A 56,044-nucleotide genomic window follows, 5' to 3' on the forward strand; every position below is an offset into this window, starting at 1 on the left:
AAAGCTGTCGTCCCGCCTTGACAGCGCGAATCGCGTATCCGATCATTCGATCACTAACAGAGCAATTGTTCGTGCCGCGAGCGTTCGCTCACTTCGCGGCCGTCGTACAGCAGAACGAACCGGAGACAGCCAGTGAGACTGGAAGACAAGGTCGCGATCCTGACGGGCGCCGCAAGCGGCATCGGCGAGGCGGTCGCGCAACGCTATCTGGACGAGGGCGCGCGCTGCGTGCTGGTCGACGTGAAGCCGCCGAGCGGCTCGCTCGCGAAACTCGTCGAAACCCATCCCGGCCGCGCAGTGGCCGTCACCGCGGACGTCACGCGCCGCGACGACATCGAACGCATCGTCGCGACCGCGGTCGAGCGCTTCGGCGGCGTCGACATCCTGTTCAACAACGCCGCGCTGTTCGACATGCGTCCGATCCTCGACGAATCGTGGGACGTGTTCGACCGGCTGTTCGCGGTCAACGTGAAGGGGCTGTTTTTCCTGATGCAGGCTGTCGCGCAGCGGATGGTCGAGCAGGGGCGCGGCGGCAAGATCGTCAACATGTCGTCGCAGGCCGGCCGTCGCGGCGAGGCGCTCGTCTCGCACTACTGTGCGACGAAGGCGGCCGTAATCAGCTATACGCAGTCGGCCGCGCTCGCGCTCGCGCCGCACCGGATCAACGTGAACGGCATCGCGCCGGGCGTGGTCGACACGCCGATGTGGGAGCAGGTCGACGCGCTGTTCGCGCGCTACGAGAACCGGCCGCTCGGCGAGAAGAAGCGGCTCGTCGGCGAAGCGGTGCCGCTCGGCCGCATGGGCGTGCCGGGCGACCTGACGGGCGCCGCGCTGTTCCTCGCGTCGGCCGACGCCGATTACATCACCGCCCAGACGCTGAACGTCGACGGCGGCAACTGGATGAGCTGACATGGCAGCGTCCGTCTGCGCCACCGCATGCGCGATCCCCGTTTGCCGGTCGACAGCCCGCGCGTCGCACGATGCGGCGCGCGTCGAACGAGGGCTCGCATGATGGCCGAGATCGTGGTCGCCGGCGAACTGCTGGCCGAATTCGTCGCCGCCGAGCGCGGCCAGGGCTTCGATGCGCCGGGCTTGTTCGCGGGGCCGTTTCCGAGCGGTGCGCCCGCGATCTTCGCGGACCAGGCCGCGCGGCTCGGCGCGCGCGTCGCATATGCGGGCTGCGTCGGCCGCGACGCGTTCGGCGATGCGATCGTCGCGCGGCTCGAACGCGACGGCGTCGACGTCGCGCGGATCCGCCGCGTCGACCGCCCGACCGGCACCGCCTTCGTCGCCTACCGCGACGACGGTTCGCGCAGCTTCGTGTTCAGTCTCGCAACGAGCGCGGCCGCCTGCGTCGATGCGTCCGACGTCGACGCGTCGATGTTCGACGGCTGCCGCTATTTCCACGTGATGGGTTCGTCGCTGACCAGCGAATCGGCGATCGCTGCCGTGCAGCGCGGCGTGATCGAGGCGGCGCGCGTCGGCGCGAAGATCTCGTTCGACCCGAACGTGCGCCGCGAAATGCTGAGCTTCCGTCCGATGCGCGCGGCGCTCGACGAGATGCTCGCGGCCTGCCACCTGTTCCTGCCGAGCGATGCCGACCTGCCGTTCTTCTGCGGGCCGCAGCCGGCCGAGCGCGCGATCGCCGGCCTGCTCGCGACGCATCCGCTGCTCGAACGCGTGGTGCTCAAGCGCGGCGCGGCCGGCAGCGTCGCGTTCGATCGCGCGAGCCGCGTCGACGCGCCGGCCTGGCCGGTCGACGAGGTCGATCCGACCGGCGCCGGCGACTGCTTCGGCGGCACGCTGGTCGCGAGCCTCGTCGCCGGCGCGCCGATCGACGTCGCGCTGCGCCGCGCGAATGCGGCCGGCGCGATCGCCGTCACGCGGCGCGGCCCGATGGAGGGCAACAGCAGCGCCGCCGAAATCGACCGTTTCCTGACCGAACGAGGTGTCGCATGTCCGGCCTGACGACCGTCGCCGAGCGCGTGCACGGCGCGCATGCGCAGGCCGTGCTGCGGATGATCTTCGACGCGAACCGGGCCGACGCGCAGCGCGGCATCTATGCGGTCTGCAGCGCGCACCGGCTGGTGCTGGAGGCCGCATGCGAAGCGGCGCGCGCGGACGGCTCGCCGCTGCTGATCGAGGCGACCTGCAACCAGGTGAACCATCTCGGCGGCTATACGGGCATGACGCCCGCCGATTTCCGCCGCGACGTCGACGCGATCGCCGCGCGCTGCGGGCTCGCGCCGTCGGCGCTCGTGCTCGGCGGCGACCATCTCGGCCCGAACCCGTGGCGACACCGCCGCGCGGCCGACGCGATGCGCGAGGCCTGCGCGATGGTCGCCGCGTATGTCGAAGCCGGGTTCGAAAAGATCCACCTCGACGCGAGCATGGCCTGCGCGGACGATCCGGCGCCGCTCGACGATCGCACGATCGCCGCGCGCGCGGCCGAGCTGTGCCGTGCAGCCGAAGCGGCGGCGTCGCGCGCCGGCGTCGCGCCCGTCTACGTGATCGGCACCGAGGTGCCGACGCCGGGCGGCGAATCCGGCGGCGACGCGATCGCGCAGATCGCGGTCACGCGCAGCGACAGCATCGCGGCGACGCTCGACGCGCATCGCGCCGCGTTCGCGGCGGCCGGGCTCGACGACGCGTGGACGCGCGTCGTCGCGATCGTCGCGCAGCCCGGCGTCGACTTCGACGATCGCCACGTGCTCGACTACGACAGCGCGAAGGCCGCGTCGCTCGGCGCGAGCATCCTGCGCACGCCGCGCCTCGTGTTCGAGGCGCACTCGACCGACTACCAGACCGAAGGCGCGCTCGCCGCGCTCGTGCGCGACCACTTCGCGATCCTGAAGGTCGGCCCGGCGCTGACCTTCGCGCTGCGCGAGGCGCTGTTCGCGCTGACCTTCATCGAGGACGCGCTGATCGACGACGCGGCCGGGCGCTCGCGGCTGCGCGACGTCGTCGACGAAGCGATGCGCGCGCAGCCCGAGCACTGGGCGCCCTACTACCGTGGCGACGAGACCGCGCAGCGGCTCGCGCGCCAGTTCAGCTACAGCGACCGGATCCGCTACTACTGGCTGCAGCCGGCAGTCGCGGCCGCGGTCGAGCGGCTGTTCGGCAATCTCGCGCGGCAGCCGGTGCCCGAGACGCTCGTCGCGCAGTGGCTGCCGGACGTCTACGCGGCGTGCCGCACGGGCGGGCTCGCGCACGAGCCGCGCGCGTGGGTGCGCCACCGGATACGCGACGTGATCGCGCACTACGCGCGCGCGTGCGGAATGCAGCGGCCGGCTTGACGGCCGGAAACGAAACCCCGCAACACCGACGACCCTAACAATCACAGGAGACATGCCATGCAACGAACGATGCTTGCCGCCGCCGCCCGCCGCTTCGCCGCGGCCGCGCTCGCGACGGCTGCCGGCGCCGCGAGCGCGGGCACGCTGACGATCGCGACGCTGAACAACCCCGACATGATCGAGCTGAAGAAGCTGTCGCCGGCGTTCGAGAAGGCGAACCCCGACATCAAGCTGAACTGGGTGATCCTCGAGGAGAACGTGCTGCGCCAGCGCGCGACGACCGACATCACGACCGGCAGCGGCCAGTTCGACGTGATGGCGATCGGCACCTACGAGACGCCGCAGTGGGGCAAGCGCGGCTGGCTTGCGCCGATCGCCGGGCTGCCGGCCGACTACGACCTGAACGACATCGTGAAGACGGCGCGCGACAGCCTGTCGTACAACGGCCAGCTCTACGCGCTGCCGTTCTACGTCGAGAGTTCGATGACGTTCTACCGCAAGGACTTGTTCGCGGCGAAGGGGCTGAAGATGCCCGACCAGCCGACCTACGACCAGATCGCCGAATTCGCGGACAAGCTCACCGACAAGTCGAAGGGCACCTACGGGATCTGCCTGCGCGGCAAGGCCGGCTGGGGCGAGAACATGGCGTACGTGTCGACGGTCGTGAACACGTTCGGCGGCCGCTGGTTCGACGAGAAGTGGCATGCGCAGCTCACGTCGCCGGAATGGAAGAAGGCGATCACGTTCTACGTGAACCTGCTGAAGAAGGACGGGCCGCCGGGAGCGAGCTCGAACGGCTTCAACGAGAACCTGACGCTGACCGCGTCGGGCAAGTGCGCGATGTGGATCGACGCGACGGTCGCGGCCGGGATGCTCTATAACAAGCAGCAGTCGCAGGTGGCCGACAAGATCGGCTTCGCGGCCGCGCCGGTCGCCGTCACGCCGAAAGGCTCGCACTGGCTGTGGGCATGGGCGCTCGCGATCCCGAAGACGTCGAAGCAGCAGGACGCCGCGCGCAAGTTCATCGCGTGGGCGACCTCGAAGCAGTACATCGAGATGGTCGGCAAGGACGAGGGCTGGGCGTCGGTGCCGCCGGGCACGCGCACGTCGACCTATCAGCGGCCGGAGTACAAGGCCGCCGCGCCGTTCTCGGACTTCGTGCTGAAGGCGATCGAGACGGCCGACCCGAACGATCCGTCGCTGAAGAAGGTGCCGTACACGGGCGTGCAGTACGTCGGGATTCCCGAATTCCAGTCGTTCGGCACGGTAGTCGGCCAGGCGATCGCGGGTGCGGTCGCGGGGCAGATGACGGTCGACCAGGCGCTCGCCGCCGGACAGGCCGCCGCCGATCGCGCGGTGCGGCAGGCCGGCTACCAGAAGTAACGCGGACTGCGCCGTCGTGCACGGCGCGCCGCCGAAGCGGCAACGCGGGCGCGCCGTTCGCGCCCGCGCGTCAACCGGAGGGACTCCGATCATGCGTCATTTACGTCTTCCCCTGAGCCATGCGTCGTCGGTCGGCGACGCGTCGTCGCCGCCGGGCACGCCGCGCCGCGCGCGCGGCGGCGCGAGCTGGCTGGTCTCGCCGTCCGTCGCGGTGCTGCTGCTGTGGATGTCGATTCCGCTCGCGATGACGATCTGGTATTCGTTCTCGCGCTACAACCTGCTGAACCCCGACGTGAAGGGTTTCGCCGGGCTCGACAACTACCGCTTCCTCGCGACCGATCCGTCGTTCCTGCCGGCGATCTGGCACACGCTGGTGCTGATCGGCGCGGTGCTCGCGATCACGGTGATCGGCGGCGTGCTGATGGCCGTGCTGTTCGACCGCAAGTTCTACGGGCAGGGCATCGCGCGGCTGCTCGCGATCGCGCCGTTCTTCGTGATGCCGACGGTGTCCGCGCTGATCTGGAAGAACATGATCCTGCACCCGGTGTACGGGCTCGTCGCGAACGCGATGCGCGCGCTCGGCATGACGCCGATCGACTGGTTCGCCGACTATCCGCTCACCGCGGTGATCATGATCGTCGCGTGGCAGTGGCTGCCGTTCGCGTTCCTGATCCTGTTCACGGCGATCCAGTCGCTCGACCAGGAGCAGAAGGAAGCCGCGCGCATCGACGGCGCCGGCCCGCTCGCGATGTTCTTCTACATCACGCTGCCGCACCTGAAGCGCGCGATCGCGGTGGTCGTGATGATGGAGACGATCTTCCTGCTGTCGATCTTCGCGGAGATCTACACGACGACCGGCGGCGGCCCCGGCGACGCGACCACCAACCTGTCGTACCTGATCTATGCGCTCGGCCTGCAGCAGTTCGACGTCGGCCTCGCGTCCGCGGGCGGGATCATCGCCGTGGTGGTCGCGAACGTCGTGTCGTTCTTCCTGGTGCGGATGCTCGCGCGCAACCTGAAGGGGGAGTACGAGAAATGAGCGACCTGACTTTCCAAAACCGCCGCGCGCCCGCCGTGTTCGACCTCGTGCGGCGTGCGCTGCCGGGCACGCTCGCGTGGCTGATCGCGCTGCTGCTGTTCTTCCCGATCTTCTGGATGGCGATCACCGCGTTCAAGACCGAGCAGCAGGCGTACGCGTCGACGCTGTTCTTCATGCCGACGCTCGACAGCTTCCGCGAGGTGTTCGCGCGCAGCAACTACTTCGCGTTCGCGTGGAACTCGGTGCTGATCTCGGCGGGCGTCACGGTGATCTGCCTGCTGTTCGCGGTGCCGGCGGCCTACGCGATGGCGTTCTTCCCGAACCACCGCACGCAGAAGGTGCTGCTGTGGATGCTGTCGACCAAGATGATGCCGTCGGTCGGCGTGCTGGTGCCGATCTACCTGCTGTGGAAGAACGCGGGGCTGCTCGATACCGTGTCGGGCCTGGTGATCGTCTATACGCTGATCAACCTGCCGATCGCGGTGTGGATGACCTTCACGTACTTCAACGAGATCCCGAAGGACATCCTCGAAGCGGGGCGCATCGACGGCGCGTCGACGTGGCAGGAGATCGTCTACCTGCTGATGCCGATGGCGCTGCCGGGGCTTGCGTCGACCGCGCTGCTGCTGGTGATCCTGTCGTGGAACGAGGCGTTCTGGAGCATCAACCTGTCGAGCTCGAACGCCGCGCCGCTGACGGTGTTCATCGCGTCGTACTCGAGCCCCGAAGGGCTGTTCTGGGCGAAGCTGTCCGCCGCGTCGCTGCTCGCGGTCGCGCCGATCCTGATCGTCGGCTGGCTGTCGCAGAAGCAGCTGGTGCGCGGGCTCACGTTCGGGGCCGTCAAATGAGCGCCGGTGCGACGGGCGAAGGCGCAGCCGCGTTGATCTGCGACTGCGACGGCGTGCTGATCGACAGCGAGGCCGTCGCCGCCGACGTGCTCGTGCGCGAGCTCGAGGCGCGCTGGCCGGGCGTCGATGCGCGGCCGGCCGTGATGCCGCTGCTCGGGCTGCGCATCGAGCGCGTGCTGGCCGGCGCGAGCGAGGCGGTCGGCCGCACGCTGAGCGCCGCCGACGTCGACGCGATCCGTCGCGCGGTCGAAGCGGCGGCCGTGCATGCACCGATGGTCGACGGCATCGACGCGGCGCTCGCGGCGATCGACCTGACCAAGGCCTGCGCGAGCAACAGCTATCGCGCGTACGTCGAATCGGCGCTCGCGCGCACGGGCCTCGCGCGCTTCTTCGGCGACCGGCTGTTCTGCGCGGACGCCGTCGCGCGGCCGAAGCCTGCGCCCGACGTGTATCTCGCGGCCGCGCACGCGCTCGGCGTCGCGCCCGCGCAGTGCCTCGTCGTCGAGGACAGCGCGACCGGCATCACCGCGGCGGCCGCGGCCGGCATGACCGTGCTCGGCTTCGTCGGCGGCGGGCATGCGGCGGCCGCGCAGATCGACGCGCTGCGCGGCATCGGCGCGCGCCACGTATTCGACGACATGCACGAGCTGCCCGGCTACGTCGCGCGCTGGCAGGCGACGGGCGCGGTGCTGCCGCATTAGCAACGATCACGCGTCGCCCGCAGGCGGCGCATCACGAACGAACGGAGACAGATCATGGCAAGCGTGCTCCTGCGCAATATCGCGAAGCGCTACGACGACAACGAAGTGCTGCGCAACGTGAACCTCGACATCGCCAACGGCGAATTCGTCGTGTTCGTCGGCCCGAGCGGCTGCGGCAAATCCACGCTGATGCGGATGATCGCCGGGCTCGAGGACATTTCGAGCGGCGACCTGCTGATCGACGGCGCGAAGGTCAACGACGTGCCGAGCGCGAAGCGCGGCATCGCAATGGTGTTCCAGTCGTATGCGCTGTATCCGCACATGACGCTGTACGACAACATGGCGTTCGGGTTGAAGCTCGCAGGCGCGAAGAAGCCCGAGATCGACCAGGCCGTGAAGAACGCCGCGAAGATCCTGCATATCGACCATCTGCTCGACCGCAAGCCGAAGCAGCTGTCGGGCGGCCAGCGGCAGCGCGTTGCGATCGGCCGCGCGATCACGCGCAAGCCGAAGGTGTTCCTGTTCGACGAGCCGCTGTCGAACCTCGACGCGGCGCTGCGCGTGAAGATGCGGCTCGAATTCGCGCGGCTGCACGACGAGCTGAAGACGACGATGATCTACGTGACGCACGACCAGGTCGAGGCGATGACGCTCGCCGACAAGATCGTCGTGCTGTCCGGCGGCGCGGTGCAGCAGGTCGGCACGCCGAACGAGCTGTACCACGCGCCCGCGAACCAGTTCGTCGCGGGTTTCATCGGCTCGCCGAAGATGAACTTCCTGAAGGGCACGGTCGAGTCGGCGGATGCGGCCGGCGTGCTGGTGCGCTTCGACAGCGGCGACACGCAGCGCGTCGCGGTGGAGGCGGCCGGGCTGCAGCGCGGCGCATCGGTGACGGTCGGCGTGCGGCCCGAGCATCTGCTGGTCGGCGCGGCGGGCGGTGGCGTCGCGGCGAAGACGATGGCCGTCGAGTCGCTCGGCGATGCCGCGTATCTGTATGCGGAAGCGGCCGTCGCGCCGGACGGGCTGATCGCGCGGATTCCGCCGCTCGACACCTATCGCACCGGCGAGGCGCTGCGCGTGCATGCGGACGCCGCGCACTGCCATCTGTTCGACGAGCAGGGCCACGCGTTCCGGCGGCTCGGCGTGCATGCGAAGGCGGCGTGACGCGCGGCGCGCGTCATAGGTGCAGATGCTCGCCCAGGTGGTCGACGCGCGCGCAGCGTCGGCGTCGGATGGCGGCCTGACGGCCATAGCAGGTAGAACGGCGTGCGGCTCGCGACGTGCGCTTCGAGCACCGCGTCGAAGCCTGCGTCGACGACTTCGACGAGACGGTCGTGCGACGGCTGCGTCAGGCCGTCGCGTCGAGCGCCGCGCGCGCGCAGGTCTCGTCGGTCACGAGCCCCGACAGCCAGCCGCCGCGCAGCGCGGCGATCACCGCGTCGCGCTTTTTCGGGCCGCCGGCGAACGCGATCGTCGGGCGCTTCGGCGGCGTCGCGAGCGACACGCTGGTCACGCGTGCGCTGGTCGACACGTCGACCAGCCTGCCCTGTGCGTCGATCGGCACGCCGAGCAGCTCGGCGACCGCGCCGCGCGCGGTCATCTCGTCGCGTTCCTGCTCGGTGATGAAGCCGTCCTCGTACAGCGGGCAGTGCGGGCCGATGTTGCCGATCCCGACGAACGCGACGTCGGCCTTGCCCGACAGCGCGTCGACGATCCGGTACAGCCGGTGATTGCACCACTGCGCGCGCTCGGCGCCGCTGTCGGCGAACAGCGGCGCGGGCAGCAGGAAGTGCTTGCCGCCGGTTTTCTCGGAGATGTATTGCGCGACGTCGTAGCGGTTCGACGAGCCGTCGGCCGCGATCGCGCCGACCATCGACACGAGCCGGTGCTGCGGCCGGTCGATCTGCGCGATCTGCGCGACCGCGGCCTTCAGCGTCCGGCCGCTGCTCACCGCGATCACCATCGGCCGCGTCTCGCTCAGGTAGCGCTCCATCACCTGCGCGCCCGCGACCGCGAGCTTGCGGTCGATCGCGTCGGGCGTGTCGGCGTCGACCGGCACGACTTCGCACATCGCGAGGCCGTAGCGCTTCGACAGCTGCGCGCCGAGATCGAGGCAGTCGGCGAGCTGATGGTCGACGCGCACGCGGATCAGGTTCTTCTCGACCGCGAAGGCGACCAGGCGCTGCGCGACCGGGCGCGACACCTGCAGCTTCTCGGCGATTTCGTTCTGCGTGTCGCCCGCGACGTAGTAGAGCCACGCGGCGCGCGTGGCGAGATCGAGTTTTTCTGAGGACTTGGACACGATAGCGTTTCGGTTCGGATCGGGGCCGGCGGGCGGCGCAACGGCATCCACTGTACCGCATGCCTGCCGCCTGCCGCGCGTGCGCCCGGCGGGCGCGGCGGCTACGCGAGCCGCGCGCGCGACGGTTCGTAAAGCGGACGCACGTGACGGTACAGCGCGCGGAACGCGTCGAGCCGCTCGCGCAGCGTCGCGTGGCGCGCGGCGTCGGGTGCGTATTCGGCGCGCACCGGCGGCTTGGTCAGCACTGCGTGCGGATCGCCGCCGACCGCCAGCCAGCCGAGCCGCGCCGCGCCGAGCGCCGCGCCGGTCTCGCCGCCGCCGTGCTGGCGCGTGCGCACGTTCAGCGCGTCGGCGATCAGCTGCGCCCAGAACGCGCTGCGCGCGCCGCCGCCGATCAGCGACAGCCGGTCGGTGGCGACGCCGGCCGCATGCAGCGCGTCGAGGCCGTCGGCGAGGCCGAGCGTCACGCCCTCGAGCACCGCGTAGCCGAGATGCGCGCGCTCGGTCGCATGCGTCATGCCGAAGAACACGCCCTGCGCGTACGGATCGTTGTGCGGCGTACGCTCGCCGGACAGGTAAGGCAGGAACAGCGGCGCCGTCGCAAGCGCGTCGGCGTCGAGCGCCTCGACTTCGGCGAGCAGCGCGGGCTCGTCGGTGCCGGTCAGCTTGCAGACCCAGCGCAGGCAACTCGCGGCCGACAGCACGACGCTCATCAGTTGCCAGCGATCGGGAATCGCGTGGCAGAACGCGTGCACGGCCGAGGCCGGATTCGGCGTGAAGCGGTCGCCGACCACGCTCAGCACGCCCGACGTGCCGAGCGACACGAAGCCGTCGCCCGCGTGGATCGCGCCGATGCCGAGCGCGCTCGTCGCGTTGTCGCCGCCGCCGCCCGCGACCACGACGGCTTCCGACAGGCCGAGCGCGCGCGCGACGTCCGCACGCAGCGTGCCGGACGGTGCGTTGCCCTCGACGATGCGCGGCATCTGCGCGCGCGTCATGTCGCACGCGGCGAGCAGCGCGTCGGACCAGTCGCGTCGCGCGACGTCGAGCCACAGCGTGCCGGCCGCGTCGGACGGGTCGGACACTTTCGCGCCGGTCAGCCGGAAGCGCAGATAGTCCTTCGGCATCAGCACGCATGCGGTGGCCGCGAACACGTCGGGTTCGTGACGGGCGACCCACAGCAGCTTCGGCGCGGTGAAGCCCGGCATCGCGAGATTGCCGGCAAGCGCATGGAGGTCGGGCGCGCGTTCGGTGAGCAGCGCGCATTCGTCCGCACTGCGCATGTCGTTCCACAGGATCGCCGGACGCAGCACGCGATCGTCGCGGCCGAGCAGCACCGCGCCGTGCATCTGGCCGGACAGGCCGATTCCGCGCACCCGCGCGAACGCATGCGGATGCCGTTCGCGCAGCGCCGCGAGCGCGGCGAGCGTGCCTTGCCACCAGTCTTCCGGATGCTGTTCGGCCCAGCGCGGATGCGGGCGCGACACGGTGAACGGCGTGCCCGCGGTGCCGACGACCGTGCCGTCCGAGGCGAGCAGCAGCACCTTCACTTCCGAGGTGCCGAGGTCGATGCCGAGATACATGAGCGATCCGTTCCGTCAGTGAGGAGCTGCTACTTTAGCCGCACGGCCGGGCGCCTGCCAACGCAGGTTCGCCCGGACGCGGGCCGGCTCCGGAGCGCGTCAGTGCTGTGCGAGCCACGCGTCGACGCGCGCGAGCCCGGCGCGCAGCGCCTCGAACAGCGCCGCGTTGCCGGCGAGCGAGCCCCACAGCGCGCGGCTCGCGCAGAGCGCGACGACGGGGTCGGGCGCCGCGACGATCGCGTGCGCGGCGTCTTCGTCCATCACGCCGTCCTGATACGCGTACGGCAGCGCGCCGCGCGCCCAGCGTTCGAGGAAGCGCAGGAACAGCGCGGGCAGCACCGCGGTCGCGACCGGCGCCGCGCCGCGCGCGAACGATTCGACGAGCGTCGGCGCGATGAAGCCGGGAATCTTCGAGAAGCCGTCGGCCGCGACGCGCTGGTTCGTGTCGAGCACGTACGGGTTGCCGAAGCGTTCGAGCACGACGTCGCGGTAGCGCGCGAGATCGAGCGGGCTCGGCGTGAGGCACGGGATCACGTCCTGCGTCACGTAGTCGTGCGCGAAGCGGCGGATCGCCGCGTCGTGGGTGCCTTCGTGGATATACGTGTGGCCCGCGAGCGTGCCGGCCCACGCGATGCAGCTGTGCGTCGCGTTGAGGATGCGGATCTTCGCTTCCTCGTACGGATGCACGTCGTCGACGAGTTCCGCGCCGGCCAGCTCCCACTTCGGCCGGCCGGCCGCGAAGCGGTCCTCGATCACCCACTGGATGAACGATTCGCCCATCACCGGGCATGCGTCGTCGACGCCGGTGGCCGCGCGCACGCGCTCGCGCACGTCGGCGGTCGGGCGCGGCGTGATCCGGTCGACCATCGCGCTGGGCGTGGCGACCTGCGCGTCGAACCACGCGAGCAGGTCGGCCTGGCCGCGCCGTTCGAGGAATTCGCGCATCCCGGCGCGAAAGCGCGCGCCGTTGTTGCGCAGGTTGTCGCAGCTCTGCAGCGTGAGCGGACCCGCGCGGCGCCGCATGCGCTCGGCGAGCAGCGCCGCGAGCGCGCCGTACAGCGTGGTGCGCGCGCCCTGCAGGTCGGCCGCGAGATCGGGATTCGCGACGTCGAGCCGGTTGTGTTCGTCGAGGTAGTAGCCGCCTTCGGTGACGGTGAACGACACGATCCGGCACGCGGGATCGGCGCCCGCGTCGATCAGCGCGGCGAGGTCGATCGACCAGGGCAGCACGCGCGTGATCGCGCGGATCGTCTCGTACGCGCGCTCGCCTTGCGGCGTGACGGTTTCGAGCGTGTAGGCACCGTGCTGCGCGGCGAGCGCGTCCATCGTCGCGCGCATGTCGTCGCGGATGTTGCCGACGGTCAGCGACCAGCGTTCGTCGGGCGGCACGGCCGCGTTCACGCGATGCAGGTACCACGCCTGGTGCGCGCGGTGGAACGAACCCGCGCCGATGTGCAGCAGCACGGGCGTGCGGGCGGAAGGCGATTCGATCATCCGGTGTCTCCTGTCGGCCCCGGTTGGCGCTTCAGCGCTTACCGGAGCCCCATGCTTTGCGGTCGGCTCCGGTTGGCGCTTCGGCGCTTACCGGGCCCCATGCTTTGCGGCCGGCTCCGGGCGGCGCTTCGGCGCTTTCCCGGAGCCGGTGTTGCGCGGCCGGTCGACGCGGGCGCGTCGGCGCCGGCCGGGTTCCATGCGTGAGCGCGCGCCGCGCCACCCTTCGACGCTCGCGCCGGCTCCGATGCCGGATCGACGCTCGCGCGCATCCGCGATGCTTCGATGCCCGCTTCGTCGATACGATCATTTGCTCTTTATGTGAGCGAATGATCGTATCGGGGCGAGTGAAAGTCAAGGCGGGGAAACGGCATTTCGATGGTGCGCCGCGGCGGACGCGCACGCGGCCGATGAGCCGGCCGCCGCGCCGGAACCGCGACGAAAGGGAGGGGCGGCGCGTCAGCGTGCCTCGCGCGTCAACGCGACGAGTTCCTCCAGCAGCTTGCCGGCCGGGCCCGGCAGGATGCCGTGCCGGCGGCGGAACGCGGTGAGCGTGCGCTGCGCGACGACTTCGCGCACCGGCAGCGTGTCGATCGTGCCGGCGCGCTGCTCGGCGCCGTACATCGGCTCGGCCATCCAGCACAGGAAGCCCGCATGCGCGACGAGGCTCTTCAGCGTCGTGACCGAGCGCGTCTCGACCGCGATGTCGGGCAGCGGCAGCCCGTGCGCTTCGAAGGTCGCGCGCAGGTGGTCGAACGGCGCGGTGCCGCGCGGCGGGATCGCCCAGCGCGCGTGCAGCGTGTCGACGAGCGTCGGCGCGCGGCCGAGCGCGCGCAGCGGATGGTGCGGTGCGGCAACGATATGGCTGCGATCGGTCCAGCGGCATTCGGGAATCGCGACGATTTCGTCGGTGTCGGGCCCGTGCGCGGACAGCGCGAGATCGATCTCGTGCTTGCACAGCCCTTCGGCGAGCCGGTCCCACACGCCTTCGATGATCTCGACGCGCAGGTTCGGCCAGCGGTCGAGCACGCGGCCGACCGCAACGGGCAGCACGAGGCTCGCGATGCTGCCCACCGTGCCGACCTTGATCGTGCCCTTCGCGAGGCCGCGCATCGCGTCGAGTTCCTCGCGCGCGTGCTCGGCCTCGTGCTGCAGCAGCGTCGCGTGCGGCAGCAGCGCCTCGCCGAACGCGGTGAGCTGCACGCCCTTCGAATGGCGCTCGAACAGCGGCGCGCCGACCTGGTCCTCGAGGCGCTTCAGGATCCGGCTCAGCGCCGGCTGCGTCACGTGCAGCGCGTCGGCCGCGCGGCCGAGGCTGCCGCACGCGACGATCGTCGTGAAGGCGCGCAGCTGGCGGAGATCGAAAGTCATGCTGGAGCGGTATGGGTTTTTGCAGAAAATACAGTATCCGAGAATGGCTTGCGCTTCGATACTGTGGAAACCGATTAGCCTTCAAGGAGACGCCGAGCATGTCCGGCCACCCAACCCCGTCCGCCGCGCCCGTCACCGTCCGCGACGCGGTGATCGACCTGCTGCGCCAGTTCGGCATCGATCGCGTGTTCGGCAATCCCGGCTCGACCGAGCTGCCGATGTTCCGCGATTTCCCGTCCGATTTCCGCTACGTGCTCGGGCTGCAGGAGGCCGTCGTGGTCGGCATGGCCGACGGCTACGCGCAGGCGTCGGGCAATGCGGCGGTCGTCAATCTCCATTCGGCGGCCGGCGTCGGCAACGCGATGGGCAATCTCTTCACCGCGTACAAGAACCGCACGCCGCTGATCGTCACCGCCGGGCAGCAGGCGCGCGCGATCCTGCCGTTCGATCCGTTCCTCGGCGCCGCGCAGGCCACCGAACTGCCGAAGCCGTATGTGAAATGGAGCATCGAGCCGGCGCGCGCGCAGGACGTGCCGGCCGCGATCGCGCGCGCCTACCGGATCGCGATGCAGGAGCCGCGCGGGCCCGTGTTCGTGTCGATCCCGGTCGACGACTGGGACCAGCCGGCCGAACTGCTGCCGGCGCGCGATGTGAGCCGTGTCGTGCGGCCCGACCCCGACGCGCTCGCGCGGCTCGGCGACGCGCTCGACGCCGCGCGGCGTCCGGCGTTCGTCGTCGGCGCGGCGGTCGATCGCGCGGGCGCGTGGGACGAAGCCGTGCAGCTCGCCGAGCGGCATCGCGCACGCGTGTACGTCGCGCCGATGTCGGGGCGCTGCAGCTTTCCGGAAGACCATCCGCTGTTCGCCGGCTTCCTGCCGGCGATTCGCGAGAAGATCGTCGCGCGGCTCGACGGGCACGACCTCGTGTTCGCGTTCGGCGCGCCCGCATTCACTTACCACATCGAGGGTTTCGGCCCGCACGTGCCGCCCGGCGCGACGCTCGTGCAGCTCGTCGACGATCCGGGCACGGCCGCATGGACGCCGCAGGGCGACGCGGTCGTCGGCAACCTGAAGCTCGCCGCGCGCGACCTGCTCGCGCGCCCCGCGCCGGCCGAGCGGCCGATGCCGGCTGCGCGCGCGTCGCGCGAGCGCGTCGCGCCGCCGGCTGCCGGCGAGCGCATGTCGGCCGCGTTTGCGCTGCAGACGCTTGCCGACCTGCGCGATGCGCACGACATCGTCGTCGAGGAAGCGCCGAGCGCGCGGCCGGTGATGCAGGACCACCTGCCGTTCACGCGCAGCGGCACGTTCTACACGATGGACAGCGGCGGGCTCGGCTACGGGATGCCGGCCGCCGTCGGCGTCGCGCTCGCGCAGCCGGGGCGGCGCGTGATCGGGCTGATCGGCGACGGGTCCAGCCTGTATTCGATCCAGGCGCTGTGGAGCGCCGCGCAGCTGAGGTTGCCGATCACATTCGTGATCCTGAACAACCGCCGCTACGCGGCGCTGCAGGATTTCGCGCCGGTCTTCGGCTTCGGGCCCGACGATCCGGTGCAGGGCACCGATCTGCCCGATCTCGACTTCGTCGCGCTCGCGGTCGGGCTCGGCTGCCGCGGCGTGCGCGTCGGCGATCCGGCGCGCCTGCGCGACACGCTGGCCGACGCGCTGCGTGCGACTGCGCCGGTCGTCGTCGAAGTCGAAATTGCCTGATGCGCGCCGCGCGTCTTTCCGGAGAAACCATGCAAACCGTATCGATGCTGATCGGCGGCGAACGCCGCCAATCGTCCGACGGCGCGATCTTCGCGCGCCGCAACCCGCTCGACGGCGAGATCGCGTCCGAAGCGCCCGCATGCACCGTCGACGATGCGCGTGCGGCGGCCGATGCGGCCGCCCGCGCGTTTCCCGAATGGGCCGCGCTCGGCCCCGGCGCGCGGCGCGCGCTGCTGCTGAAGGCGGCCGACGCACTCGACGCGAAGCGCGAGCGGTTCGTCGCGGCGATGGCGGCCGAGACGGGCGCGTCGGCGCTGTGGGCGGAATTCAATGTGCAGCTCGCGGTGAGCGGGCTCGTCGAGGCCGCGTCCCTGACCACCCAGGTCGGCGGCGAACTGATTCCGTCCGACGTGCCGGGCTCGCTCGCGATGGGCGTGCGCCAGCCGGCCGGCGTCGTGCTCGGCATCGCGCCGTGGAACGCGCCGGTGATCCTCGGCACGCGCGCGCTTGCGCTGCCGCTCGCGTGCGGCAATACGGTCGTGCTGAAGGGCTCGGAGCTGTGCCCGGTCACGCACGGGCTGATCGTCGAGGCGCTGCAGGACGCCGGGCTGCCGCCGGGCGTCGTCAACTTCGTGACGAACGCGCCCGACGATGCGGGCGCCGTCGTCGAAGCGCTGATCGCGCATCCGGCCGTGCGCCGCGTGAACTTCACCGGGTCGACGCGGGTCGGCCGGATCGTCGCCGAAGCGTGTGCGCGCCATCTGAAGCCGTCGGTGCTGGAACTCGGCGGCAAGGCGCCGCTCGTCGTGCTCGACGATGCGGAGCTCGATGCCGCGGTCGCGGCCGCCGCGTTCGGCGCGTTCGCGAATTCCGGGCAGATCTGCATGTCGACCGAGCGGATCGTCGTGGATGCGTCGATCGCCGATGCGTTTGCCGCGAAGCTCGCCGACAAGGCCGCGTCGCTGCCGCTCGGCGATCCGCGCCGCGGGCCGGTCGTGCTCGGTTCGCTGATCGATGCGAAGGCCGTCGAACGCTGCAACGCGCTGATCGACGATGCGCTCGCGCACGGCGCGACGCTGCTGTGCGGCGGCAAGGCCGACAGCACGCTGTTCCCGGCGACGCTGCTCGACCACGTGACGCCCGCGATGCGGATCTATGCGGAGGAATCGTTCGGTCCGGTGAAGGGCATCGTGCGCGTCGACGGCGAGGAGGCGGCGATCCGCTGCGCGAACGACAACGCGTTCGGCCTGTCGTCGGCCGTGTTCAGCCGCGACGTCGCGCGTGCGCTGCGCGTCGCCGCGCGCATCGAGTCGGGCATCTGTCACGTGAACGGCCCGACCGTGCACGACGAGGCGCAGATGCCGTTCGGCGGCGTGAAGGACAGCGGCTTCGGCCATTTCGGCGGCAAGGCCGGCATCGCGGCGTTCACGGACCTGCGCTGGATCACCGTGCAGACCGCGCCGCGCCACTATCCGTTCTGAGAGGCCGTCGACGATGAGGATCGCAATTCTGGGCGCGGGCGCGATGGGCTCGCTGTTCGGCGGGCTGCTCGCGGAAAGCGGCGAGGAGGTCACGCTGATCGACGTCAACGACGCGCATCTCGATGCGATTCGCCGCGACGGGCTGCGCATCGACGACGATCGCGGCGAGCGCCGTATCGATACGTTGCAGGCGCTGCGGCCCGACGCCGCGAATGCGTCGGCCGGCACACCGTTCGAGCTGCTGATCGTCTTCACGAAGTCGCTGCACACGCGCAGTGCGCTGGACGGCGTGCGCGCGCTGCTGACGCCGCACACGCATGTGCTGACGCTGCAGAACGGGCTCGGCAATGTCGAGACGCTGAACGCGTTCGTGCCGCTCGAGCGGATTCTGGTCGGCGTCACGACGTGGCCGGCCGATCTGGCCGGGCCTGCGCACGTGCACTCGCACGGCGCGGGCACGATCCGCATGATGACGGCCGACGGCGCGGCGAGCCCGTTCGCGGCGGCGGTGGCCGACGCGCTGTCGCGCGCGGGGCTCGCCTGCACGCTCGATGCGGACGTGTGGGCCGCGATCTGGGAGAAGGTCGCGTTCAACGCGGCGCTCAACACGCTGTGCGCGGTGACGCGCTGCACGGTCGACCAGCTCGGCGAGCATCACGACGGGCCGCGCCTCGCGCAGGCGATCGTCGCCGAGACGGCCGCCGTCGCGCGGGCGAAGGGCATCGCGGTCGACGCCGCGCGCATCGCACGCAACGTCGAACATGCGATCCGCGAACATCGCGGCCATCGCCCGTCGATGCTGCAGGACGTGCTCGCGGGCCGTCGCACCGAGATCGACGCGATCAGCGGCAAGGTGGTCGCCGCCGCACGCGAGGTCGGGCTGGCGGTCCCGCATACCGAAACGATGCTGGGCCTGGTGCGTCTGATCGACGCGCAAGCGGGCTGAGCGTCACGCCGGCGGCCGGCTTGCGCCGCGCGACGAGACACAAGAGCGCCGGGCATGGCCACGGCGCCGGATCGTCATCTCGCCCTGCACGAGGCTGGCGTGCGGGGCACGGGGTCCGGACCGGCGCGGCAGCGCCGGCCCGGGCCGATCGGGAAGCATCGGAAGGAGACAGGATGAAAGCACTCGATTGCCGCAGTTTTGCTGCGCACGGCATGCGCACGGTTCCGCCGCGCGCGGGATGGAGGCACGCATGAGCACGCGCGACGACTCCACCGCGCCGGCCGTCGACATCGGCGCGACGCTCGACGACGGTCCATTTACGACGATGCAGAAATGCGTGGTGCTGCTGGCCGCGCTGTCGATCGTGCTCGACGGCTTCGACGGCCAGTTGATCGGCTTCGCGATTCCGGTGCTGATCAAGGAATGGGGCATCACGCGCGGCGCGTTCGCGCCGGCGGTCGCGGCCGGGCTGATCGGGATGGGAATCGGCAGCGCCTGCGCGGGGCTCGTCGCCGACCGTTTCGGCCGGCGCGGCGCGGTGCTCGGCAGCGTGTTCCTGTTCGGCGCGGCGACCTGCGCGATCGGGCTCGCGCACAACGTCGAGACGATCGCCGCGCTGCGCTTCGTCGCCGGCCTCGGCATCGGCGGCGCACTGCCGACCGCGACCACGATGACCGCCGAATACACGCCTGCCCGGCGCCGCACGATGATGGTCACCGCGACGATCGTCTGCGTGCCGCTCGGCGGCATGCTGGCCGGGCTGTTCGCACACGAGGTGCTGCCGCGCCACGGCTGGCGCATGCTGTTCTTCGCAGGCGGCGCGCTGCCGCTGGTGCTCGGCTTCGTGCTGGCGGCGGCGCTGCCGGAATCGCCGCGCTACCTCGCGCGGCGCCCCGCACGCTGGGCCGAACTCGGCGCGCTGCTGGCGCGCATGAAGCGTCCGGTCGTGCCGGGCACCGTGTTCACCGACCTGAGGGATGCGCATGCGCACGGCGGCAGCGGCGGGTTCCGCTCGCTGTTCGCGGGCGGCCAGGCGCGCGACACGATCGCGCTGTGGTGCGCGTTCTTCATGTGCCTGCTGGCCGTGTATGCGGCATTCAGCTGGCTGCCGACGATGCTCGCCGCGAGCGGGCTGAGCGTGTCGGTCGCCGGCGCGGGGCTCACCGCGTACAACCTCGGCGGCGTGATCGGCGCGCTGCTGTGCGCATGGACGATCGCGCGCGTCGGCTCGCGCTGGCCGCTCGTGCTGTGCAGCATCGGCGGCGCGGCGAGCGCGGCGTGGCTGATGGGCGTCGATGCGGGCAGCCATACGAGCTGGCTGATCGTCGGGCTCGGCGCGCACGGCCTGTTCGTCAACGCGGTCCAGTCGACGATGTATGCGCTTTGCGCGTACATCTACCCGACGGCGGTGCGCGCGACCGGCACCGCGAGCGCGCTCGCGTTCGGCCGGCTCGGTGCGATCCTCAGCGCGTTCGCGGGCGCGTTCGTGATCACGACGGGCGGCGCGACCGCCTATCTGACGATGCTGGCCGTCGCGATGGGCATCGTCTGCGTCGCGCTGCTGGTCGTGCGGCGGCATATCCCGAAGCTGTCGCGCGAGCCGGCGCGGCCGCGCGAGCGGGAGGAGCTGGTCCGCACGTCGTCGTGACGGCGGGCGTCGCGCGTGCGTTGCGTATTCGCGCCGCCTGCCGGATGCCGCCGGGTGCCGCCCGGCGGCGGCTTCGCGCGTTACAGCGTGGTGCGTACGTGCCAGAGCTCGGGGAACAGCACGACGTCGAGCATCTTGCGCAGATAGGGCGCGCCGCTCGTGCCGCCGGTCCCCTGCTTGAAGCCGATGATGCGCTCGACGGTCGTCACGTGCCGGAAGCGCCACTGGCGGAACGCGTCCTCGAGATCGACGAGTTCCTCGGCCATCTCGTATAGTTCCCAGTGCTGTTGCGGATGCCGGTACACCTCGAGCCACGCGGCCTCGACGGTTTCGTCGTGCTGCGTCGGCTGCGTCCAGTCGCGCTCGAGCCGCGACGGCGCGATCGGGAAGCCGCGCCGCGCGAGCAGGCGCACGACTTCGTCGTAGAACGACGGCGCGTCGAGCGTCGCGCGCACCTGTTCGAGGATGTCGGGGCGGTGCGCGTGCGGCTGCAGCATCTGCGCGTTCTTGTTGCCGAGCAGGAATTCGAGCTGCCGGTACTGGTACGACTGGAAGCCCGACGACTGGCCCAGATACGGCCGCATCGCCGAATACTCGGACGGCGTCATCGTCGACAGCACGTTCCACGCCTGCACGAGCTGCTCGAGGATGCGCGACACGCGCGCGAGCATCTTGAACGCGGGCGGCAGCGCATCGCCGCGCACCGCGTCGAGCGCGCCGCGCAGCTCGAACAGCGCGAGCTTCATCCACAGCTCGCTGGTCTGATGCTGGATGATGAACAGCATCTCGTTGTGATCGGGCGACAGCGGGTGCTGCGCATTCAGGATCGCGTTCAGCGACAGGTAGTCGCCGTAGCTCATCGACTTCGAGAAATCGAGCTGCGCGTTGTGCCAGCCGGCTTGCTCGCCGACGTCGCCCGGCACGTGCGGCGCTTCGTGCGTACCTTGCGCGCGTGCGCCCGAGAACGGGCAGCCCGCCGGCGCGTCGTTGCCGGGCGGCTGCATATGACCAGAATTCACGACTGTCTCCAGGATTGAATGACGGGGGCGCGGCGCGCGCTGCTCGCGCGCCGGCGGCAGCCGGCGATCAGGTCACCGCGCCGCGCTCGGCGAACTCGGGCGCCTTCCACGCGTCGGTGTCGAGGATCTCGCGCAGCGTCTCGACCGCGTCCCACACGTCGACGAAGCGCGTATAGAGCGGCGTGAAGCCGAAGCGCAGCACGTACGGCTCGCGGTAGTCGCCGATCACGCCGCGCGCGATCAGCGCCTGCATCACTTCGTAGCCGTGCGGATGCTCGAAGCTCGCCTGCGAGCCGCGCTGGTGATGCGCACGCGGCGTGACAAGCTTCAGCGAGCGGCCCGCGCAGCGCGCCTCGACCAGCGCGACGAACGCGTCGGTCAGCGCGAGCGACTTGCGGCGGATCGCGTGCATGTCGGTCTGCAGGAACACGTCGAGCCCGCATTCGACCATCGACATCGACACGATCGGCTGCGTGCCGCACAGGAAACGCGCGATGCCCGGATCGGGCGCGAAGCCCGGCTGCATCGCGAACGGCGCGCGGTGGCCCCACCAGCCGGACAGCGGCTGCGAGAAATGCGCATGGTGGCGCTGCGGCACCCACACGAATGCGGGCGAACCGGGGCCGCCGTTCAGGTACTTGTAGGTGCAGCCGACCGCACCGTCCGCGCGCGCGCCGTTCAGGTCGACCGGCACCGCGCCGGCCGAGTGCGCGAGATCCCACAGCATCAGCGCGCCCGCGTCGTGCGCGAGCTGCGTGACGGCCGGCATGTCGTGCATGTAGCCGGTGCGGTAGTTCACGTGCGTGATCATCGCGACCGCGGTGTCCGTGCCGAGCGCGGCGGGCAGGTCGGCCGGATCGTCGATCAGGCGCAGTTCGTAGCCGCCGCCGAGCTGTTCGATCAGCCCTTGCGCGATATACAGGTCGGTCGGGAAGTTCGAGCGTTCCGATACGATCACGCGGCGCTCGGGCGCGCGTTCGGCCTGGTGGCGCAGCATCGCCGACAGCAGCTTGAACAGGTTGATCGAGATCGTGTCGGTCACGACGGTTTCGCCGGGCGCGCCGCCGATCAGCGTCGCGAGCTTGTCGCCGAGGCGGCGCGGCAGCGCGAACCAGCCGGCCGTATTCCAGCTGCGGATCAGGCCTTCGCCCCATTCGGCGCCGATCACCTGCTGCGCGCGGGCGGCCGATGCGCGCGGCTGCGCGCCGAGCGAGTTGCCGTCCAGATAAATTACGCCGTCGGGCAGCGCGAACTGGTCGCGCAGCGGGGCGAGCGGGTCGTCGCGGTCGAGCGCGAGCGCGTCTTCACGGGTCTTGATCATGATGTGGGGGCGTGAGTCGGAGTGGTCAGGCGGCGCGGGCGGGCAGCGTGCGCAGCACCGCGCGCACGGGGCTCGCATCGAGCGTCGAGAATTTCAGCGGCAGCGCGATCAGTTCGTAGTCGCCGGGCGGCACGTCGTCGAGCACGATGCCTTCGAGGATCGCCATCCGGTGCGCGCGCACGCGGTGATGCGCATCCATCGTCTTCGATTCCTGCGGATCGAGCGACGGCGTGTCGATGCCGATCAGCTTCACGCCGTGCGCGGCAAGCAGGTCGACAGTCTCCGGCGCGACCGCGCAGAACGCGCTGTCCCATTGCTCGACACGCGCCCGCGCATAGGTGCGCAGCAGCACGCGCGGCGGCACGCCGGCGAGCGCGGTCGCGACGTCGGCCGGCCGCACGACCGGCGATGCGCCGATGCAGTGGATCACGCGGCACGGACCGAGATAGGTATCGAGCGGCACGGCGCCGATCGGCGCGCCGTCGGCGTCGTAGTGCAGCGGTGCGTCGCAGTGCGCGCCCGTGTGCGGCGACAGCGTGAGCCGCGCGACGTTGACGGGCGAGCCGGCTTCCATGCGCCACACGCGCTCGACGGAAACCGGCGTGTCGCCCGGCCACACGGGCGTGGCCGGGCTGACGGATGGGGAGATATCCCAGAGTGTGTCCATGACATGACGGATCGGTGAATCGATCCTTCGAATGATAGGCGGACGCTCGCAGAAAGTGCTTGCGAAATAGACATGGACAATCCGCCGGATTGGCAGATAATTCGAATCAGAGGGAAAAGGGGGACCAAAAATGCACGCGATCACGCTCGACGCCACCGACTGCCGGATTCTCGCGGTATTGCAGGAGGAGGGCCGAATCAGCAATCTCGACCTGGCGGAACGGATCTCGCTTTCGCCATCCGCCTGCCTGCGCCGCATGCGCCTGCTCGAGGAGCAGGGCGTGATCGAGCACTATCGCGCGTGCCTGAGCCGCGAGAAGCTCGGCTTCGAGCTCGAGGCGTTCGTGCAGGTGTCGATGCGCAACGAGGAAAACCAGTGGCACGAGCGGTTCGCGGAAGCGCTGCGCGAATGGCCGGAAGTGGTCGGCGCGTTCGTCGTCACCGGCGAAAGCCACTACCTGCTGCGCGTGCTCGCGCACAACCTCAAGCACTATTCGGATTTCGTGCTGAACCGCCTCTACAAGGCGCCGGGTGTGATGGACATCCGTTCGAACATCGTGCTGCAGACGCTGAAGGACGAGGCGGGCGCGCCGGTCGGGCTGGCGCGCACCGGGGCGATCAAAGCGGTGTGAGGCCGTGGAAGCCGCCGCCGTGGAACACCAGCGGCGGCGCGGCGTTCGGCATGCGCACGCCGCAGCGCTCCACTTCGCCGACGAAGATCACGTGGTCGCCTTCGTCGTAGCGGCTGCGGTTGTGGCACTCGAACCACGCGAGCGCGCCGTCGAGCACCGGCATCCCGGAGTTGCCGGCCGCGTGCGCGATGCCTTCGAAGCGGTCGCCCTTATAGCTCGAGAAGCGCTTGCACAGGTCGAGCTGCGACGCGGCGAGCACGTTCACCACGTAGTGGCTGTTGTTGCGAAACACCGGCGTCGACGCCGACCGGTGCGCGAGGCTCCACAGCACCAGCGGCGGATCGAGCGACACCGAGTTGAACGAGCTCGCGGTGATGCCGATCAATTGCCCGGACGGCGCGCGCGTCGTGATCACCGTCACGCCGGTCGCGAACTGGCCGAGCGCCTGGCGGAAAGCGGCCGAATCGAAGTCCGGCGGAGTGGCATGGCTCATCGGGCGGCGATCCGGGACGAAACGGGCGGGCGCGACGCGCGGCGGCAGCGCGCGCGGCGGACGAAAGGCGACAAGGCGGTCGGTTGGAATGGAATGCGCATGGCCCGATTTTAGCGGAATCGAGGCCGGCGGGCCCGCCGCCGGCGGCGCTGCGCGGCGTCAGCGTGACGTAGCGAACACAGCGGGGCGGTCGGTCGGCGCGTGCCTGCCGCGCTATCGCGCCGCAGCAAGGCCGAGCGACAGCGCGCCCGTCAGGATCAGGCTCGACGCCCACACCGTGTCGAGGTTGAACCAGCTCCGCGACACGAACTTCAGCCCGAGGTACCGGTACACGAGCCACGCGAGCGCACCGCCGGCCGCGATCATCGCGCTCGCGTGCGCGGCCGCGACGACGAGCGCCATGCCGAGATGCGCATCGACGAGCGCGGCCGCGGCGCGATGGCCGGCGTCGGCGTCGAGCCCGCACAGCCCGAGGTAGATCGGCACCAGCATCAGTCCCGCGCCATGCGCGATCGCGACCGCGAACGACCACAGCCCGAGCCGCGCCGGCGCGATCCGCGCGAGCGCGCGCGGATGCCGGCGGCGGATCAGCAGCAGCGCGCCGAAGCCGATCACGAGCGCGCTCGCGCCGATCCGTATCGCCGACTGCCACGCGAGCAGCGCGGCGAGCAGCCCGAACGGCAGCATCACCGCGAACACCGCGAGCGCATGCCCGAGTGCGAGATAGCCGAGCGCCGCGACCAGCGCGCCGCCGCGGCGCGTCATCAGCGCGTTCGACACCGCGAGCGGCCAGCCCATCGCCGGGTTGAGCCCGTGATAGACGCCGCTCGCGAGCACGGCCGCCCACAGTGCGAACTGCGGCACGGCCGGCGTCTGCAGGATGCCGCTCAACGTCCGACCGACGGATAGCAGAACGAGTCGGTCGAGCAGTCGCCGCCTTCGAGCCGGATCTGGTGCGCGCGATAGCCGTCGGGGAAGTCGACCCAGAAATCGTCGGCGAGCGTCAGCCCGCCGTCGGGCCCCGCGTGCGCGAGCACCTGCGCGGCCGGCACGCCGTCCGGATAGAACTGGTCGTCCCACGTCGAGTAGAGCGAGTTGGTCCAGTACACGCGGCGCCCGTCGCGGCTGATCTCGACCATCTGCGGGCCGCCCGCGAACGCGCGGCCGTTCGAATGCGGCGTGCGGCGCACGATGCCGCCGATGCGGACCGAGCCGGCGAGCACCGGACGATGCGGATCCGACACGTCGTACTGGCGCATCTCGCCGGTGCCCCAGCACGACACGTACAGGAAGCGATCGTCGAGCGACAGGTCGATGTCGGTCACGAGCGGCGGCACCGCGCCGAACGCTTTTAGCAGCGGCGGCAGTTCGTCGGCCGCGGCCGGTTCGGGCGGGATCGTCGCGGTTTTCTTCACATGGAATTCGCCGCCCTCGCGCCACCAGGTCCAGATCGAGCCTTCGAGCGTGGTTGTATCGACCACCACGCCGACGAACCCGTATTCGCGCACCGGATCGTGCGCGGGCCGCACCTCGAGCGCCATCTGATGATGCGCGCCGAGATCGATCGTCTGCACGTTGCGCCGTGCGCGCAGGTCCCAGAAATGCAGCCGGTGCCCGTATTTGTTCGCGAGCAGGTCCTCGGGCACGATGCCGTTCTCGAACTGCGGCGGCAGCGCCCATTCGCTCGACACCATGTAGTCGCGCGGCAGGTTCCACCAGAAGTCGTAGTGCTTGTCCTGCGGGCCGCGATCGATCTCCCAGCGGCCGAGCACGTCGAAGCTCTCGCAGTCCATGATGAAGATGCCGGGCGCGCCGTCGGTGCCGTCCTTGCCTGCGCCGCCGAGCGTGCTCACGTAGATGCCCTCCGGGCCGCAGTGCACGGTGTGCGGACGCGAATAGCCGGTCTTGCGGAAGATCTCGTCGGGCTCGACGATCTTGTGGATGCGCGCCTGGGTCGGATGCGGCTTCGTGTCGATCACGTACACGCGCGACGAGCGCAGGCCCGGGATGATCAGGAAGCGGCGCTCGAGAAACGCGTGGCCCGTCAGCGGCGAAAGCGCCGATGAACACGCGTTCCAGCCGAAGTGGTGGAACTCGTCGCCGGTGTTCGGCATCGTTACCGTGTGCACGATCTTTCCGTAGCCCGGCGAGCCGGGCTTTACGTCGATCACGGCCAGCGCGTCGGGTCTGGAAAAATCGGGGCTCAGCAACAACGTATAGGCGAATGTCTCCGCCGGGGCTTGCATCGCCAGTTCGGGCGAAGCGTGGAACGTCGGGTCAGGCCGCAGGTTCATGGAAAAACCCTCTCGGTTGTGCCGGATTCGGGATCGCGCGGTCAACGGATGGAACGGGGCGCGCGACGCAGACGAGGCGACGATCGGCCGGCCCCGCGATGCGGACGAAATCTGCTAAGGCATGCATATCGATGTTCCGGCGGATGTGGGTGGCATCGGGGGCGGGCATGCATCGGACGCGGCGCCCGGCCGCACGATCGGCGGCGACGGGCGTGCCTAAGTGTAGTCGAGAAACGCGCGGCGGGGCGTGCGCGGCACCGGCGGCGGCCGCAGGAAGGAACCGTGTCGGACTATCGCCGCGCGCGACCGGCGGGGTGCGCGCACGAGTGAGATACTTGCCGCAGTGCCGTTGCCGGCGAAGGGTCGGATGCGGCGAGACGAATCGGGGGCGCCGGCGCGTATGCGCGTCGCCGCCTGTCATCAACGTGGTGTGGAACGGGATGGTGAACGAAATGCTTGAAACCGCGACTTTGGGAGGCGGGTGCTTCTGGTGCACAGATACATCAAATCTCTGTAAGTATTGATTTTTAAACACTATTTTTCAGATACCTATCTGGTTTTGGCTAATTTTTGGTGAAAAATCCTGCTTTTCACCATGTCCCGTAGGGTGGGTGCTTGACACCCATACACCTTCCGAAACCTACCAAAACAGCCCATAGAACCGTTCTGACGGTTCAGGGCTGGTCTACCTATCTTGGCAGACCTAGAAGGTCTTACAGGCTCTTTGAGAGCCTTGAAAATCAATCTCTACATAGATTTCTTCTCGGGGACTTGAAATAGCCGTGGGCGTTTAAACGCCAGGCTATTTCCTATAATTGGAAATCTCTCCCTTGAAAATTCATTCGTATGGATTTTCAAAAACAAGAAAGCCACCTAATCGGTGGCTTTATATTTTGAGTGAGGAAAATTTATTTTCTGAACAAATCAATGACATTGTCGAAATCCTTGTGTTTGCCTTTGTAAATTATTTCAGGATTGAAAAGGTAGTAGTTAGAAGTTCCTCGTTTGAGTTTCTTGATAACCTCCTTCTCTACAAGAACCTTTAAAGCCTTTGACACATTGGATATGTTAATTCCAAGGTGTTCGCTGATTTCTTTTTGGGTTATGTGTATGTAGTTCTCGAAGTCAGTTTTTCCCATAAGGTAAGCCAAAACATTCCATTGTTCGCCAGTTAAACCTAGTTTTGATAGTTGAATAATACTCTCTTGTAAGCCCACGATATAATCTCCTCTTGTCCATTTTAATTTCTTGGGAACCAAAACATTCGCCCATTCGGACGATTTAAATTCATTACCTGAATTGTCTACATAATTTCCATTTTCTAGCTGTTTTATCTTCTTTGTTTGAACTGCCATATAAGCTCCTATTTGGTAAATATACCATCAATATATGGTTTATTTACCAAATGTCAAATCTGTAAATACTTATTTGTCTAGTATCTTCATTTTCCTCTTCTTGTATTATTTAAAGAGGGCTTCGAAAAATTGGTTTCTATACATATAAATTGGTGGAAATCGATACCAGGTGAACCTATACCATTGTGGGAAAGTGTTGGTAATCTGTTGTAAACTCGCAGAGTTTTCAATAGATTATCAATACGGTGTCGCTCTGCGACATTTCCACAATTAGTGAACTAGATAGATTTTCAAAGTCTACATTTTCAATAATAGGAAATAGCCTGGCGTTTAAACGCCCACGGCTATTTCAAGTCCCCGAGAAGAAATCTATGTAGAGATAGATTTTCAATGTAGCGATTTTCAAAAACAAGAAAGCCACCCGGAAGGTGGCTTTTCTTTCTCGAAAGAACATTCGTTCTTGTTGCGAGTCAAGCTCGCTCTCCTACGGAGTTCACCTATCAAAATCAAATGACCTAGACCTCTGGTATTGTGCTTTATCACGAGCTTCTGCGAGTGCTAATTGACCGCTCATTTCAGCAATCTTGTAATCAAGTGCTATGGATTGAGCTTTTGATAGGTTTGGAGCTTGGCTTTTCATTCCAAGTTCACCTAGTTTCTTCTTGATACTCAATGAAGATAAATCATGAACCTTGCTATCAATCATCGTTTCTTCAAGGGCTTCTGAAAATCTTCCAGCATGAGACTCAAACTGGTTACTTTTTTCTCCAAATTCATCACTTGATTTTGATATTTCACTACTTCTTTTATCAAGTTCGCTACTGATTGATTTTGCTTCTCCAAGTGCTTCATCAAATTTATTTCTAACTCTGTCATTTAATTCTCCTGTATTGGTATGAAGTAAAGGTTTTTGTCTGGACTCACTTGTGAGTTTATTAACTGCTCCTTCGTGATTACCTGATATCGAACTCCGTTCATGGTGTCTATTCTGACCTTGGGAATTTGATTTTTCTGATAGAGAAGTATCATTGAGCCTACGGCTAATATTCCTATTATTACCGAGGCTTGAATTAACAGAATGCTCCATTTGGTTTCCTGTACTTCCTCTTTGAAAGGTTTTGTTATTGTACGAAATTCTTTTTTCAACAAGTTTGGTAAGTTCTTCTCGATCTCGCTGGCAGTCATTTTTACTATACGCTCTTTCTCGATCAGAGCTTTCTGCTCGCTCTCTAACAATTTCTTTGTAAGACTGCTGATTTCCTTGCTCATAAATTCCACCTCTTAAACGAATATTTTTACCTTCTGTTTGAATACTTATATAGTCCTTGCCAACACGAGACAATATAAAACCGTTTTCTTGGAGTGTTGAAATCATCTCTTCACGGCTATTTATCAACCCGTTTCCTACCATAGACTTTAACTGGTTATCTAGTTCTTGCTTACTGGATAAATTTCCAAATGGTTGATTTCTAATCAAAGCCTTCTGTTCTTCGTGACTATATTTGGTTGCTCCTATCTCTGGATTTCTAACAACCTGCTCAAAGCCATATTTAAAATTCTCGGTTCTCTGAAATAAATCCTTCATTTTTTCATGCCCTGGGGGCATGGGATTAAATGCCTTGCCTGTTTCTAAATCTACCTTGTTGACTACATAGTGAATTTCATTGTTGCCGTGGGCAACATACAAGGCATTAAATCGACCTTCCATTCCAGGCATAAAGGTCTTCTCGAAACTGGAAATTAACTCTTGCTTTTGCTGGTCTGTTAATTTCTCTCCTTCTGCCAATGAGATAACACCAGATAGATACTTACTTGAAAATCTATCGCATAGGTCTTTACCTATCTGCTTGGTTAGTTCTGGATCTCCTTTTAAGACCTCTGGTTTACTATCTCTATCATTTCCCTTCCAGTTCTTTTCTGAAAGCAAATAATTAACGGCATTGGAAACGGAGTTTCTACCAGTTGAGAAATTTTTAACTATCACTTCAAATTCCTGATTTCATCCAAAATCTCCTTATAGGTTCTCTCGATTTCTATCAATGAATTTAGAACCTCGGAATTTATCTGGAATGAATAGGTGGTGTTTACCTTGTGTGCTATCTGGTTCAAATTTGAACCTTGCTTTTTGAACTCATACATTAAAATTCGATATAGGTTCACATACTTATCTTCCATTTTTACAAGGGACCTGAAATAATCACTCTGCTTGGAGTATCCTAAATCCGTCATTTTTTGGTGGACTAAATCAAGGTCTGTTTGAGATAACCTGATATGAATTCTTCGTTCTAGTTTTTCTTTTGCCATATCTTTTCCGTTGGTTTTAAGGGTTCTAGGGTGAAACCCTAGCAAGGCATAAATGAGACAGAAACCGAAGGTTTGTGTGTCATTTATGTAGCCTTGCTTAATCTACAACTCAAATTAACTCGAATATTCAGAATGTCAACTTAAATGGGATTTCTGGATAGAAACCAGATAGAAGTGAGATAGATATAAAACCAGGTATGAGATTGGAATTAGAACAAACACAAACCAAACACAAATCAAATACAAGTACGGTTATGGATTTGGTTGTAGTTCGAGTTATGGGTATGGGTTGTCAACTATCAAATTTGATAGTTGACATTATTCAGGCATAAAAAAAGACTACCATTCGGTAGCCTTCTTTTATGTCCTGCTAGATAGTTGGGGGTAAAGTTTCCGTGAACTACTATCATTCTTCTGGGAGGTTTGTATAGATTTTGGTAGTTTGCTTATTAGAATGACCTACGGATTTTAATAAATCTTTCTCGGTGGAAATTTCTAATGAAGTATCTTGAATGTGGGTTTCTTCGAACTTCCTGACATTCGCAATACCTAAAATTTCCGTTATGAGAATAGAATTATCTGCTCCTATCTGTTCGATAAACCTACTAATCGATTCTCGTCGTAGGTCATGAAATCGAAGGTGTTTAAGTCCTATTCTTTCCTTGAATTTAACCCATGAACCCTCAAAGCCCGTTATTGTGTATGTGAACAAACGAGCTTGATTTGGTTTCTTCTGGATAGAATTTATCAAGGTTCTGGCTTGTGGTGTTAACCAAACCTTCCTAGGTCTACCTGATTTGGTATGAATTAGTTGAAGGTATTTTTCATTAACTTGCGACCATTCGAGGTTGATAATTTCACTCCTTCGCATAGCAGTTAAAAGCGATAGGAAAGTGATTTGTTTGAGCTCTGGGTTAGAGTATTTATCAAGTTCCTCAAATAGCAGTTTTTCATCTTCCTTGGATAACCGAAATTCTCTCTTGGTTATCCGATTTGAAATTAGTTCTCTATCATAGCCGTCAACAGGATTGGTAAAGGTATTGAACTGGGGGTCAATAAATCGCAGTTTCTTGAAAAACTTGTTAAGGCAAGTTATTTCACGGCTTAATGAAGATTTCTTAATTCCAAGTGCTAACCGTGCTTTTACATAGGAATTGATTTCAATAGGTGTTATTTCAGAAACCTTCAGATCTCCAAATTTCTTCTTTGTTTTTGGGGAAATCATGCCAAGAACACCAGTAAAATTCTTGGTAAGGTCTGGTTTGATTTCTATCTCTGTTTTTTTGATAGTTCGATAGAAAGAGAGGGTGTTATAAACCGTCCTATTTGAGAGATAGGTAGACCTATCTCTGGTTTCTATATAGTCCTTGGTAAAAATGTCAATATAGGTTGAAATGGGGGGTTCTTTAATGAAGTTTGCTATTGCTTCGGCTTCTTGTTTTTCCTTCTCTGTAATGGAATAGATAAGTTCCTTGCCATTACGAGATTTTGATAGGTTCAAGAACTCGACTGCTTCGTCTAGGTTGTCGAATAACCGATCTGCTTGGTAATCTTTCCGAACAATGCGAACTCGGTATCTTATCTGTGTTGTCTTGTCAACCTTGTTTTTCCACTTGACAATCTGAACCCCACGGGGTAGGGAAGTGCTAGACATAGTGTCTACCTTGTTCTTGGTGGCTAGGAATTTTTGGCAAATCTTTGGTGAAATTTTACCAAAAAACAGCCTTTTGGTGAACTTTGGAGGTTCCCTTTATGGAAAATATCGTTAAAAATCAACTAGAAACATCAACCCTCGGTGGTGGTTGCTTCTGGTGCACGGAGGCGGTGTTCCTCGACGTGGACGGCGTGACGGCCGTGCAGTCGGGTTATGCCGGCGGCCATACGCGCAATCCCGGCTATCGAGACGTCTGCGACGGCGACACGGGGCATGCGGAAGTCGTCAACGTGACGTTCGATCCGGCGCGCATCGGTTATCGCGAGATTCTCGAAATCTTCTTCGCGACGCACGACCCGACCCAGCTGAACCGGCAGGGCAACGATGTCGGCACGCAGTACCGCTCGGTCGTGTTCACGCACTCGGATGCGCAGCGCGACACCGCGCTCGACGTGATCCGCGAGCTGGAGCGCGAGCAGGTGTTCGGGCAGCCGATCGTCACCGAGGTGACGCCGCTCGACGGCAACTACTGGCCGGCCGAGGATTATCACCAGAACTATTACGCGCGCAATCCGGGCCAGGGATACTGCTCGGTCGTGATCGGGCCGAAGCTCGCGAAATTCCGCCAGAAGTTCTCGCACCGGCTGAAGTCGCTGCGCGGCGCGTAAGCTGCAGGCGCCCGATCCGGGGTGCTACCTACGCTGCCTCGCCGCGCCACTGCGCGCACGCGGCGGCGATCTCGCGCGCGAGCGCGAGGCACGACAGCGGCGCCGAGCCTTCCGCCTTGTTGTTGATCGTGATGATCACCGGCTGCCCGGCCAGCGCGTAGCGCGCGGCCAGCTCGGCGAGCGCCGAGCGCGTGGCCGGGTCTTCGTCGACGAGCTTGTCGAACGGTTCGTACTTCGCCTTCGCCTGTTCGTACTTGAAGCCGCCGTGCAGGCTCCAGCGCACGATCAGCGGGCCGGGCGCGTCGCCGTCGAGCAGCGCGAGCGCGGCGGCCTGGCGCAGCGGGTCCGGCATGCGCGCGTGCAGCCCGACGCAGTAGCGCACGCCGAGCGCGGCGAGCGCGCGGATGAAGCGCGGCGTGAGCAGGCTCGCGTCGCGAATCTCGATCGCGTAGCGCGGGCCGTCGGCGTCGGACGGCAGCGGCGGCAGCGCCGCGAAGAACGCGGACAGCCGCTCGATCAGCGCGGCCGGTTCGGCGAGCAGCGCGTCGGGCAGCGGCGAGAACTGGAACACGAGCACGCCGGCCTTGCTGCCGAGCCCGTCGAGGCACGGCCGGACGAATTCGTCGGTGGCGAGCTGCGCGTCGAGGAAGGTCGGGTTCGGCCCCGACGGCTCGCCGCGGCGACCGCGCACGACCGCGTCGGTGACCGACGCCGGCGCCTTCACGACGAAGCGGAAGTCGTCCGGCACCTGCTGCGCGTAGCGCAGGTAGTCGGCGACGGACAGCGGGCCGTAGAACGAGCGGTCGAGGCTGACGCTTTTCAGCAGCGGATGCGCGCCGTACGCCTCGAGCCCTTCGCGCGACAGTTTCGTCTGCGCGAAGTCGCCGTCGTAGACAATGCCGTTCCAGCCGGGGAAATACCACGACGACGTGCCGAGCCGCACGTTCGGCGGCAGGCCGGCCGCCGCGGCGGCGACGTCGGCCGAGACCGGCGCGGGCGCTACGCCGCGCCGGCGCTTGCGTTGTTTCGAGGCGGGCGGCGGGGCAGGGTCGTCCCACAGCATGCCGGTGGACGGCGGCGGGGGGGCGTCGTGGGTGCGAAGCGCCCCGTCGGCGGCGGCCGGGGTATCGGGCGACGTGCGGTTGCGTGCGTCCGGACGTGGTGCGGATTCGCCGTCGCGATCGTCCGGTGTTACGCGTGCGCGCGAATTCGCACGGGCGCCGGCAGGGCCCGGCGGCGCGGCGCGCGCGTCGTCGGGCGACCCGCCGAACAGGTCGAATTGCCCATCGGCGTGCGCGTCGTCGCGTTGCTGTCGCTCCGGCGGCGTCCTGCGCCGCGTCCTGCCGTCACCCATGCCTGCCCAGCGTGAAGCGCCGCCTAGCGCGGCAGCGCGTGTTCGTACATATAGCGCCGCGACCACGGCAGCGTTTTCGCGCTGCGTCCGGCCTTGCGGCACACGATCTGGAAGATCGACACGTCGTCGTGCTCGAACGCATACGCGCAACCGGCGAGGTACACGCGCCAGATGCGGAATTTTTCGTCGTCGACGAGCTTTCTCGCTTCCTCGGCCTTCGCCTCGAAGTTCTCGGTCCAGATGTCGAGCGTGCGCGCATAGTGCCGCCGCAGGCTTTCGACGTCAACCGCTTCCAGTCCGCCGCGCTGCGCGGCTTCGAGCGCGAGGCTGATGTGCGGCAGCTCGCCGTCCGGGAACACGTAGCGGTCGATGAATTCGCCGCCGCCGAGCGCCGTTTCGCCGCTTTCCGCATCGGTCGACGTGATCCCGTGGTTCATCGCGATGCCGTCGTCGACCAGCAGTTCGCGAATCCGCGAGAAGTAGAGCGGCAGGTTCTTGCGGCCGACGTGCTCGAACATCCCGACGCTTGTGATGCGGTCGAACTGGCCTTCGATTTCGCGGTAATCCTGCAGGCGGATCTCGATCTGGTCCTGCAGCCCGGCCGCTTTCACGCGTTCGGTCGCCAGATCGAACTGGTTCTGCGACAGCGTCACGCCGAGGCACTTCGCGCCGAACTTCTGCGCGGCGCGCAGCACCAGCGCGCCCCAGCCGCAGCCGATGTCGAGCAGGCGCTGGCCCGGTTCGAGCCGGATCTTGGTCAGGATGTGGTCGATCTTCTTGATCTGCGCGGTCGCGAGATCCTCGTCGCCGTTCTCGAAGTACGCGCACGAGTACACCATGTTCTCGTCGAGCCACAGCTTGTAGAACTCGTTCGAGACGTCGTAGTGATACTGGATCGCCTTCTTGTCGGAGCTCTTCGAGTGATTGAAGTAGCGCTTCACGCGCGCGAGCTTGCTGGCGCTCGTGACCGTGCTGCGAGCGAGCGAGTAGCCGATGTTGATGATGTCGGACAGCTTGCCCTCGATGTCGATCTTGCCCTTCACGTACGCCTCGCCGAGATTGTCGAGGCTCGGTTCGAGCAGCAGCGGCAGCGCCGACGCGCTGTTGACCTTCAGCGTGACCTGCGGCGCGGCGAACGTGCCGAAGTCGAGTTGATTACCGTTCCACAGTACGAGGCGCGCCGGTATGTTCGCCGTCGTCCGTACTTCGTCCGCCCACTGTGCCAGCTTCTTTTCCCAGAACATTTGGATTCTCCGTTTGTTCGTTGAATCGAATACAGCCAAGTATCTTGACCGGCGCCCGTTCCGAAGCGGGCGCCCGGATGCAACCCGGGACACGACCGGCACGACGCCGGCGTCGCGCTTACGGCGACAGGCGCGAGATCGTCCAGCCCTGCGCGGCATCGGTGCCGCGCGTGTAGAGCAGGCGGTCGTGCAGTCGCGACGGGCGACCCTGCCAGAACTCGATCGAGTCGGGCACGACGCGGTAGCCGCCCCAATGCGGCGGGCGCGGCGGGTTGTCGCCGTAGCGTTCGGCAATGGCCTTCTCGCGCGCTTCGAGCGTCGCGCGGCTGTCGATCACCGCGCTCTGCTCGGACGCCCACGCACCGATGCGCGAGCCGAGCGGGCGCGACGCGAAATAGCGGTCGCTTTCGTCGGCGCTGGTCTTCTCGATGCGGCCTTCGATGCGCACCTGGCGCTCGAGCTCGATCCAGTAGAACAGCAGCGCCGCGTACGGATGCGCGGCGAGGTCGCGGCCCTTGCGGCTTTCGTAATTGGTGAAGAAGACGAAGCCGCGTTCGTCGACGCCCTTGATGAGCACGATGCGGGCCGACGGCCGGCCGTCGGCGCCGACGGTGGCGAGCGTCATCGTATTGGGCTCGGGAAGCTTGGCGGCGAGCGCCTCCTTGAACCAGCGGTCGAACTGGGCGAACGGGTCGGGGGCGGCATCGGCTTCGTCGAGCGAAGCGCGCGAATAGTTGATGCGGAGATCGGCGAGAGTCGTCATGTTATGCAAACGCTTCAATCGGGGGCCAGTATAGCGAACGCCGAAGAATCGTGCGTGCACAGTGGCGCGTGCGGGCGGGGAGATCAGGCAAAATAGAAGGCTGTACGACTTACGTTTTCCTTTCTTCCATGTCAGCCGCCGACGCTTTCCCGCCCAGTTCTTCCGATCTTACCCCGAGCCCGACAATCCAGCTTGACGTGGATCGCGAGCGGCGCTTCGGCGGCATCGCGCGGCTCTACGGCGCGCCGGCGCTCGCCGCGTTCGAGCGCGCGCACGTCGCGGTGATCGGGATCGGCGGCGTCGGATCGTGGAGCGCCGAGGCGCTCGCGCGCAGCGCGATCGGCGAGTTGACGCTGATCGACCTCGACAACGTCGCGGAGAGCAACACCAACCGGCAGATCCACGCGCTCGACGGCAATTACGGCAAGCCGAAGGTCGACGCGATGGCCGAGCGGATCGCGCTGATCGATCCCGCGTGCCGCGTGAACTGCATCGAGGATTTCGCGGAGCCCGACAACTTCGACGCGCTGCTCGGCGGCGGCTTCGACTATGTGATCGACGCGATCGACAGCGTGCGCACGAAAGTCGCGCTGATCGCGTGGTGCGTCGCGAAAGGGCAGCCGCTGATCACCGTCGGCGGCGCGGGCGGGCAGCTCGACCCGACGCGGATCCGCATCGACGATCTCGCGCTGACGATTCAGGATCCGCTGCTGTCGAAGGTGCGCGCGCAGCTGCGCAAGCAGCACGGCTTCCCGCGCGGGCCGAAGGCGCGCTTCAAGGTCGGCGCCGTGTATTCGGACGAGCCGCTGATCTATCCGGAGGCGGCCGCGTGCGACATCGAGGACGGTGCCGAGCCGTCGACGGCCGCGCATGTCGCGGGGCTGAACTGCGCGGGATTCGGTTCGAGCGTGTGCGTGACCGCGAGCTTCGGTTTCGCGGCTGCCGCGCATGCGCTGCGCGCGATCGCGGCGCGGGCGGCCGGTCAGGCGGCGGCGCAGCGGACGGCAGGAGCGGGGCAATGACGCAGCGCGGGAACGGCGCTGCTGGATCGCGACGGCGGTGACGGCGGCGGCGCCACGCACACGCGTCGCGCCGGAGCGGGCAGGTACGTCGAATGCGCGCCGCCACGCGCGCACGACGACGGCACTGTCGAGCACCGGGCCGGGTGTCGGCCGCCCGGCCGCCGCGCCGCTCAGTTCAGCGCCATGCTCAGCTTGCGCCGCCACGCGGCGACGAGCTCGGGGCGATCGCCGGCCAGCTCGAACACCGAGATCATCGTGCGGCGGCCCAGGTCGTCGCCGTACGCGCGATCGCGCAGGACGATTTCCAGCAGCTGCTCGAGCGCGCCTTCGTACGCGCGCCGCGCGATCAGGCTCTGCGCGAGATCGAAGCGCGCGTCGAGATCGCCGGGGTTCGCCGCAATGCGGGCTTCGAGCGCGTCGGTCGGCGGCAGGTCGGCCGTCGCGTCGAGCGCGTCGAAACGGGTCTTGATCGCCTGGTAGCGCGGATCGGCACCCTGCACGGTCTGCGGCGACAGGCGCTCGGCCTCGGCGCGCGCGTCGTCGACGCGGTTGCTCGCGAGCAGCAGCTCGATCAGGTCGAGCCGTGCGTCGTCGAAGCCCGGGTTCAGCGCGAGCGCGGCTTCGAGGTGCGCGCGGGCCTCGTCGACGCGCGATTCGGCCAGTGCGAACTGCGCGGCGCGGCGCTCGGCTTCCTCGGGCGCCGGCAGCAGCCGGTCGAGGAATGCGCGCAGCTGCCCTTCGGGCAGCACGCCGACGAACTGGTCGACCGGGCGGCCGTCGGCGAAGGCGATCACGTGCGGGATGCTGCGCGTCTGGAAGTGCGCGGCGAGTTCCTGGTTCTCGTCGACGTTGACCTTCACGAGCTTCCAGCGGCCTTCGTAAGCGGCTTCGAGCTTCTCCAGCAGCGGGCCGAGCGTCTTGCACGGGCCGCACCACGGCGCCCAGAAGTCGACCAGCACGGGCGTGTCCAGCGACGCCTCGATGACGTCTTTCTCGAAAGTGGCAAGCGTGGTGTCCATGTCGTTCTCTGCGGTTCGAATGTCGTCGGATTTGGGGGCGGTGCGCCCGTTTTTCAACGCGGCTTCGCTTCCGGCAGCGGAATCCACTCGGTTTCGCCGGGCACCGTGCCCATTTCCTGGCGGGTCCAGGCTTCCTTCGCACGCGCGATCGCGTCGCGGCTGCTCGCAACGAAATTCCACTCGATGAAACGCTCGCCGTCGATCTTGTCGCCGCCCAGCAGCATCGCACGCGCGCCGCTGCCGCTCGTCAGCGCGACGCTCGCGCCCGGCGCGAGCACGGCCATCTGCTCGGCCGCCACCGGCGTGCCGTCGATCGCGAGATCGCCGTCGACGACGTAGACCGCGCGTTCCTCGTGCGACGCGTCGAGTTCGATGCGGCCGCCGGCCGCGAATTCGGCGGCGACGTACAGCGTGCGCGAGAAGGTCGTGACGGGCGAGACGAGCCCGAACGCGTCGCCGGCGATCACCGTCAGCGACACGCCGTTTTCGTCGCGCCTGGGCAGCGTCGCGGCCGGGTGGTGCTCGAACGACGGTTCGACGGTCTCGTGCGCGCGCGGCAGTGCGACCCAGGTCTGGATGCCGTGCACCGTGTGGCCGCTCGCGCGCTGCGCGTCGGGCGTGCGCTCCGAGTGGACGATGCCGCGGCCGGCCGTCATCCAGTTCACGTCGCCCGGCACGATTTCCTGCCGCGAGCCGAGGCTGTCGCGATGCAGGATCGCGCCGTCGAACAGGTAGGTGACGGTCGCGAGCCCGATATGCGGGTGCGGGCGCACGTCGAGCCCCGTGCCGGCCGGCAGCGTCGCGGGCCCCATGTGGTCGAAGAAGATGAACGGGCCGACGAGGCGTGCGGCGAGCGCGGGCAGCGTGCGGCGCACCTGCAGGTTGCCGATGTCGCGCACGTGCGGCTTCAGCAGGGCTTTGATCGGGTCGGTCATGGCGGATCCTGTGAGGGCGGCTGCGATGCGGGTCATTGTACTGGCCGGCCGCGTCCGGCGCGCGTCGCGTCTCCGATGCTGCGCTGCGGCGCGCGCCGCCGATTCCACGCCCGTTGCGCGGGTATCGGAGCCCGCGGTGAAAGCCCGGTAAACTCGGCGGTTTCAGAACGATCATTCGACAAACGAGGAGATGCCGATGATGGCCCCGAAGGACTTGCTGCTGGCGCTGGTCGTGATCCTCGCGTGGGGCGTCAACTTCGTCGTGATCAAGGTCGGCCTGCACGGGATGCCGCCGATGCTGCTCGGCGCGCTGCGCTTCACGCTCGCGGCCGTGCCCGCGGTGTTCTTCGTGCGCCGGCCGCAGATTCCGTGGCGCCTGCTGGTGCTGTACGGCGCGACCATCCAGCTCGGCCAGTTCGTGTTCCTGTTCACCGGCATGTACGTCGGGATGCCGGCCGGCCTCGCGTCGCTCGTGCTGCAGTCGCAGGCGTTCTTCACGCTGGTGTTCGCGATGCTGTTCCTCGGCGAGCGGCTGCGCGCGCAGAACCTGGTCGGCCTTGCGGTCGCGGCGGCCGGGCTCGTCGTGATCGCGTCGCAGGGCGGCCGGGCGATGACGCTGGCCGGCTTCCTGCTGACGATCTGCTCGGCCGCGATGTGGGCGATCGGCAATATCGTCACGAAAAAGGTCGGCAAGGCGAACCTCGTGTCGCTGGTCGTGTGGGCGAGCCTCGTGCCGCCGGTGCCGTTCTTCCTGCTGTCGCTGTGGTTCGAGGGGCCGCAGCGGATCGCGTCCGCGCTCGCCGGGCTGGACGGCGCGTCGATCTTCGCGGTCGTCTATCTCGCGTTCGTCGCCACGCTGCTCGGCTACGGGCTGTGGAGCCGCCTGATGTCGCGCTATCCGGCTGCGCAGGTCGCGCAGTTCTCGCTGCTGGTGCCGATCGTCGGGCTCGCGTCGTCTGCGCTGCTGCTCGACGAGCATCTGACGCGTGCGCAGGTGCTGGGCGCCGCGCTCGTGATGGGCGGCCTCGCGGTGAACGTGTTCGGCGGGAAGCTGATACGCCGCTTCGCGGCGTCGTGATGCGCGCCGCCGGCACGCGTGACGTGCCGGCGGGCGGAAGGGGCGCGGCCGTCAGGCCATCCGGTTCTTCGCGAGCGGCGGATTGGCAGCGAAATAGCGCTTGATGCCGCGGAAGATCGCGTCGGCCATCTGGTCGCGATAGCTGTCGTCGTTGAGCTTGCGCTCTTCGTCCGGGTTGCTGATGAATGCGGTCTCGACCAGGATCGACGGAATGTCGGGCGCCTTCAGCACCGCGAACCCGGCCTGCTCGACCGAGCCCTTGTGCAGCTTGTTGATGCCGCCGACTTCCTTCAGCACGTAGCCGCCGTAGCGCAGCGAATCGCGGATCTGCGCGGTGGTCGACATGTCGAACAGCGCGCGGCTCACGGCCGCGTCCTGCGTCTTGATGTTGATGCCGCCGATCAGGTCCGACGAGTTTTCCTTGTTCGCGAGCCAGCGCGCCGCGGCGCTCGATGCGCCGTGGTCCGACAGCGCGAACACCGACGAGCCGCGCGCGGACGGCGTCGTGAACGCATCCGCGTGGATCGACACGAACAGGTCCGCGCCGACGCGGCGCGCCTTCTGCACGCGCACGTTCAGCGGCACGAAGAAGTCGGCGTCGCGCGTCATCATCGCGCGCATGTTCGGCGCGCCGTCGATCTTCGCGCGCAGCTTCTTCGCGATGTCGAGCGCGATGTGCTTCTCGTACGTGCCGCCGCCGCCGATCGCGCCCGGATCCTCGCCGCCGTGGCCCGGATCGATCGCGACGGTCAGCAGGCGCACGGTGCCGCCCTTGCCGGATTTCGGCGCGGTGAACTTGTAGGTGTCGCCGTCGTCGTCGCCGTCGTCGCGGCGCGCGATCACGGGCGGCGGCTTGACGGCCGGCTTCGCGGGGGCCGACGGCGCGGCCGGCGGCGCATGCGGCGTGGCCGGCGTGTTCTGCGCGAAGCGCTGGAAGAATGCGTCGCTGTTGTCGTTGCCTGCGACGGGCGGCGTGGTCGGACCGTTCAGCGCGGTGGGCGGCTGCATCTGCTGCGCGCGCGCCGCGTCGTTGAGCGCCTGTTCCTTGCGTTCCGTCTGCGCGATCAGGTCGGTCAGCGGATCGGGCGCGACGGCCGGATACAGGTCGAACACGAGCCGGTACTTGTAGGTGCCCACCGGCGGCAGCGTGAACACCTGCGGCTTCACCGAGCCTTTCAGGTCGAACACCATCCGCACCACGTGCGGCTGATACTGGCCGACGCGCACCGACTGGATCTGCGGATCGTTCGGTGCGATCTTCGACACGAGGTCGCGCAGCGCCTGGTCGAGATCGAGGCCGGTCAGGTCGACGACGAGGCGGTCGGGACCCTGCAGCAGCTGCTGGCTATTCTGCAGCGGCTGGTCGGATTCGATCGTCACGCGCGTGTAATCGCGCGCGGGCCAGACGCGCACGCCGAGCACCGACGACGCGTGCGCGAGCCGCGGCGCGACGAGACCGAGCACCAGCGTCGACGCGCCCGCGCACAGAATCTGGCGGCGCCGCCAGTTGTGCGTCGCGGTGGCCGCCGATTCGATCGAGCGGAACGGTTTGATCAACATCTTTCGAGACATGCCTTTCCTGAAGCGCTGTACGCCCGGACGGTGAGGGCGCGGCCGTCGCCATCCACGTCGAGCGAGAAGACCAGATCGGGCACGCCGAGCAGCGTCCCCGCCTGTTGCGGCCATTCGACGAGACAGATCGCGCTGGAATTGAAATATTCGCGAAAGCCTGCGTCGGACCATTCGGCCGGATCGTTGAATCGGTACAGATCGAAGTGATAGACCTCAAGTTCCCCATCGTCGCGTTCGAGCGCATACGGCTCGACGAGCGTATAGGTCGGGCTGCGCACGCGCCCCGTATGGCCGAGGCCGCGCAGGATCGCACGTACGAGCGAGGTCTTGCCCGCGCCGAGATCGCCGACGAGCTGGATCTGCAGCCCGTCGAACGCGTGCGCGCGCGCGAGTTCGGTGCGTGCGGCGTCGAGCGCGTGCGCGAAGCGGATGCCGAACGCCTCGGTCGCCGCTTCGTCGGCGAGCGCGATCACGCGCGCTTCGAGCGGGGCGGGCAGCGCGGCGGCATGAGACGGGTGGCTGGGCGTGGCTGGCATTCTCGTAAAATAGTGCGATGAACCGATTACCGGAACTCGCCGCATCCGACAGACCTTCGACCCGAGCCGAAGGGGCGGCACCGTGCGCGCTCGACGATGCGACGTTGACTGCGCTCGCCGCGCGCATCAGGGCGTGGGGGCGCGAATTGGGTTTCGGGGCGATCGGCATCAGCGACACCGATCTCTCGGATGCCGAAGCAGGGCTCGCCGCCTGGCTGGAAGCCGGTTGCCACGGCGAGATGGATTATATGGCCAAACATGGGATGAAACGTGCGCGGCCGGCCGAACTTGTGGCCGGTACGCGACGCGTGATTTCCGCGCGGCTCGCGTATCTGCCGGCCGAGACGCGCGCCGGCGACGCGCCCGACGGCACCCCCGGCGCGCTCGCGCCGCGCGACTGGCGCGCACGCGAACGGGCGCGGCTCGACGATCCGCAGGCGGCCGTCGTGTCGATCTACGCGCGCGGCCGCGATTATCACAAGGTGCTGCGCAACCGCCTGCAGACGCTCGCGGAGCGCATCGAGCAGGAGATCGGCGCGTTCGGCTATCGCGTGTTTACCGATTCGGCGCCGGTGCTCGAGGTCGAGCTCGCGCAAAAGGCCGGCGTCGGCTGGCGCGGCAAGCACACGCTGCTGCTGCAGCGCGACGCCGGCTCGCTGTTCTTCCTCGGCGAAATCTACGTCGACATTCCGCTGCCGACCGATGCGCAGCGCTCGCCCGACGCGGCGCCCGAGTCGCCCGGCGCGCATTGCGGCAGCTGCACGCGCTGCATCGACGCGTGCCCGACCGGCGCGATCGTCGAGCCGTACCGCGTCGATGCGCGCCGCTGCATTTCCTACCTGACGATCGAACTGAAAGGCAGCATCCCCGAGCGGCTGCGGCCGCTGATCGGCAACCGCGTGTACGGCTGCGACGACTGCCAGCTCGTCTGTCCGTGGAACAAGTTCGCGCAGGCCGCGCCGGTCGCCGATTTCGACGTGCGGCACGGCCTCGACCGCGCGACGCTGGTCGAGCTGTTCGGCTGGGATGCCGATACCTTCGACACGCGGATGCAGGGCAGCGCGATCCGCCGCATCGGTCATGAAAGCTGGCTGCGCAATCTCGCGGTCGGGCTCGGCAATGCGCTGCGCGCGCCTGCCGGGCAGCTTGCGCCGGCCGCGCGCGACGCGATCGTCGCGGCGCTGCGCGCGCGGGCCGACGATCCGTCGCCGATCGTGCGCGAGCATGTCGAATGGGCGCTGCGTGCCGCGTGAAGGCGGCGTAAAGTGTCGTCGGCGCGCGGCGGCGCGCCTGCATCCATCGGTTAGGAGAATGCAATGTTCAACGCAGTGATCGACGCGCCGTTCGGCAAGGTCGGCATCCGCACGGATGCCGCGGCGGTGCGCGAGATCGTCTATCTGCCCGAGTCGGTGAAGTCGGTCGAGCCGGACACGCCGCTCGCGAAGCGTGCAGTCCGGCAGATCGAGCGCTATTTCGAGCGCGCGTCCGCACGCTTCGACCTGCCGCTCGCCGACGTCGGCAGCGCGTTCCAGCATCGCGTGTGGGACGTGATCAGCGACATCCCGCCCGGCACCGTGCTGACCTACGGGCAGGTCGCGAAGCGGATCGGCAGCGCGCCGCGCGCGGTCGGCCAGGCGTGCGGTGCGAACTACTTCCCGCTCGTGATCCCGTGCCATCGCGTCGTCGCAGCGGGCGGAATCGGCGGCTTCGCGAACCACGACGACGACGGCTACTACCTGAAGGTCAAGCGCTGGCTGCTCGCACACGAAGGCGTGCCGTACCGATGAACGAACCGCTGCTGTCCCCCGAAACCGACGACGACGCGACCGCGGCCTCGCCCGCGCTGCTCGCGAGCCGCGCGTCGATCGACGCCTTCTGCGACGCGCTGTGGCTCGAGCACGGGCTCGCGCGCAATACGCTCGATGCGTACCGGCGCGATCTGGTGCTGTTTTCCCGATGGCTGGCGGCGACCCACGATGCGCCGCTCGACCTGGCCGACGAAACGATGGTGACCGGCTACATCGCCGCGCGCAGCGACGGCAAGGCGACCTCGTCGAACCGGCGGCTGTCGGTGTTCCGTCGCTATTACGGCTGGGCCGTGCGCGAGCATCGCGCGAGCGCCGACCCGACGCTGCGGATCACGTCCGCGAAACAGGCCGCGCGCTTCCCGTCGACGCTGTCGGAGGCGCAGGTCGAGGCGCTGCTCGGCGCGCCGGACATCGCGACGCCGCTCGGCCTGCGCGATCGCACGATGCTCGAGTTGATGTACGCGAGCGGGTTGCGCGTGAGCGAGCTGGTCACGCTGAAGACGGTGGAGGTCGGGCTCAACGAAGGCGTCGTGCGCGTGATGGGCAAGGGTTCGAAGGAGCGGCTCGTGCCGTTCGGCGAAGTCGCGCACGGCTGGATCGAGCGCTACCTGCGCGACGCGCGGCCTGCGCTGCTCGGCGCGCGCGCGGCCGATGCGCTGTTCGTGACCGCGCGCGGCGACGGGATGACGCGCCAGCAGTTCTGGAACATCATCAAGCGCCATGCGCAGCAGGCCGACGTGCGCGCACACCTGTCGCCGCACACGCTGCGGCACGCGTTCGCGACGCACCTGCTGAACCACGGCGCGGACCTGCGCGTCGTGCAACTGCTGCTCGGCCACAGCGACATCTCGACCACGCAGATCTATACGCACGTCGCGCGCGAGCGGCTGCGCACGCTGCACGCGCAGCATCATCCGCGCGGTTAGCGCGCGGTTTCGCGCGAACCGGAAGCGGCCCGCGCCGCCACGCGCAGCGGCACGCGGCACGGTGGCATGCGCGCCCGCGTTACGCGAGCTCGCGCAGCTTGTGCTTCAGCACCTTGCCCGTCGATGCGGCCGGCAGCGCATCGAGCACGCGGATCTGCGCGGGGCGCTTGTACGGCGCGAGCCGTTCCGCGCACCACGCGTGCAGCGTCGTCTCGGTCGCGGCGGCGCCCGGCGCCAGTTCGACGAACGCGAGCACTTCCTCGTTGCCCTCGACCGCGCGGCCGACGACCGCCGCCTGCACGACGTCCGGATGCGCGTTCAGCACCTGCTCGACCTCGACCGGATAGACGTTGAAGCCCGAGCGGATGATCAGCTCCTTGCTGCGCCCGGCGATCGTCACCGCGCCGTCGGCGTCCTGCCGCGCGAGATCGCCGGTGCTCAGCCAGCCGTCCGGCGAGACGGCCGCGCGCGTCGCGTCCGGATTGCGGTAGTAGCCGAGCATCACGTTCGGCCCGCGCACGAGGATCTCGCCGACCTCGCCGCGCGGCACGTCGCTGCCGTCCGGCGCGACCACGCGCATTTCGACGCCGGGAATCGGCACGCCGACCGAGCAGTCGGTGCGCGGCGCGTCGAGCGGCGTCTGCGTGATCGTCGGGCTGCTTTCGGTCATGCCGTAGCCATTGTGCAGCGGCACGCCGTACACGCGCTCGACGCGCGCCTTCAGGTCGGCGTCGAGCGGCGAGCCGCCCGAATACGCGAAGCGCAGGCGCGGTGCGCGCCATGCGTGGCCGTGCGTGTGCAGATGCTCGAGCAGCTTCGCGTGCATCGCGGGCACGCCCTGGAAGATCGTGACGCCCTCGTCGGCGAGCGCGACGCGCACGGCCTCCGGCGCGAAACGCGGTGCGAGCCGCAGCGTCGCGCCCGCGTAAAGGCTGCCGAAACACACGGACGCGAGCCCGTACACGTGCGACACGGGCAGCACCGTATAGACGAGGTCGTCGGGCGACACGCGCCGCAGCGTGCTCGACATCGCCGCAATGAACAGCAGGTTGCGATGCGACAGCATCACGCCCTTCGGCGAACCCGTCGTGCCGGTCGTGTAGATCAGCGCTGCGCACTGCGCGGCGCCGTCGGCGGCCACCGGTTCGGCGGGCGCGTCGGCATCGATCCGGTGCGACCACGCGCCGATGTCGACGGGCAGCGCGTCTGCGGGCGTCGCGTCGTGGCGTGCCGCATGCGCGCGCGCATCGGCCGAGGTTTCGGTCGCAAACGCGATCAGCCGCGGGCGCGCGTGCGCGGCGATCGCATCGAGCTCGCCGGCCGACAGCCGCGCATTCGACACCAGCGCCCATGCGTCGATCCGCGCGGTCGCGAGCAGCAGCACGATCTGCGCGACGCTGTTTTCCGCGACGATCATCACGCGGTCGCCGCCGCGCACGCCGAGCGCCGCGAGCCGAGCGGCGGCCGCGTCGACGGCCTGCGACAGCTCGCCGTAAGACAGGCGCCGCGCGTCCTCGATCAGCGCCGGATGCGCGGGCGCTTGCGCGGCCCGGCGGGCGGGCACGTCGGCAATGCGGGCCGGCAGCGCGGCCAGCAGCGCGTCGACGTCGAGCGGCGCGGAGCAACGGTTGGACGAAGTCATGGCGTCTCCAGAAGAGGGCCGGGCGGCATCGGCACGGCGCGGCGATATTTTCGAACGATCGTGCCATGACTGGGCGCGCGCCACAATCGGCCATTCGGGCAATAGCGCTTCGCGCGGTTCGCAATGATGCCGGGCGGCAGCCGCACGGTTGAAAGCGGGCCGCGAGTATACCGCCTGCGCGTCCGGCGGTCCGTGGCGCGCCGTTCGCCATTAGAATGCCGCCATGAGCAAATCCAGACACGTGTCCGAAACCCCCGCGACCCAGCTGCTGAAACGCCATGCCGTCGCGTTCGGCGAGCATCCGTACGAATACGTCGAACATGGCGGCACCGGCGAATCGGCGCGCCAGCTCGGCGTCGACGAGCACAGCGTCGTGAAGACGCTCGTGATGGAGGACGAGCATGCGAAGCCGTTGATCGTGCTGATGCATGGCGACCGCACGGTATCGACGAAGAATCTTGCGCGGCAGATCGGCGCGAAGCGCGTCGAGCCGTGCAAGCCCGAGGTCGCGAACCGCCATTCCGGCTATCTGGTCGGCGGCACGTCGCCGTTCGGCACCCGCAAGGCGATGCCGGTCTACGTCGAGTCGACGATCCTCGAGCTGCCGACGATCTACCTGAACGGCGGCCGCCGCGGCTACCTCGTCAGCCTCGCGCCGACGGTGCTCACGACGCTGCTCGGTGCGAAGCCCGTGCAGTGCGCGAGCGTCGACTGAGGGTTTCACCTTCGTGGCAGCCCGCGCCCGTTCGGTAGAATGGGCGCCGCTTCGGCCGCGACGGCGCCGGCGTTGCCGGCCTGCCGCGCGAGCCGTCCCTTCACCGATACGTTGAAAGAAGAGTCCCCCGCATGCAGATCCTGCTCGCCGCCCTCGTTGCCTACCTGATCGGCTCGGTGTCGTTCGCCGTCATCGTCAGCGCCGCGATGGGCCTTGCCGACCCCCGTTCGTACGGGTCGAAGAACCCCGGCGCGACCAACGTGCTGCGCAGCGGCAACAAGAAGGCCGCGATCCTGACGCTGCTCGGCGACGCGTTCAAGGGCTGGATCGCCGTCTGGCTCGCGCGGCGCTTCGGCCTGCCCGACGTCGCGGTCGCGTGGGTCGCGATCGCGGTGTTCCTCGGCCACCTGTATCCGGTGTTCTTCCGCTTCCAGGGCGGCAAGGGCGTCGCGACCGCGGCCGGCGTGCTGCTGGCCGTGCATCCGGTGCTCGGCCTCGCGACCGCGCTCACCTGGCTGATCGTCGCATTCTTTTTCCGCTATTCGTCGCTCGCGGCGCTGGTGGCGGCCGTGTTCGCGCCGCTGTTCGACGTGTTCCTGTTCGGCACGGGCCACAATCCGATCGCGTGGGCCGTACTGGCGATGAGCGTGCTGCTGATCTGGCGTCACCGCGCCAACATTTCGAAGCTGCTGGCGGGGCAGGAAAGCCGGATCGGCGACAAGAAGAAGGCGGCCGCGAACGGCGGCGCGCAGGACGGCGGCAAGGCCTGAAGGGAAGGAGGGACGCCGGCCGGCGCGCCTGATGAGGTGCGCGGGCCGGGCCGGCGTGACGCGACCGGTCAGTCGCGGAAGTTGTTGAAGTCGAGCGGGGTGTCGGTCACGTCCTTGCGCAGCAGCGCGATCACGCTTTGCAGGTCGTCGCGCTTGGCGCCCGACACGCGCACCGCGTCGCCCTGGATGCTCGCCTGCACCTTGATCTTGCTGTCCTTCACGAGCCGCACGATCTTCTTCGCGAGGTCGCCGGTCACGCCCTTCTTCACGGTGACGACCTGCTTGACCTTGTCGCCGCCGATCTTCTCGACCTTGCCGTAGTCGAGGAAGCGCACGTCGACGTTGCGCTTGGCCAGCTTGCCGATCAGCACGTCCTTCACCTGGCCGAGCTTGAAATCGTCGTCGGCGAACAGCGTCAGCTCGCGCTCCTTCTGCTCGACGCGCGCGTCGGAGCCCTTGAAGTCGAAGCGCGTCGAAATTTCCTTGTTCGACTGCTCGATGGCGTTCTTCACTTCGATCATGTTCGCTTCGGAAACGACGTCGAACGATGGCATGGCATTCTCCCTTGAGACGCGGGCGCCCGGCTGGTGCGCGGGCACTCGCTATAATTGCGGACTGTTTGCCATTTTACCGATGCCCCCCCGTTTGCCCAAGGCCGTCCATCCGCGGCACGGGCACGCATGACCGCGAATGCCGATGCTCCCTGACGATTCCGCCCTGTCGCTGCTTCCCGACCATCCGCTTGCCGCGCACAACACGTTCGGCATCGCCGCGACCGCGCGCTATGCCGCGCGCATCACGCAGGCCGCGCAGTTCGCCGCGCTGCATCGCGACGCGCGTGTCGCGAACCTGCCGCGGCTCGTGCTCGGCGGCGGCAGCAACGTGGTATTCACGCGCGATTTCGACGGCGTCGTGCTGCTCGACGAGATCGCCGGCCGGCGCGTCGTGCGCGAGGATGCCGAAGCCTGGTATGTCGAGGCGGGCGGCGGCGAGAACTGGCATGCGTTCGTCGCGTGGACGCTCGAGCGCGGCATGGCGGGCCTCGAGAATCTCGCGCTGATTCCGGGCACCGTCGGCGCCGCGCCGATCCAGAACATCGGTGCGTACGGGCTCGAGATGAAGACGTATTTCGACTCGCTGGTCGCGGTTGAACTCGCGACCGGGCGCAGCGAGCGCTTCGACGCCGCACGCTGCGCGTTCGGCTATCGCGACAGTTTTTTCAAGCGGGAAGGGCGCGCGCGTTTCGCGATCGTGTCGGTCGCGTTCCGCTTGCCGAAGCGCTGGACGCCGCGGCTCGGCTATGCGGACGTCACGCGCGAGCTCGACGCGCGCGGCATCGCGCCCGACGCGGCGACGCCGCGCGACGTGTTCGACGCGGTCGTCGCGATTCGCCGCGCGAAGCTGCCCGATCCGCTCGTGCTCGGCAATGCGGGCAGCTTCTTCAAGAATCCGGTGATCGATGCCGCGCAGTTCGATGCGCTGCGCGCGCGTGCGCCCGAGGTCGTGTCGTATCCGCAGCCGGACGGCGCGGTGAAGCTCGCGGCCGGCTGGCTGATCGACCGCTGCGGCTGGAAGGGCCGTGCGCTCGGCGCGGCGGCCGTGCACGACCGGCAGGCGCTCGTGCTCGTCAATCGCGGCGGCGCAACGGGCGCCGACGTGCTCGCGCTCGCGCGGGCGATCCAGGACGACGTGCGCGCGCAGTTCGGCGTCGAGCTGGAACCGGAGCCGGTCTGCCTGTAAGCCGATGGGCGCGGCGCCGGTATCGCAGCGGCTGCGCGGCACCGGCCAATAAAAACGCCGATCCGGGGATCGGCGTCGTGGCGACGGATCGCGGCGGCGTGCCGCGCGCCGGCCGGCGTCAGTGCTTGAGGCGGCCGAGCAGCAGGAACTCCATCAGCGCCTTCTGCACGTGCAGGCGGTTTTCCGCTTCGTCCCAGACGACGCTCTGCGGGCCGTCGATCACGCCGGCCGTCACTTCCTCGCCGCGGTGCGCGGGCAGGCAGTGCATGAACAGCGCGTCCGGATTCGCGTGGCCCATCATTTCCTCGTCGACGCACCAGTCGGCGAACGCCTTCATCCGCGCTTCGTTCTCGGCCTCGAAGCCCATGCTCGTCCATACGTCGGTCGTCACCAGATCGGCGCCGCGGCAGGCTTCGTTCGGGTCGTCGAACACCTCGTAGAACGGCGCGCTGTCCGGCGACACCAGCTTCATGTCGAGCGCGTAGCCCGGCGGCGTCGACAGGCGCAGCTTGAAGCCGAGGATCTGGGCCGCTTCGATCCACGTATAGAGCATGTTGTTCGCGTCGCCGACCCAGGCGACCGTCTTGCCGGCGATCGGGCCGCGATGCTCGTAGTACGTGAAGATGTCGGCGAGCACCTGGCACGGATGGTATTCGTTGGTCAGGCCGTTGATCACCGGCACGCGGGAGTTTTCCGCGAAGCGCCGGATCACGTCCTGCTCGAACGTGCGGATCATGATGATGTCGACCATTCGCGAGATGACCTGTGCGGAATCCTCGACGGGCTCGCCGCGGCCGAGCTGCGTGTCGCGCGTGCTCATGAACACCGCGTGGCCGCCGAGCTGGAAGATCCCGGCTTCGAACGACAGGCGCGTGCGCGTCGAGCTCTTCTCGAAGATCATCGCCAGCGTGCGGTCGTGCAGCGGGTGATAGGTCTCGTAGTTCTTGAACTTGCGCTTCAGGATACCCGTGCGTTCGAGCACGTACTCGTAGTCTTCCAGCGAGAAATCCTTGAACTGCAGGTAGTGACGAATGGTTTTGGCGGTCATGAAACGAAATACGGCGGGCTTCACCCGGCAGCGAGGCCGGACGGCGCCGCCGTCGGATGTGGATGACTCAGAGCAGCATAAAGGATTTTCGGTGCTTTGACGAGCCGCGCCGAAAAGCGGGGCACGATCCGCATGCGCGGCGGACGGCGTCGGAAGCGGGGCCGCGAAACGACGCGCGATGGCGCGCTGCGGTATAATTCAAAAGTTTTCTCCAGCCCGGCAGGCAAGCCGCTTCGCGCGCTGCCGGACACAAGCCGTGCGCTGCACAAATCCCGTGCGGCGTGCCGGCGGCACGTGCCGACAACCCGTTTTTTCGGGGTTCGGCGGGCGGGCGCCGGTGTCGATTCCAGCTTTGTGTTCGCGTACCCAGGCGCCGTCGTCTGGGTGGCGCCGGGCCGTCACTTGGGTAACCACATGGCTGAAACCCCTCCGACCGAATACTTCATCCAGGGCATCACGAAAGACGGGAAAAAGTTTCGCCCGAGCGACTGGTCGGAGCGTCTGGCCGGCGTGATGTCCTGCTTCGGGCCGGGGGCAAGCGGGCCGAATGCGCGTCTCCAGTATTCGCTGTACGTGCGCCCGACGCTGCTCGGCGACACCAAGTGCGTGATCCTCGATTCGCGGCTGCGCGACTGCGAGCCGATGGCCTTCGATTTCGTGATGAACTTCGCGAAGGACAACAATCTCGTCGTCACCGAGGCGTGCGAACTGCCCGACTATAGCGCGAAGAAGTAACGGCGCGCGGGCGGCGGGCGAGGGCATCCTCGCCGTCGCCGCCGATGGTTCTCGCCCGCCGGCGGCGTGTCGTCCGGATGCGATCGCAAAAAAGCCCGCCGAAGCGGGCTTTTTTGCGATCGCAGGAAACAGGAGTGCCCGCGCGAGGCGGGCACACCGGAATTTACGCTGCTGCCTGCAGGCCCTTGACGGCTGCGGCGAGGCGGCTCTTGCTGCGAGCGGCCTTGTTCTTGTGAACGATCTTCTTGTCGGCGATCGTGTCGATCGTCTTGACGGCAGCCTTGAACAGCTCGGCAGCCTTTGCCTGGTCGCCGGCGTCGACAGCCTTGCGAACGGCCTTGATCGCGGTACGGAATTTCGAGCGCAGCGCCGAGTTGTGCGAGTTTGCCTTCGCGGCCTGGCGGGCGCGCTTGCGTGCTTGTGCGGAGTTAGCCATGACGGTTCCTTATCCTGTCCTGTTTCCAGAGCTTGGAGCCTGACGGCCAAGCGCTGCTTTTCGATCCGTCCCCTGAGAACGATTGCCCAGGGGCGCATAAAAAAACGGTGATTTTAACCGAGGCCGGGACATGGAAACGGCAGTTGCCGTGCATGTACAGGCTCAGAAACCGGCAATTATAGCAACAAAATCAAGCGTGTGGCAAGCGCGAAGTGATTCGCGCGGAACGGCGCGCGGGCCGCCGCCGCGCTTTTCGGCATCCGACCGTGCCGGGTCGCGCAAGGTCCGTATAATAAGCGCCCCATGAATCTATTCCGAGCCCTGCTGACGGTCAGCGGCTTCACGCTGCTGTCGCGCGTGACCGGACTGGCCCGCGAGACGCTGATCGCCCGTGCGTTCGGCGCCAGTCAATACACCGACGCGTTCTACGTCGCCTTCCGCATTCCGAACCTGCTGCGCCGGCTGTCCGCCGAAGGCGCGTTTTCGCAGGCGTTCGTGCCGATCCTTGCCGAGTTCAAGAACCAGCAGGGGCACGATGCGACCAAGGCGCTCGTCGATGCGATGTCGACCGTGCTCGCATGGGCGCTCGCCGTGCTGTCGGTGCTCGGCATCGCCGGCGCGTCGTGGGTCGTGTTCGCGGTCGCGTCGGGCCTGCACACCGACGGCCAGGCGTTCCCGCTCGCCGTCACGATGACGCGCATCATGTTCCCGTACATCGTGTTTATCTCGCTGACGACGCTCGCGTCCGGCGTGCTGAACACGTACAAGAGCTTCTCGCTGCCCGCGTTTGCACCGGTGCTGCTCAACGTCGCGTTCATCGCGGCCGCCGTGTTCGTCGCGCCGCACCTGAAGGTGCCGGTGTTCGCGCTCGCGTGGGCCGTGATCGCGGGCGGCGTGCTGCAGTTCCTCGTGCAGCTGCCGGGGCTGAAGAAGATCGACATGGTGCCGCTGATCGGCCTCAACCCGCTGCGCGCGCTGCGCCACCGCGGCGTGAAGCGCGTGCTCGCCAAGATGGTGCCCGCGACATTCGCGGTGTCGGTCGCGCAGCTGTCGCTGATCATCAACACCAATATCGCGTCGCGGCTCGGGCAGGGCGCGGTGTCGTGGATCAACTACGCGGACCGCCTGATGGAATTCCCGACCGCGCTGCTCGGCGTCGCGCTCGGCACGATCCTGCTGCCGAGCCTGTCGAAGGCGCACGTCGACGCCGATTCGCACGAATATTCGGCGCTGCTCGACTGGGGGCTGCGCGTCACGTTCCTGCTCGCGGCGCCGAGCGCGCTCGCGCTGTTCTTCTTCGCGACGCCGCTCACCGCGACGCTGTTCAACTACGGCAAGTTCGACGCGCACACCGTGACGATGGTCGCGCGCGCGCTCGCGACCTACGGGATCGGCCTGGTCGGCATCATCCTGATCAAGATCCTCGCGCCGGGCTTCTATGCGAAGCAGGACATCAAGACGCCGGTGAAGATCGCGGTCGGCGTGCTGATCGTCACGCAGATCTCGAACTACGTGTTCGTGCCGCTGATCGGCCACGCGGGCCTGACGCTGAGCATCGGCGTCGGCGCGTGCCTGAACTCGCTGCTGCTGTTTCTCGGGCTGCGCAAGCGCGGCATCTACCAACCGTCGCCGGGCTGGCTGCGCTTCTTCGTCCAGCTCGTCGGCGCGGCGCTCGTGCTCGCGGGCCTGATGCACTGGTGCGCGATCAGCTTCGACTGGACCGGCATGCGCGCGCAGCCGCTCGACCGCATCGTGCTGATGGCGGCGTGCCTCGTGCTGTTCGCTGCACTATATTTCGGTATGTTGTGGGTGATGGGCTTCAAATACGCTTACTTCAGAAGGCGCGCCAAGTGACGACCGCAATGACCCGCGTCCTCGACTACTTCAGCACGCTCGTGGCGGACGACGACAGTCTTCCGGTCACCGAAACCGCGCTGTCGCTGGCGCAGGACGCGTACCCCGACCTCGACCTGCAGGGCACGCTCGCCGAGATCGACATGCTGGCCGCGCGGCTGAGCCGCCGGCTGGCCGACGATGCGGACCTGAAGGGCCGCGTCGCCGCGCTGAACGATTTCTTCTTCCGCGAACTCGGCTTCGCGTGCAATCACAACGACTACTACGACCCCGACAACAGCCACCTGAACGCGGTGCTGAAGCGGCGGCGCGGGATTCCGATCTCGCTGTCGGTGCTGTACCTGGAACTCGCCGAGCAGGTCGGCGTGCCGGCGCGCGGCGTGTCGTTCCCCGGTCATTTCCTGCTGCGCGTGACGCTGCCGGACGGCGACCTGATCATCGATCCGACCAACGGCCATTCGCTGTCGGAGGCCGAGATGGTCGAGATGCTCGAGCCGTACGTCGCGCGGGCGGCCGGCGCGGTCGACAGTGCGTTGCGCGCGCTGCTGCAGCCGGCGACGAGCCGCGAGATCATCGCGCGGATGCTGCGCAACCTGAAGACGATCTACCTGCAGACCGAGCGCTGGCAGCGGCTGCTCGCGGTGCAGCAGCGGCTCGTGATCCTGTTGCCGGACCATCTCGACGAGGTGCGCGATCGCGGCTTCGCGTATGCGCGGCTCGACTACCTGCGCCCGGCGCTCGAGGATCTCGAGCAGTATCTCGGCGAACGGCCCGATGCCGAGGATGCGACCGTCGTCGAATCGCAGGTGAGCGAATTGCGGCAGCGGATGCAGCGCGACGCGGAGGATTGACGCCGCGCGCCGTCCGCCGCCGGAACGCTGATGAAAAAAACCGCGATGCGCATCGCGGTTTTTTTACGCGCCGGGCGTGCCTCGGCGGCATCCGGATCGCGAGGCCAACGCGGATCCCGGTGAGAGACGGGCGATCATGCGCGGGATCGCAGGCGCAAAAAAAGCCGCCCTGCAACAGGACGGCTTCGCCGGAACGGCATGCGACGCTTACTTCAGCGCGTCGAACGCCCGTTCGCGGATTTCCTCGACGCTGCCGAGGCCGGAGATCTTGCGATACTGCGGCGCCTTCAGGCCGTTTTCCTCGCCGCGCTGCGCCCAGTCGCCGTAGTACGTGATCAGCGGCTTGGTCTGCGCTTCGTACACTTCGAGACGCTTCTTGACGGTTTCTTCCTTGTCGTCGTCGCGCTGGATCAGCGGTTCGCCCGTCACGTCGTCCTTGCCCTCGACCTTCGGCGGGTTGAACTTCACGTGGTACGTGCGGCCCGATGCCGGGTGCGTGCGGCGGCCGCTCATGCGCTCGATGATTTCCGAGAACGGCACGTCGATCTCGAGCACGTAGTCGATCGCGACGCCGGCGTCCTTCATCGCGTCAGCCTGCGCGATCGTGCGCGGGAAGCCGTCGAACAGGTAGCCGTTCGCGCAATCGGATTCCTTCAGACGTTCCTTGACGAGGCCGATGATCAGCGCGTCCGGGACCAGCTTGCCGGCGTCCATGTAGCCCTTCGCCTCGACGCCGAGCGGCGTGCCGGCCTTCACGGCCGCGCGCAGCATGTCGCCGGTCGAGATTTGCGGGATGCCGAATTTTTCCTTGATGAAGTTTGCCTGGGTGCCCTTTCCCGCGCCGGGCGCGCCCAACAGGATCAAACGCATGGTGATATCTCCAGTATGTAGATTCGTATGGCGAGACTCGACGGTGTCGGCGACAGCAGGCGCGGGGCTTGCGTGGCGCGCGGCGGGCCGGTCTGACGCGGCGCGTCGGCTGGGCGACGCGCGGCTGCCGGCAGGGGCCGCGGCGGGGGCAAGCGAGGACGCGCAGGTCGCGGACAGCTCGCACAATCGCCTGATTATGCCACGGGTTATTTTGATTCCGGCCGAAAAAGGGCCTGCACCCGTGCGAGATCGGCCGGCGTATCGACGCCGGCTTCGGGCGCGTGCGCGGTGAGCATCACCGCGATCCGTTCGCCGTGCCACAGCGCGCGAAGCTGTTCGAGCTGCTCGGCCTGCTCGATCGGCGCCTGCGCGAGCGACGGATAGGTGCGCAGGAAACGCGCGCGATACGCGTAGAGGCCGATGTGCCGATAGACCGGAAACGCGGGCGCCGGCATGGCTGCGACGTCCGGCCAGTGCGGCTGGTAAGCGTCGCGGCTCCACGGAATCGGTGCGCGCGAGAAGTACAGCGCGACGTTCTGCGCGTCGAGTGCGACTTTCACGACGTTCGGGTTGAACACGTCGGACGCGTCGTGGATCGGGTGCGCGGCGGTCGCGATCGCGCACGACGAATGCGCGGCGAGGTGCGACGCTACGTCGCGCACCAGTGCCGGGTCGATCAGCGGCTCGTCGCCCTGCACGTTGACGACCACCGTGTCGTCGCTCCAGCCGCACGCAGCCGCGACTTCCGCGAGCCGGTCGGTGCCGGACGGGTGGTCGGCGCGCGTCAGCATCGCTTCGAAGCCGTGCTCGCGCGCCGCGTCGAGCACGCTTTGCGCATCGGACGCGACCAGCACCTGCTGTGCGCCCGCTTCGCGCGCGCGTTCGGCGACGCGCACGACCATCGGCTTGCCGCCGAGATCGGCGA

At 66.7% G+C, this 56,044-nt stretch carries 52 protein-coding genes (1 of these 52 only partly in view); 25 read left to right on the forward strand and 27 right to left on the reverse strand.

Annotated elements, in window-relative coordinates:
* The first annotated feature begins 132 nt into the window (after window positions 1–132).
* The 8 genes from BST28156_RS13030 to BST28156_RS13065 all read left to right on the forward strand — a co-directional run bounded on the left by BST28156_RS13030 (window position 133) and on the right by BST28156_RS13065 (window position 8,431).
* Window positions 133–909 (forward strand): L-iditol 2-dehydrogenase, encoded by a 777-nt coding sequence (locus BST28156_RS13030; RefSeq protein ID WP_060245212.1) that lies wholly within the window; start codon window positions 133–135, stop codon window positions 907–909.
* Window positions 910–1,011: 102 nt separating this feature from the next.
* Complete coding sequence (locus BST28156_RS13035) at window positions 1,012–1,968, forward strand: sugar kinase (RefSeq protein WP_174902397.1); 957 nt, start codon at window positions 1,012–1,014, stop codon at window positions 1,966–1,968.
* The gene (locus tag BST28156_RS13040; protein ID WP_174902371.1) at window positions 1,956–3,296 is read left to right on the forward strand and encodes a D-tagatose-bisphosphate aldolase, class II, non-catalytic subunit; all 1,341 of its coding nucleotides are present in this window, start codon (window positions 1,956–1,958) and stop codon (window positions 3,294–3,296) included. The genes BST28156_RS13035 and BST28156_RS13040 overlap by 13 nt, the downstream gene beginning before the upstream one ends.
* Before the next feature lie 57 nt (window positions 3,297–3,353).
* Window positions 3,354–4,679 carry an ABC transporter substrate-binding protein gene (locus BST28156_RS13045; RefSeq protein WP_060245209.1) on the forward strand — a complete coding sequence of 442 codons (1,326 nt, stop codon included), beginning with the start codon at window positions 3,354–3,356 and terminating at the stop codon, window positions 4,677–4,679.
* Between the two features lie 91 nt (window positions 4,680–4,770).
* Complete coding sequence (locus tag BST28156_RS13050) at window positions 4,771–5,718, forward strand: carbohydrate ABC transporter permease (RefSeq protein ID WP_174902372.1); 948 nt, start codon at window positions 4,771–4,773, stop codon at window positions 5,716–5,718.
* Window positions 5,715–6,566 carry a carbohydrate ABC transporter permease gene (locus BST28156_RS13055; RefSeq protein WP_060245207.1) on the forward strand — a complete coding sequence of 284 codons (852 nt, stop codon included), beginning with the start codon at window positions 5,715–5,717 and terminating at the stop codon, window positions 6,564–6,566. The genes BST28156_RS13050 and BST28156_RS13055 overlap by 4 nt, the downstream gene beginning before the upstream one ends.
* Complete coding sequence (locus BST28156_RS13060; RefSeq protein WP_174902373.1) at window positions 6,563–7,267, forward strand: HAD family hydrolase; 705 nt, start codon at window positions 6,563–6,565, stop codon at window positions 7,265–7,267. Before BST28156_RS13055 ends, BST28156_RS13060 begins: the two co-directional genes overlap by 4 nt.
* Window positions 7,268–7,321: 54 nt before the next feature.
* Window positions 7,322–8,431: an ABC transporter ATP-binding protein gene (locus tag BST28156_RS13065; protein ID WP_174902374.1), complete on the forward strand. Its 1,110-nt coding sequence runs from the start codon at window positions 7,322–7,324 to the stop codon at window positions 8,429–8,431.
* A gap of 184 nt (window positions 8,432–8,615) precedes the next feature.
* Here BST28156_RS13065 and BST28156_RS13070 read toward each other — a convergent pair whose 3' ends face one another.
* The 4 genes from BST28156_RS13070 to BST28156_RS13085 all read right to left on the reverse strand — a co-directional run bounded on the left by BST28156_RS13070 (window position 8,616) and on the right by BST28156_RS13085 (window position 14,014).
* Complete coding sequence (locus BST28156_RS13070; protein ID WP_174902375.1) at window positions 8,616–9,569, reverse strand: sugar-binding transcriptional regulator; 954 nt, start codon at window positions 9,567–9,569, stop codon at window positions 8,616–8,618.
* A gap of 101 nt (window positions 9,570–9,670) precedes the next feature.
* Window positions 9,671–11,152, reverse strand: coding sequence for a xylulokinase (gene xylB, locus BST28156_RS13075; RefSeq protein WP_174902376.1), 1,482 nt, complete (start codon window positions 11,150–11,152; stop codon window positions 9,671–9,673).
* Window positions 11,153–11,251: 99 nt separating this feature from the next.
* Window positions 11,252–12,646: a D-arabinitol 4-dehydrogenase gene (gene dalD / locus BST28156_RS13080; protein WP_060245203.1), complete on the reverse strand. Its 1,395-nt coding sequence runs from the start codon at window positions 12,644–12,646 to the stop codon at window positions 11,252–11,254.
* Between the two features lie 456 nt (window positions 12,647–13,102).
* Complete coding sequence (locus BST28156_RS13085; protein ID WP_060245202.1) at window positions 13,103–14,014, reverse strand: LysR family transcriptional regulator; 912 nt, start codon at window positions 14,012–14,014, stop codon at window positions 13,103–13,105.
* 98 nt (window positions 14,015–14,112) lie between these two features.
* Here BST28156_RS13085 and mdlC point away from each other — a divergent pair, with 98 nt between their 5' ends.
* From mdlC to BST28156_RS13105, 4 genes are all read left to right on the forward strand, one after another.
* A complete protein-coding gene (mdlC, locus tag BST28156_RS13090) occupies window positions 14,113–15,720 on the forward strand; it encodes a benzoylformate decarboxylase (protein WP_174902377.1) in 1,608 nt (535 codons plus the stop codon).
* Between the two features lie 29 nt (window positions 15,721–15,749).
* Entirely contained in the window at window positions 15,750–17,201 is a 1,452-nt protein-coding gene (locus BST28156_RS13095; RefSeq protein WP_060245200.1) for an aldehyde dehydrogenase, read from the forward strand.
* 13 nt (window positions 17,202–17,214) lie between these two features.
* Window positions 17,215–18,147, forward strand: coding sequence for a ketopantoate reductase family protein (locus tag BST28156_RS13100; protein WP_174902378.1), 933 nt, complete (start codon window positions 17,215–17,217; stop codon window positions 18,145–18,147).
* 250 nt (window positions 18,148–18,397) lie between these two features.
* On the forward strand, window positions 18,398–19,795 hold the full coding sequence (locus BST28156_RS13105) for an MFS transporter (protein WP_060245229.1): 1,398 nt from the start codon (window positions 18,398–18,400) through the stop codon (window positions 19,793–19,795).
* Between the two features lie 80 nt (window positions 19,796–19,875).
* Here BST28156_RS13105 and kynA read toward each other — a convergent pair whose 3' ends face one another.
* From kynA to kynB, 3 genes are all read right to left on the reverse strand, one after another.
* Window positions 19,876–20,799 (reverse strand): tryptophan 2,3-dioxygenase, encoded by a 924-nt coding sequence (gene kynA, locus BST28156_RS13110; protein WP_174902398.1) that lies wholly within the window; start codon window positions 20,797–20,799, stop codon window positions 19,876–19,878.
* Window positions 20,800–20,881: 82 nt separating this feature from the next.
* Entirely contained in the window at window positions 20,882–22,135 is a 1,254-nt protein-coding gene (gene kynU / locus BST28156_RS13115; RefSeq protein WP_437341287.1) for a kynureninase, read from the reverse strand.
* Window positions 22,136–22,160: 25 nt separating this feature from the next.
* A complete protein-coding gene (kynB, locus tag BST28156_RS13120; protein WP_060245197.1) occupies window positions 22,161–22,802 on the reverse strand; it encodes an arylformamidase in 642 nt (213 codons plus the stop codon).
* A gap of 130 nt (window positions 22,803–22,932) precedes the next feature.
* Here kynB and BST28156_RS13125 point away from each other — a divergent pair, with 130 nt between their 5' ends.
* Window positions 22,933–23,433: an Lrp/AsnC family transcriptional regulator gene (locus BST28156_RS13125; protein ID WP_006477992.1), complete on the forward strand. Its 501-nt coding sequence runs from the start codon at window positions 22,933–22,935 to the stop codon at window positions 23,431–23,433.
* Here the strand turns inward: BST28156_RS13125 and BST28156_RS13130 are convergent.
* The 7 genes from BST28156_RS13130 to BST28156_RS13160 all read right to left on the reverse strand — a co-directional run bounded on the left by BST28156_RS13130 (window position 23,420) and on the right by BST28156_RS13160 (window position 31,380).
* A complete protein-coding gene (locus tag BST28156_RS13130; protein ID WP_009688848.1) occupies window positions 23,420–23,926 on the reverse strand; it encodes a flavin reductase family protein in 507 nt (168 codons plus the stop codon). The genes BST28156_RS13125 and BST28156_RS13130 overlap by 14 nt on opposite strands.
* 213 nt (window positions 23,927–24,139) lie before the next feature.
* Entirely contained in the window at window positions 24,140–24,808 is a 669-nt protein-coding gene (locus tag BST28156_RS13135) for a hypothetical protein (RefSeq protein ID WP_374991872.1), read from the reverse strand.
* Between the two features lie 5 nt (window positions 24,809–24,813).
* Window positions 24,814–26,220, reverse strand: a complete 1,407-nt coding sequence (locus tag BST28156_RS13140; protein ID WP_174902380.1) for a selenium-binding protein SBP56-related protein — start codon at window positions 26,218–26,220, stop codon at window positions 24,814–24,816.
* Window positions 26,221–27,128: 908 nt separating this feature from the next.
* Window positions 27,129–27,575 (reverse strand): MarR family transcriptional regulator, encoded by a 447-nt coding sequence (locus BST28156_RS13145; protein ID WP_174902381.1) that lies wholly within the window; start codon window positions 27,573–27,575, stop codon window positions 27,129–27,131.
* A 493-nt stretch (window positions 27,576–28,068) separates the two neighbouring features.
* A complete protein-coding gene (locus BST28156_RS13150; RefSeq protein WP_174902382.1) occupies window positions 28,069–29,559 on the reverse strand; it encodes a relaxase/mobilization nuclease domain-containing protein in 1,491 nt (496 codons plus the stop codon).
* On the reverse strand, window positions 29,556–29,879 hold the full coding sequence (mobC, locus tag BST28156_RS13155; RefSeq protein ID WP_174902383.1) for a plasmid mobilization relaxosome protein MobC: 324 nt from the start codon (window positions 29,877–29,879) through the stop codon (window positions 29,556–29,558). Before mobC ends, BST28156_RS13150 begins: the two co-directional genes overlap by 4 nt.
* A gap of 406 nt (window positions 29,880–30,285) precedes the next feature.
* Entirely contained in the window at window positions 30,286–31,380 is a 1,095-nt protein-coding gene (locus BST28156_RS13160; RefSeq protein ID WP_174902384.1) for a site-specific integrase, read from the reverse strand.
* 251 nt (window positions 31,381–31,631) lie between these two features.
* Between BST28156_RS13160 and msrA the strand changes: the two genes are divergently transcribed.
* The gene (gene msrA / locus BST28156_RS13165) at window positions 31,632–32,201 is read left to right on the forward strand and encodes a peptide-methionine (S)-S-oxide reductase MsrA (RefSeq protein WP_174902385.1); all 570 of its coding nucleotides are present in this window, start codon (window positions 31,632–31,634) and stop codon (window positions 32,199–32,201) included.
* Window positions 32,202–32,229: 28 nt separating this feature from the next.
* Here the strand turns inward: msrA and BST28156_RS13170 are convergent, their stop codons facing one another.
* The 3 genes from BST28156_RS13170 to pdxH all read right to left on the reverse strand — a co-directional run bounded on the left by BST28156_RS13170 (window position 32,230) and on the right by pdxH (window position 35,562).
* Entirely contained in the window at window positions 32,230–33,555 is a 1,326-nt protein-coding gene (locus BST28156_RS13170; protein ID WP_174902386.1) for a DUF72 domain-containing protein, read from the reverse strand.
* A 23-nt stretch (window positions 33,556–33,578) separates the two neighbouring features.
* Window positions 33,579–34,799, reverse strand: a complete 1,221-nt coding sequence (locus BST28156_RS13175) for a class I SAM-dependent methyltransferase (RefSeq protein ID WP_060245193.1) — start codon at window positions 34,797–34,799, stop codon at window positions 33,579–33,581.
* Window positions 34,800–34,917: 118 nt separating this feature from the next.
* Window positions 34,918–35,562 carry a pyridoxamine 5'-phosphate oxidase gene (pdxH, locus tag BST28156_RS13180; RefSeq protein WP_060245192.1) on the reverse strand — a complete coding sequence of 215 codons (645 nt, stop codon included), beginning with the start codon at window positions 35,560–35,562 and terminating at the stop codon, window positions 34,918–34,920.
* Window positions 35,563–35,690: 128 nt separating this feature from the next.
* Here pdxH and tcdA point away from each other — a divergent pair, with 128 nt between their 5' ends.
* Entirely contained in the window at window positions 35,691–36,584 is an 894-nt protein-coding gene (gene tcdA / locus BST28156_RS13185; RefSeq protein ID WP_174902387.1) for a tRNA cyclic N6-threonylcarbamoyladenosine(37) synthase TcdA, read from the forward strand.
* A gap of 170 nt (window positions 36,585–36,754) precedes the next feature.
* Here the strand turns inward: tcdA and trxA are convergent, their stop codons facing one another.
* Together trxA and BST28156_RS13195 are read right to left on the reverse strand one after the other, a co-directional pair.
* Window positions 36,755–37,603: a thioredoxin gene (gene trxA, locus BST28156_RS13190; RefSeq protein ID WP_060245190.1), complete on the reverse strand. Its 849-nt coding sequence runs from the start codon at window positions 37,601–37,603 to the stop codon at window positions 36,755–36,757.
* Window positions 37,604–37,656: 53 nt separating this feature from the next.
* Window positions 37,657–38,538: a pirin family protein gene (locus BST28156_RS13195; RefSeq protein WP_174902388.1), complete on the reverse strand. Its 882-nt coding sequence runs from the start codon at window positions 38,536–38,538 to the stop codon at window positions 37,657–37,659.
* A 199-nt stretch (window positions 38,539–38,737) separates the two neighbouring features.
* On the opposite strand from BST28156_RS13195, the gene BST28156_RS13200 reads away from it, so the two are divergent.
* Entirely contained in the window at window positions 38,738–39,616 is an 879-nt protein-coding gene (locus BST28156_RS13200) for an EamA family transporter (RefSeq protein WP_174902400.1), read from the forward strand.
* A gap of 51 nt (window positions 39,617–39,667) precedes the next feature.
* Here the strand turns inward: BST28156_RS13200 and BST28156_RS13205 are convergent, their stop codons facing one another.
* Together BST28156_RS13205 and tsaE are read right to left on the reverse strand one after the other, a co-directional pair.
* Complete coding sequence (locus BST28156_RS13205) at window positions 39,668–41,188, reverse strand: N-acetylmuramoyl-L-alanine amidase (protein ID WP_174902389.1); 1,521 nt, start codon at window positions 41,186–41,188, stop codon at window positions 39,668–39,670.
* Window positions 41,170–41,724, reverse strand: a complete 555-nt coding sequence (gene tsaE / locus BST28156_RS13210) for a tRNA (adenosine(37)-N6)-threonylcarbamoyltransferase complex ATPase subunit type 1 TsaE (RefSeq protein ID WP_060245186.1) — start codon at window positions 41,722–41,724, stop codon at window positions 41,170–41,172. The genes BST28156_RS13205 and tsaE overlap by 19 nt, the downstream gene beginning before the upstream one ends.
* A 17-nt stretch (window positions 41,725–41,741) precedes the next feature.
* On the opposite strand from tsaE, the gene queG reads away from it, so the two are divergent.
* From queG to xerD, 3 genes are all read left to right on the forward strand, one after another.
* Window positions 41,742–42,977, forward strand: coding sequence for a tRNA epoxyqueuosine(34) reductase QueG (queG, locus tag BST28156_RS13215; protein ID WP_174902390.1), 1,236 nt, complete (start codon window positions 41,742–41,744; stop codon window positions 42,975–42,977).
* Between the two features lie 63 nt (window positions 42,978–43,040).
* Window positions 43,041–43,511, forward strand: coding sequence for a methylated-DNA--[protein]-cysteine S-methyltransferase (locus tag BST28156_RS13220; RefSeq protein WP_060245184.1), 471 nt, complete (start codon window positions 43,041–43,043; stop codon window positions 43,509–43,511).
* The gene (gene xerD, locus BST28156_RS13225; RefSeq protein WP_059478946.1) at window positions 43,508–44,458 is read left to right on the forward strand and encodes a site-specific tyrosine recombinase XerD; all 951 of its coding nucleotides are present in this window, start codon (window positions 43,508–43,510) and stop codon (window positions 44,456–44,458) included. The genes BST28156_RS13220 and xerD overlap by 4 nt, the downstream gene beginning before the upstream one ends.
* A 79-nt stretch (window positions 44,459–44,537) precedes the next feature.
* On the opposite strand, the gene BST28156_RS13230 is transcribed toward xerD, so the two are convergent.
* A complete protein-coding gene (locus tag BST28156_RS13230; protein WP_174902391.1) occupies window positions 44,538–46,100 on the reverse strand; it encodes a class I adenylate-forming enzyme family protein in 1,563 nt (520 codons plus the stop codon).
* A gap of 223 nt (window positions 46,101–46,323) precedes the next feature.
* Here BST28156_RS13230 and ybaK point away from each other — a divergent pair, with 223 nt between their 5' ends.
* Both ybaK and plsY read left to right on the forward strand, forming a co-directional pair.
* Window positions 46,324–46,815, forward strand: coding sequence for a Cys-tRNA(Pro) deacylase (gene ybaK, locus BST28156_RS13235; protein ID WP_060245181.1), 492 nt, complete (start codon window positions 46,324–46,326; stop codon window positions 46,813–46,815).
* A gap of 131 nt (window positions 46,816–46,946) precedes the next feature.
* The gene (plsY, locus tag BST28156_RS13240; RefSeq protein ID WP_174902392.1) at window positions 46,947–47,585 is read left to right on the forward strand and encodes a glycerol-3-phosphate 1-O-acyltransferase PlsY; all 639 of its coding nucleotides are present in this window, start codon (window positions 46,947–46,949) and stop codon (window positions 47,583–47,585) included.
* A gap of 68 nt (window positions 47,586–47,653) precedes the next feature.
* Here the strand turns inward: plsY and BST28156_RS13245 are convergent, their stop codons facing one another.
* On the reverse strand, window positions 47,654–48,139 hold the full coding sequence (locus BST28156_RS13245; protein ID WP_040128035.1) for a YajQ family cyclic di-GMP-binding protein: 486 nt from the start codon (window positions 48,137–48,139) through the stop codon (window positions 47,654–47,656).
* A gap of 136 nt (window positions 48,140–48,275) precedes the next feature.
* Between BST28156_RS13245 and murB the strand changes: the two genes are divergently transcribed.
* Window positions 48,276–49,325, forward strand: a complete 1,050-nt coding sequence (gene murB / locus BST28156_RS13250; RefSeq protein ID WP_174902393.1) for a UDP-N-acetylmuramate dehydrogenase — start codon at window positions 48,276–48,278, stop codon at window positions 49,323–49,325.
* A gap of 118 nt (window positions 49,326–49,443) precedes the next feature.
* Here murB and argF read toward each other — a convergent pair whose 3' ends face one another.
* Window positions 49,444–50,373: an ornithine carbamoyltransferase gene (argF, locus tag BST28156_RS13255; RefSeq protein ID WP_059478952.1), complete on the reverse strand. Its 930-nt coding sequence runs from the start codon at window positions 50,371–50,373 to the stop codon at window positions 49,444–49,446.
* 414 nt (window positions 50,374–50,787) lie between these two features.
* On the opposite strand from argF, the gene BST28156_RS13260 reads away from it, so the two are divergent.
* Complete coding sequence (locus BST28156_RS13260) at window positions 50,788–51,108, forward strand: DUF3579 domain-containing protein (protein WP_009692622.1); 321 nt, start codon at window positions 50,788–50,790, stop codon at window positions 51,106–51,108.
* Window positions 51,109–51,271: 163 nt separating this feature from the next.
* Here the strand turns inward: BST28156_RS13260 and rpsT are convergent, their stop codons facing one another.
* Window positions 51,272–51,544, reverse strand: a complete 273-nt coding sequence (gene rpsT, locus BST28156_RS13265; protein WP_006398494.1) for a 30S ribosomal protein S20 — start codon at window positions 51,542–51,544, stop codon at window positions 51,272–51,274.
* 303 nt (window positions 51,545–51,847) lie between these two features.
* Here rpsT and murJ point away from each other — a divergent pair, with 303 nt between their 5' ends.
* Together murJ and BST28156_RS13275 are read left to right on the forward strand one after the other, a co-directional pair.
* Window positions 51,848–53,398 (forward strand): murein biosynthesis integral membrane protein MurJ, encoded by a 1,551-nt coding sequence (gene murJ, locus BST28156_RS13270; RefSeq protein ID WP_060245178.1) that lies wholly within the window; start codon window positions 51,848–51,850, stop codon window positions 53,396–53,398.
* An 8-nt stretch (window positions 53,399–53,406) separates the two neighbouring features.
* Complete coding sequence (locus BST28156_RS13275; RefSeq protein WP_060245228.1) at window positions 53,407–54,249, forward strand: SirB1 family protein; 843 nt, start codon at window positions 53,407–53,409, stop codon at window positions 54,247–54,249.
* Window positions 54,250–54,456: 207 nt separating this feature from the next.
* Here BST28156_RS13275 and adk read toward each other — a convergent pair whose 3' ends face one another.
* Window positions 54,457–55,119, reverse strand: coding sequence for an adenylate kinase (gene adk, locus BST28156_RS13280; RefSeq protein WP_060245177.1), 663 nt, complete (start codon window positions 55,117–55,119; stop codon window positions 54,457–54,459).
* 206 nt (window positions 55,120–55,325) lie between these two features.
* Window positions 55,326–56,044, reverse strand: the 3' portion of a protein-coding gene (gene kdsB / locus BST28156_RS13285) for a 3-deoxy-manno-octulosonate cytidylyltransferase (RefSeq protein WP_174902394.1). Its footprint extends 73 nt past the window's final position; only the last 719 of its 792 coding nucleotides appear in the window; its start codon lies beyond the right edge, outside the window; the stop codon is at window positions 55,326–55,328.

Origin of the sequence: Burkholderia pseudomultivorans (genome assembly GCF_902499075.1) — a bacterium.
GTDB lineage: Bacteria > Pseudomonadota > Gammaproteobacteria > Burkholderiales > Burkholderiaceae > Burkholderia > Burkholderia pseudomultivorans.

Coding starts and splice junctions, on each gene's coding strand:
- BST28156_RS13035 (WP_174902397.1), top strand. CDS start 1,012: ATGGCCGAGATCGTGGTCGCCGGCGAACTGCTGGCCGAATTCGTCGCC.
- BST28156_RS13040 (WP_174902371.1), top strand. CDS start 1,956: ATGTCCGGCCTGACGACCGTCGCCGAGCGCGTGCACGGCGCGCATGCG.
- BST28156_RS13045 (WP_060245209.1), top strand. CDS start 3,354: ATGCAACGAACGATGCTTGCCGCCGCCGCCCGCCGCTTCGCCGCGGCC.
- BST28156_RS13050 (WP_174902372.1), top strand. CDS start 4,771: ATGCGTCATTTACGTCTTCCCCTGAGCCATGCGTCGTCGGTCGGCGAC.
- BST28156_RS13055 (WP_060245207.1), top strand. CDS start 5,715: ATGAGCGACCTGACTTTCCAAAACCGCCGCGCGCCCGCCGTGTTCGAC.
- BST28156_RS13060 (WP_174902373.1), top strand. CDS start 6,563: ATGAGCGCCGGTGCGACGGGCGAAGGCGCAGCCGCGTTGATCTGCGAC.
- BST28156_RS13065 (WP_174902374.1), top strand. CDS start 7,322: ATGGCAAGCGTGCTCCTGCGCAATATCGCGAAGCGCTACGACGACAAC.
- xylB (WP_174902376.1), bottom strand. CDS start 11,152: ATGTATCTCGGCATCGACCTCGGCACCTCGGAAGTGAAGGTGCTGCTG.
- dalD (WP_060245203.1), bottom strand. CDS start 12,646: ATGATCGAATCGCCTTCCGCCCGCACGCCCGTGCTGCTGCACATCGGC.
- BST28156_RS13085 (WP_060245202.1), bottom strand. CDS start 14,014: ATGACTTTCGATCTCCGCCAGCTGCGCGCCTTCACGACGATCGTCGCG.
- mdlC (WP_174902377.1), top strand. CDS start 14,113: ATGTCCGGCCACCCAACCCCGTCCGCCGCGCCCGTCACCGTCCGCGAC.
- BST28156_RS13095 (WP_060245200.1), top strand. CDS start 15,750: ATGCAAACCGTATCGATGCTGATCGGCGGCGAACGCCGCCAATCGTCC.
- BST28156_RS13100 (WP_174902378.1), top strand. CDS start 17,215: ATGAGGATCGCAATTCTGGGCGCGGGCGCGATGGGCTCGCTGTTCGGC.
- BST28156_RS13105 (WP_060245229.1), top strand. CDS start 18,398: ATGAGCACGCGCGACGACTCCACCGCGCCGGCCGTCGACATCGGCGCG.
- kynA (WP_174902398.1), bottom strand. CDS start 20,799: ATGCAGCCGCCCGGCAACGACGCGCCGGCGGGCTGCCCGTTCTCGGGC.
- kynU (WP_437341287.1), bottom strand. CDS start 22,135: ATGATCAAGACCCGTGAAGACGCGCTCGCGCTCGACCGCGACGACCCG.
- kynB (WP_060245197.1), bottom strand. CDS start 22,802: ATGGACACACTCTGGGATATCTCCCCATCCGTCAGCCCGGCCACGCCC.
- BST28156_RS13125 (WP_006477992.1), top strand. CDS start 22,933: ATGCACGCGATCACGCTCGACGCCACCGACTGCCGGATTCTCGCGGTA.
- BST28156_RS13130 (WP_009688848.1), bottom strand. CDS start 23,926: ATGAGCCATGCCACTCCGCCGGACTTCGATTCGGCCGCTTTCCGCCAG.
- BST28156_RS13140 (WP_174902380.1), bottom strand. CDS start 26,220: ATGAACCTGCGGCCTGACCCGACGTTCCACGCTTCGCCCGAACTGGCG.
- BST28156_RS13145 (WP_174902381.1), bottom strand. CDS start 27,575: ATGGCAGTTCAAACAAAGAAGATAAAACAGCTAGAAAATGGAAATTAT.
- mobC (WP_174902383.1), bottom strand. CDS start 29,879: ATGGCAAAAGAAAAACTAGAACGAAGAATTCATATCAGGTTATCTCAA.
- msrA (WP_174902385.1), top strand. CDS start 31,632: ATGGAAAATATCGTTAAAAATCAACTAGAAACATCAACCCTCGGTGGT.
- BST28156_RS13170 (WP_174902386.1), bottom strand. CDS start 33,555: ATGGGTGACGGCAGGACGCGGCGCAGGACGCCGCCGGAGCGACAGCAA.
- BST28156_RS13175 (WP_060245193.1), bottom strand. CDS start 34,799: ATGTTCTGGGAAAAGAAGCTGGCACAGTGGGCGGACGAAGTACGGACG.
- pdxH (WP_060245192.1), bottom strand. CDS start 35,562: ATGACGACTCTCGCCGATCTCCGCATCAACTATTCGCGCGCTTCGCTC.
- tcdA (WP_174902387.1), top strand. CDS start 35,691: ATGTCAGCCGCCGACGCTTTCCCGCCCAGTTCTTCCGATCTTACCCCG.
- trxA (WP_060245190.1), bottom strand. CDS start 37,603: ATGGACACCACGCTTGCCACTTTCGAGAAAGACGTCATCGAGGCGTCG.
- BST28156_RS13195 (WP_174902388.1), bottom strand. CDS start 38,538: ATGACCGACCCGATCAAAGCCCTGCTGAAGCCGCACGTGCGCGACATC.
- BST28156_RS13200 (WP_174902400.1), top strand. CDS start 38,738: ATGGCCCCGAAGGACTTGCTGCTGGCGCTGGTCGTGATCCTCGCGTGG.
- BST28156_RS13205 (WP_174902389.1), bottom strand. CDS start 41,188: ATGTCTCGAAAGATGTTGATCAAACCGTTCCGCTCGATCGAATCGGCG.
- tsaE (WP_060245186.1), bottom strand. CDS start 41,724: ATGCCAGCCACGCCCAGCCACCCGTCTCATGCCGCCGCGCTGCCCGCC.
- queG (WP_174902390.1), top strand. CDS start 41,742: ATGAACCGATTACCGGAACTCGCCGCATCCGACAGACCTTCGACCCGA.
- BST28156_RS13220 (WP_060245184.1), top strand. CDS start 43,041: ATGTTCAACGCAGTGATCGACGCGCCGTTCGGCAAGGTCGGCATCCGC.
- xerD (WP_059478946.1), top strand. CDS start 43,508: ATGAACGAACCGCTGCTGTCCCCCGAAACCGACGACGACGCGACCGCG.
- BST28156_RS13230 (WP_174902391.1), bottom strand. CDS start 46,100: ATGACTTCGTCCAACCGTTGCTCCGCGCCGCTCGACGTCGACGCGCTG.
- ybaK (WP_060245181.1), top strand. CDS start 46,324: ATGAGCAAATCCAGACACGTGTCCGAAACCCCCGCGACCCAGCTGCTG.
- plsY (WP_174902392.1), top strand. CDS start 46,947: ATGCAGATCCTGCTCGCCGCCCTCGTTGCCTACCTGATCGGCTCGGTG.
- BST28156_RS13245 (WP_040128035.1), bottom strand. CDS start 48,139: ATGCCATCGTTCGACGTCGTTTCCGAAGCGAACATGATCGAAGTGAAG.
- murB (WP_174902393.1), top strand. CDS start 48,276: ATGCCGATGCTCCCTGACGATTCCGCCCTGTCGCTGCTTCCCGACCAT.
- argF (WP_059478952.1), bottom strand. CDS start 50,373: ATGACCGCCAAAACCATTCGTCACTACCTGCAGTTCAAGGATTTCTCG.
- BST28156_RS13260 (WP_009692622.1), top strand. CDS start 50,788: ATGGCTGAAACCCCTCCGACCGAATACTTCATCCAGGGCATCACGAAA.
- rpsT (WP_006398494.1), bottom strand. CDS start 51,544: ATGGCTAACTCCGCACAAGCACGCAAGCGCGCCCGCCAGGCCGCGAAG.
- murJ (WP_060245178.1), top strand. CDS start 51,848: ATGAATCTATTCCGAGCCCTGCTGACGGTCAGCGGCTTCACGCTGCTG.
- BST28156_RS13275 (WP_060245228.1), top strand. CDS start 53,407: ATGACCCGCGTCCTCGACTACTTCAGCACGCTCGTGGCGGACGACGAC.
- adk (WP_060245177.1), bottom strand. CDS start 55,119: ATGCGTTTGATCCTGTTGGGCGCGCCCGGCGCGGGAAAGGGCACCCAG.